This window comes from Methylobacterium indicum (genome assembly GCF_001043895.1).
GTDB lineage: Bacteria > Pseudomonadota > Alphaproteobacteria > Rhizobiales > Beijerinckiaceae > Methylobacterium > Methylobacterium indicum.
Genome location: NZ_JTHF01000007.1, coordinates 1 through 57,671, shown reverse-complemented (window position 1 = coordinate 57,671; position 57,671 = coordinate 1). Strand labels below are relative to the sequence as shown.

36 protein-coding genes, 4 pseudogenes and 1 other annotated feature (1 of these 41 running past the window's edge) are annotated in these 57,671 nt (G+C 68.9%); of the genes and pseudogenes, 13 read left to right on the top strand and 27 right to left on the bottom strand.

All coding sequences use genetic code 11. From position 1 onward, the window contains the following. Both QR78_RS00995 and QR78_RS00990 read right to left on the bottom strand, forming a co-directional pair. Positions 1-604, bottom strand: partial view of an S-(hydroxymethyl)glutathione dehydrogenase/class III alcohol dehydrogenase gene (locus tag QR78_RS00995; protein WP_048425607.1) — the 5' portion only. 530 nt of this gene lie to the left of the window's left edge; only the first 604 of its 1,134 coding nucleotides appear in the window; its start codon is at positions 602-604; the stop codon falls past the left edge of the window. A 255-nt stretch (positions 605-859) separates the two neighbouring features. Beyond that, entirely contained in the window at positions 860-1,582 is a 723-nt protein-coding gene (locus tag QR78_RS00990; protein WP_125901167.1) for a hypothetical protein, read from the bottom strand. Between the two features lie 505 nt (positions 1,583-2,087). Between QR78_RS00990 and QR78_RS00985 the strand changes: the two genes are divergently transcribed. Together QR78_RS00985 and QR78_RS34780 are read left to right on the top strand one after the other, a co-directional pair. Then, the gene (locus tag QR78_RS00985; protein ID WP_048425606.1) at positions 2,088-3,110 is read left to right on the top strand and encodes a substrate-binding domain-containing protein; all 1,023 of its coding nucleotides are present in this window, start codon (positions 2,088-2,090) and stop codon (positions 3,108-3,110) included. A gap of 80 nt (positions 3,111-3,190) precedes the next feature. Then, positions 3,191-3,352, top strand: a complete 162-nt coding sequence (locus QR78_RS34780; RefSeq protein WP_158004002.1) for a hypothetical protein — start codon at positions 3,191-3,193, stop codon at positions 3,350-3,352. 66 nt (positions 3,353-3,418) lie between these two features. On the opposite strand, the gene QR78_RS00980 is transcribed toward QR78_RS34780, so the two are convergent. From QR78_RS00980 to tauA, 6 genes are all read right to left on the bottom strand, one after another. Further along, entirely contained in the window at positions 3,419-4,801 is a 1,383-nt protein-coding gene (locus tag QR78_RS00980; protein ID WP_048425605.1) for an aminotransferase family protein, read from the bottom strand. Positions 4,802-4,854: 53 nt separating this feature from the next. Then, on the bottom strand, positions 4,855-5,616 hold the full coding sequence (locus tag QR78_RS00975; RefSeq protein ID WP_048425604.1) for an SDR family NAD(P)-dependent oxidoreductase: 762 nt from the start codon (positions 5,614-5,616) through the stop codon (positions 4,855-4,857). A gap of 77 nt (positions 5,617-5,693) precedes the next feature. After that, a complete protein-coding gene (locus QR78_RS00970; protein WP_048425603.1) occupies positions 5,694-6,575 on the bottom strand; it encodes a TSUP family transporter in 882 nt (293 codons plus the stop codon). Between the two features lie 36 nt (positions 6,576-6,611). Further along, a complete protein-coding gene (locus QR78_RS00965; RefSeq protein ID WP_082171914.1) occupies positions 6,612-7,499 on the bottom strand; it encodes an ABC transporter permease subunit in 888 nt (295 codons plus the stop codon). Beyond that, positions 7,496-8,344, bottom strand: a complete 849-nt coding sequence (locus QR78_RS00960; protein ID WP_082171913.1) for a taurine ABC transporter ATP-binding protein — start codon at positions 8,342-8,344, stop codon at positions 7,496-7,498. Before QR78_RS00960 ends, QR78_RS00965 begins: the two co-directional genes overlap by 4 nt. Positions 8,345-8,378: 34 nt before the next feature. Beyond that, positions 8,379-9,467: a taurine ABC transporter substrate-binding protein gene (tauA, locus tag QR78_RS00955; RefSeq protein WP_048425602.1), complete on the bottom strand. Its 1,089-nt coding sequence runs from the start codon at positions 9,465-9,467 to the stop codon at positions 8,379-8,381. 234 nt (positions 9,468-9,701) lie between these two features. On the opposite strand from tauA, the gene QR78_RS00950 reads away from it, so the two are divergent. Continuing rightward, the gene (locus QR78_RS00950; protein WP_048425601.1) at positions 9,702-11,177 is read left to right on the top strand and encodes an aminotransferase-like domain-containing protein; all 1,476 of its coding nucleotides are present in this window, start codon (positions 9,702-9,704) and stop codon (positions 11,175-11,177) included. A gap of 58 nt (positions 11,178-11,235) precedes the next feature. Here the strand turns inward: QR78_RS00950 and QR78_RS00945 are convergent, their stop codons facing one another. Both QR78_RS00945 and QR78_RS00940 read right to left on the bottom strand, forming a co-directional pair. Next, positions 11,236-12,249, bottom strand: a complete 1,014-nt coding sequence (locus QR78_RS00945) for a LysR family transcriptional regulator (RefSeq protein WP_053220751.1) — start codon at positions 12,247-12,249, stop codon at positions 11,236-11,238. Positions 12,250-12,364: 115 nt separating this feature from the next. Beyond that, complete coding sequence (locus QR78_RS00940; RefSeq protein ID WP_053220750.1) at positions 12,365-13,549, bottom strand: cupin domain-containing protein; 1,185 nt, start codon at positions 13,547-13,549, stop codon at positions 12,365-12,367. Positions 13,550-13,720: 171 nt separating this feature from the next. Here QR78_RS00940 and QR78_RS00935 point away from each other — a divergent pair, with 171 nt between their 5' ends. The 4 genes from QR78_RS00935 to QR78_RS32320 all read left to right on the top strand — a co-directional run bounded on the left by QR78_RS00935 (position 13,721) and on the right by QR78_RS32320 (position 19,407). After that, a complete protein-coding gene (locus QR78_RS00935) occupies positions 13,721-14,143 on the top strand; it encodes an EamA family transporter (protein WP_048425600.1) in 423 nt (140 codons plus the stop codon). A gap of 682 nt (positions 14,144-14,825) precedes the next feature. Next, positions 14,826-16,037 carry a plasmid partitioning protein RepA gene (gene repA / locus QR78_RS00930; RefSeq protein ID WP_048425599.1) on the top strand — a complete coding sequence of 404 codons (1,212 nt, stop codon included), beginning with the start codon at positions 14,826-14,828 and terminating at the stop codon, positions 16,035-16,037. Between the two features lie 57 nt (positions 16,038-16,094). Further along, positions 16,095-17,072, top strand: coding sequence for a plasmid partitioning protein RepB (repB, locus tag QR78_RS00925; protein WP_048425598.1), 978 nt, complete (start codon positions 16,095-16,097; stop codon positions 17,070-17,072). A 1,574-nt stretch (positions 17,073-18,646) separates the two neighbouring features. Continuing rightward, a protein-coding gene (locus tag QR78_RS32320) for an IS5 family transposase (RefSeq protein WP_425284139.1) occupies positions 18,647-19,407 on the top strand; the annotation gives its coding sequence in 2 pieces (ribosomal slippage) (positions 18,647-18,932 and positions 18,932-19,407; 762 coding nt in all). Here the strand turns inward: QR78_RS32320 and QR78_RS33755 are convergent. Next, positions 19,404-21,242 (bottom strand): hypothetical protein, encoded by a 1,839-nt coding sequence (locus QR78_RS33755; protein WP_125901004.1) that lies wholly within the window; start codon positions 21,240-21,242, stop codon positions 19,404-19,406. The genes QR78_RS32320 and QR78_RS33755 overlap by 4 nt on opposite strands. A 207-nt stretch (positions 21,243-21,449) precedes the next feature. Between QR78_RS33755 and QR78_RS00915 the strand changes: the two are divergent. Continuing rightward, positions 21,450-22,667: pseudogene (locus tag QR78_RS00915) on the top strand (IS256 family transposase). 83 nt (positions 22,668-22,750) lie between these two features. Here the strand turns inward: QR78_RS00915 and QR78_RS00910 are convergent. Continuing rightward, positions 22,751-23,959 carry an ABC transporter substrate-binding protein gene (locus QR78_RS00910; RefSeq protein WP_048425596.1) on the bottom strand — a complete coding sequence of 403 codons (1,209 nt, stop codon included), beginning with the start codon at positions 23,957-23,959 and terminating at the stop codon, positions 22,751-22,753. Positions 23,960-24,662: 703 nt separating this feature from the next. Here QR78_RS00910 and QR78_RS00905 point away from each other — a divergent pair. Next, positions 24,663-25,262: a glutathione S-transferase gene (locus tag QR78_RS00905; RefSeq protein ID WP_048425595.1), complete on the top strand. Its 600-nt coding sequence runs from the start codon at positions 24,663-24,665 to the stop codon at positions 25,260-25,262. Between the two features lie 77 nt (positions 25,263-25,339). Here QR78_RS00905 and QR78_RS00900 read toward each other — a convergent pair whose 3' ends face one another. The 7 genes from QR78_RS00900 to QR78_RS00870 form a co-directional block, all read right to left on the bottom strand. Then, on the bottom strand, positions 25,340-26,242 hold the full coding sequence (locus tag QR78_RS00900) for a LysR family transcriptional regulator (RefSeq protein ID WP_048425594.1): 903 nt from the start codon (positions 26,240-26,242) through the stop codon (positions 25,340-25,342). 444 nt (positions 26,243-26,686) lie between these two features. Beyond that, positions 26,687-27,880, bottom strand: coding sequence for a homocitrate synthase/isopropylmalate synthase family protein (locus QR78_RS00895; RefSeq protein ID WP_158004001.1), 1,194 nt, complete (start codon positions 27,878-27,880; stop codon positions 26,687-26,689). 349 nt (positions 27,881-28,229) lie between these two features. Continuing rightward, complete coding sequence (locus QR78_RS00890; protein WP_244276375.1) at positions 28,230-29,453, bottom strand: alpha-hydroxy acid oxidase; 1,224 nt, start codon at positions 29,451-29,453, stop codon at positions 28,230-28,232. 532 nt (positions 29,454-29,985) lie between these two features. Continuing rightward, on the bottom strand, positions 29,986-30,972 hold the full coding sequence (locus QR78_RS00885; protein ID WP_082171689.1) for an SMP-30/gluconolactonase/LRE family protein: 987 nt from the start codon (positions 30,970-30,972) through the stop codon (positions 29,986-29,988). 179 nt (positions 30,973-31,151) lie between these two features. Then, positions 31,152-31,940, bottom strand: a complete 789-nt coding sequence (locus tag QR78_RS00880; RefSeq protein WP_048425592.1) for an SDR family NAD(P)-dependent oxidoreductase — start codon at positions 31,938-31,940, stop codon at positions 31,152-31,154. A gap of 58 nt (positions 31,941-31,998) precedes the next feature. Further along, positions 31,999-32,886 carry an SDR family NAD(P)-dependent oxidoreductase gene (locus QR78_RS00875; RefSeq protein ID WP_125940027.1) on the bottom strand — a complete coding sequence of 296 codons (888 nt, stop codon included), beginning with the start codon at positions 32,884-32,886 and terminating at the stop codon, positions 31,999-32,001. A 244-nt stretch (positions 32,887-33,130) separates the two neighbouring features. Beyond that, the gene (locus QR78_RS00870) at positions 33,131-34,057 is read right to left on the bottom strand and encodes a TauD/TfdA dioxygenase family protein (protein WP_244276376.1); all 927 of its coding nucleotides are present in this window, start codon (positions 34,055-34,057) and stop codon (positions 33,131-33,133) included. Between the two features lie 478 nt (positions 34,058-34,535). On the opposite strand from QR78_RS00870, the pseudogene QR78_RS32310 reads away from it, so the two are divergent. The 4 genes and pseudogenes from QR78_RS32310 (at position 34,536) to QR78_RS00850 (ending at position 38,172) form a co-directional block, all read left to right on the top strand. Further along, positions 34,536-35,744 (top strand): annotated as a pseudogene (locus QR78_RS32310) (IS3 family transposase). Next, positions 34,763-34,879, top strand: a sequence feature (AL1L pseudoknot). (Overlaps the previous pseudogene by 117 nt.) 39 nt (positions 35,745-35,783) lie before the next feature. Beyond that, positions 35,784-35,984, top strand: a pseudogene (locus QR78_RS00855) (transposase); the annotation flags it as partial. Positions 35,985-36,457: 473 nt separating this feature from the next. After that, the gene (locus tag QR78_RS33750) at positions 36,458-37,042 is read left to right on the top strand and encodes a hypothetical protein (RefSeq protein ID WP_125901010.1); all 585 of its coding nucleotides are present in this window, start codon (positions 36,458-36,460) and stop codon (positions 37,040-37,042) included. Positions 37,043-37,434: 392 nt separating this feature from the next. Further along, positions 37,435-38,172 carry an aspartyl/asparaginyl beta-hydroxylase domain-containing protein gene (locus QR78_RS00850; RefSeq protein WP_089504145.1) on the top strand — a complete coding sequence of 246 codons (738 nt, stop codon included), beginning with the start codon at positions 37,435-37,437 and terminating at the stop codon, positions 38,170-38,172. Positions 38,173-38,323: 151 nt separating this feature from the next. On the opposite strand, the gene QR78_RS00845 is transcribed toward QR78_RS00850, so the two are convergent. From QR78_RS00845 to QR78_RS00810, 8 genes and pseudogenes are all read right to left on the bottom strand, one after another. Beyond that, positions 38,324-39,541 (bottom strand): beta-ketoacyl-[acyl-carrier-protein] synthase family protein, encoded by a 1,218-nt coding sequence (locus QR78_RS00845; RefSeq protein ID WP_048425587.1) that lies wholly within the window; start codon positions 39,539-39,541, stop codon positions 38,324-38,326. Next, complete coding sequence (locus QR78_RS00840; RefSeq protein WP_048425586.1) at positions 39,538-39,861, bottom strand: acyl carrier protein; 324 nt, start codon at positions 39,859-39,861, stop codon at positions 39,538-39,540. Before QR78_RS00840 ends, QR78_RS00845 begins: the two co-directional genes overlap by 4 nt. Next, on the bottom strand, positions 39,858-41,318 hold the full coding sequence (locus QR78_RS00835) for a hypothetical protein (protein WP_048425585.1): 1,461 nt from the start codon (positions 41,316-41,318) through the stop codon (positions 39,858-39,860). Before QR78_RS00835 ends, QR78_RS00840 begins: the two co-directional genes overlap by 4 nt. Positions 41,319-41,322: 4 nt before the next feature. Next, positions 41,323-45,222 carry a hypothetical protein gene (locus tag QR78_RS00830; RefSeq protein ID WP_048425584.1) on the bottom strand — a complete coding sequence of 1,300 codons (3,900 nt, stop codon included), beginning with the start codon at positions 45,220-45,222 and terminating at the stop codon, positions 41,323-41,325. Between the two features lie 7 nt (positions 45,223-45,229). Beyond that, positions 45,230-46,192 carry a hypothetical protein gene (locus QR78_RS00825; RefSeq protein WP_048425583.1) on the bottom strand — a complete coding sequence of 321 codons (963 nt, stop codon included), beginning with the start codon at positions 46,190-46,192 and terminating at the stop codon, positions 45,230-45,232. Between the two features lie 25 nt (positions 46,193-46,217). Beyond that, complete coding sequence (locus QR78_RS33535; RefSeq protein WP_048425582.1) at positions 46,218-47,783, bottom strand: hypothetical protein; 1,566 nt, start codon at positions 47,781-47,783, stop codon at positions 46,218-46,220. Then, positions 47,780-57,370, bottom strand: coding sequence for a DUF6603 domain-containing protein (locus tag QR78_RS00815; protein ID WP_048425581.1), 9,591 nt, complete (start codon positions 57,368-57,370; stop codon positions 47,780-47,782). Before QR78_RS00815 ends, QR78_RS33535 begins: the two co-directional genes overlap by 4 nt. 59 nt (positions 57,371-57,429) lie before the next feature. Continuing rightward, positions 57,430-57,671, bottom strand: a pseudogene (locus QR78_RS00810) (hypothetical protein); the annotation flags it as partial.

Here is a 57,671-nt window from a genome sequence, read left to right as displayed (position 1 = left end):
GACCGAACACCACCACGTTGGCGCCCGGCCACACCTTGGCGGTATAGATGACGGCGCCGAGGCCCGTGGTCACGCCGCAGCCGATGTAGCAGATCTTGTCGAAGGGCGCGTCCTCGCGCACCTTGGCGAGCGCGATCTCCGGCAGCACGGTGAAGTTCGAGAAGGTCGAGCAGCCCATGTAGTGGTACACGGCGTTCGACCCCGGGCTGCCGCCGGTGGAGTCGCAACGGAAGCGGCTGGTGCCGTCCGGCATGACGCCCTGGCCCTGCGTGCTCCGGATCGCCGTGCAGAGGTTCGTGCGCTGCGACAGGCACGACTTACAATTGCGGCACTCCGGCGTGTAGAGCGGGATGACGTGGTCGCCCGGCTTCAGCGTCGTCACGCCGGCGCCGACCTCGCGCACGATGCCCGCGCCCTCGTGGCCGAGGATCGCCGGGAACTTGCCCTCGGAATCGAGACCCGACAGGGTGTAGGCGTCGGTGTGGCAGATGCCGGTGGCCATTACCTCGACCAGGACCTCGCCGGCCTTGGGACCTTCGAGGTCGATGGTCTCGATGGTGAGGGGCTTCTTGGCTTCCCAGGCAACCGCGGCGCGCGTCTTCATGTGGTCTCCAGCTGGATCGTTTCGCGTGGGGGGCGAGGCGCCGCGCATCGGCGCTGAGAAGGGGAAGCGCACCCGGGCTGCCCGCTGATTGGCCCGATCTCTGCTGCGAATTGGTAAAGGTCGCAACGGCGCGGCACGGCAGACTTTAGTCCACTGTCCGCCGGATGTCCGCCCCCGTCGTCATATCCTGGCGCCGGGTCGAGACCGGGACGCAGCGGGGACGAGGCGGTGCCGGATCGGCTCCGACGCGGGCGATCAGCGCAGCGGCAGGAGCCGGATCCGACGATGGTCGACCGACCGCGACGGGCTCGCGAGGAGTTCGGCGAGGGCGAGATCCTGCAGGGTGGCGAGGGCCGCCGCGATCTTGACGTGGCTGGTATGGGTGAGGCTCGACGCGGCATCGATGTCGAGCGAGACGACGCCCTCCGGGTCGCTCCCGGTGGCGCAGAGCAGCAGATAGGTCTTCAACGCGGCGAGGTTCGGGGCCTTCCGGCAGGTGAGGCCGTGCAGGGCGGCGATCCGGGCGTCGCCCTGCGACGCATGGAGGAGGCGGGCCGCAGCGCTCGACGGGCGAAGGCCGGTCAGCCGGTAGGCGATCGTCCCCCCCGGCCGTTCTCCGGCGGTGGTGACGAGGCCCTGGTCGAGGAGCACCTTCTTGCCCGCGCAGATCAGCGGGTCCGACAGGCCCGACAGGGCGGCGATCCGTTCGTAGGACATCGGGATCGGTGCCGGATCGCCGGCGTCCGACGCCGCCACCTGGCTGACGACGAGGGTCACGTAGAGCTTGAGCGCCGCGATCGAGCGGCCGAGATATCCGGCATCGCCCCGGAAGGCGCGCAGGCCTCCGTCGTGGATCCAGTCCGCCGGCAGGCACGCCATCCGGCCCTGCTGCCCCCGCGCCGCCCCCTCGGACGGGGCAACCCTCGGCCGGTCGGGCCGGAGGCGGGCTTGAGCCGGGGTGAGGAGTTCCGGATGCATGGTGCGGTCCTCGAACGTCCCGTGCGGGTCTCTCGCCCGGATTGGGCGCTCGCCCGGGCGGCGATACAGGCTGCGGCGGGCTTGGTGCATCGGCGGTACAATGCCACTTTCCGGGCCTCAATATGATGATGACGTCCGATGATGCCCCGGGGCTGGGAGCGGGAGGTCGCATCCCGGCCACCGGAGCGGTCGACGGCGGAACATCCGTGCCCCCAAGACCATCCGGTCCTGGTGGCGCTCCGCTCGCCCGCGCATCGTCCGGACCGGAGGCCCGGCGAACCCGGTTTTTCCATGCTAGACCGGCATCCTCGGCGTGCGACACGGTCTGCGGAACGAGGAGGCGCATCGGTACGGCGCGCCGACGCATCGGCCAGCGACGTCGACGGCGCGAGGCGGGCCTGGATCGGCGCCGAGGCGAGAGCGGTGGCGCCCTCGATCCTGCGAGGCGTGATCCTGCAAGGCGCGATCCTGCGAGGGACGACGAGAGGACGGGGCGGCGCGCGGTATGACGACACCTGCCGATGAGACACCCCTGGTCGAGCTCGGGCTCGGCGGCTCGCTGCGGATCGGGCGGGCGCGCATCGCCGTCGCCGACACCGTCGCGCTGTTGCAGGCCATCGCCCGGACCCGCTCGGTGCAGGGCGCGGCGACCGAGATCGGCCTGTCCTATCGCGCTGCCTGGGAGCGCGTCCGGACGCTCGAGGCGGGGATCGGCCATCAGCTCGTGCGCAAGACCCGCGGCCACGGCACGACGCTGACGGAGACCGGCGCGGCCCTGCACGAGGCCCTGTCGATCGCGGCCGAAGGCCTCGCCCTGCCGCTCGCCCGGGAGGCGCGGGCGCTGCAATCCCGCCTGTCCACCCTGCTCGCCGTGCCGGGCCGCCTCACCCTGGCGGCGAGCCACGACCCCCTGCTGATGGAGGTGCTGTCGGCATGGGGTGGGGCCGACATCGCCGTGATGGGCAGCCGTGACGCCGTGGTCCGGCTCATGGACGGGCGTGCCGACGCCGCCGGCTTCCATTGCGGCGCGATCGGCCCGGCCGCCGCCGGGCCGCCCTTCGCCGATCTCGTCGCCGACCCGGCCTTCCGGGTCCGTCCGCTGTTCGAGCGCGAGCAGGGACTCCTCGTCGCCGCCGGCAATCCGCTCGGGCTCGTCACCCCGATGGACCTGCGGGCCAGGAAGGCCCGCTTCGTCAACCGGCAGAAGGGATCCGGCACCCGGGCCTGGTTCGACCGGCTCCTCGCCGAGGCCGGGATCGCACCCGGCGAGATCGTCGGCTACGGCCTCGAGGAATTCACCCACCAGGCCGTGGCGGCGGTGATCGCCTCGGGCGCGGCCGATGCGGGCCTGGGCGCCCGCGCGGCGGCGGAGCGCTTCGGCCTCGGGTTCGTCTCGGTCGGCTGGGAGGTCTACTGCCTCGCCACCAGTGCGTCGCTGCCGGGCGACGGGCTCGACCGCGTGCAGGCGATGCTGGCGGCGCGGGTGGGAGAGCCGGCGGGGTATCGGCTGCCGGGCACCGGCGGGTAGAGGCCGCGCACGAGCGGGTCGTGCCCGGGCGCTGAACCAACCGGTGGCCGGCCGGATCCCCCCTCCGCCGGGTCGGGGCGGTGCTCGCGCTCGTCCCGACCCTGCCCCACTCGAAGTTCGTCCTCGGCCTCTACCGCTCCCTCGTCCGCGACGCGCAGGAGCGCGCCCACCATGCCGGCGCGCCGGCTGCCGAACCGGTCGCCGTCGCGGCGACGACCGGCCAGGGCGGGCAACGCCGATAGGGCGGGCAGCGCCGGGAAGCCGGATCCCACCCGGTCCGCGCGCGGCGGACCGGGCGGGGCCTGCCGTCAGGAACAGACCCGGGTCAGGGCGCCGTCGATCGCCTCGACGATCCGGTCGATGTCGTCCGGGGTCGCGATCAGCGCCGGGCTCAGGCACAGCGTGTTGTTGAGCCCGGCGAGCGAGCGGTTGGTGGCGCCGATGATGACGCCGTGCGCCATGCAGTCGGCCACCACCGCCTGGACCCGCTTCTCGTCCATCGGCTCGCGGGTGGCGCGGTCGGCGACGAGCTCGGCGCCGCAAAACAGGCCCTTGCCGCGCACGTCGCCGATCGCCGCGTGGCGCTCGGCGAGGCCGTGCAGGCCCGCCATCAGCCGCTCGCCCATCGCGACCGTGTTGTCGATCAGGCCCTCGTCCTCGATGATCCGCATGTTCTCGAGCGCGGCCGCCGGGCCGGCGGTGCAGCCGCCGAAGGTCGAGATATCGCGAAAATACGACATCGGGTCGGCGGCGTCGTCCTTGAACAGCGCGAACACCGCCTCGGTCGTCACCGTGCAGGCGATCGCCGCGTAGCCCGACGCCACCCCCTTGGCCATGGTGACGAAATCGGGCTGCACGCCGTAGTTCTGGTAGCCGAACCACGCACCTGTGCGGCCCATGCCGCAGACCACCTCGTCGATGTGGATCAGGATCTCGTGCCGGCGGCAGATGTCCTGCACCTTCTCCCAGTAGCCCCTGGGCGGCGTGATCACGCCGCCCCCGGCGGTGACGGGTTCGAGGCAGATCGCCCCGATGCTGTCGGGCCCCTCGCGCAGGATCACCGCCTCGATCGCGTCGGCGGCCATCTCGCCGTAATTCTCCACCCTCCCCCACTGGCTGCGGTATTCGAGGCAGTGGGGCACCGGCACGAAGCCGTCCGGGAACGGGCCGTACTGGTCGCGGCGCTGGTCCTGGCCGGCGGCGGCGAGCGCCCCGATCGTGGTGCCGTGGTAGTCGCGCTCGCGGTAGAGGATCTTGGATTTCCGCCCGCCATGGTGCCGGTGCGCGATCTGGCGCACCATCTTGAAGACCTTCTCGTTCGCCTCCGATCCCGAATTCGCATAGTAGACCCGGGCCATGCCCGGCATCTTGGCGATCAGCCGCTCGGAGAACAGCGCCGCGGGAATCGAGCCGGCCGAGCCCGCGAAGTAGTTGAGCTTGACCAATTGGTCGCGCACCGCGTCGGCGATGCTGGTGCGCCCGTAGCCGACATTGACGGTCCAGACCCCGCCCGAGACCGCGTCGAGATATTCGCGCCCGGTCGCGTCCCAGACCCGCATCCCCCTCCCCTCGACCATCACCCGCGGGTCGACGGTCTCGTAGGGCTTGTGCTGCGAGAGGTGGTGCCAGACATGGGCCCGGTCGGCCTCGATGACGTGACGCAGGTCGTTGGTGCGGGAGAGGTCGTTCATGGCCGAGTTTCCTGGCGGCGTTTCCTGATGGCGGGGGATGAGCGGACGACCCGTCAGGCCGCCGGGTCGCGCTGGATCGCGAAGGGGGCCCAGGACTGGGTCACCGGCATGATCTCCAGGCTGTTGATGTTGACGTGGGGCGGCAGCGAGGCGACCCAGCCGACGGTCTCGGCGATGTCCTCGGGCTGGAGCGGGTGCGCGCCCTTGTAGAGGGCGTCGTAGGCCGCCTGGTTCCCGCCGGTGCGCACCAGCGTGAACTCGCTCTCGGACAGGCCGGGCTCGATCGAGGTGACCCTGACGCCCTTGGCCGAGAGGTCACAGCGCAGCCCCAGCGAGAACTGCCGGACGAAGGCCTTCGTCCCGCCATAGACGTTGCCGCCCGGATAAGGCCAGTGGGAGGCGATCGAGGCCAGGTTCACGACGAGGCCGCGATGGGCGATCAGCCGGTCGAGCAGCAGCCGGGTGATCGTGACGAGGCCGACGACGTTGGTGTCGATCATCGTCCGCCACTGGGCGAGGTCGCTCTCCTGCGCCGGCCCGGTGCCGAGCGCCAGCCCCGCATTGTTGACGAGGAGCGAGACCTCCGCGAAGGCCGGCGGCAGCGACGCGAGCGCGTCCCGGGTCGCCGCCTCGTCGCGGATGTCGAAGGCGAGCGGATGGGCGCGCTCGCTGCCGCCGAGCGCCGCCACCAGGGCCTCGAGCCGGTCGCGACGGCGCCCGGTCACCACGAGGCGCCAGCCGTCGCGGGCGAGACGACGGGCGATGGCGTCGCCGAAGCCCGCGGTGGCTCCGGTGACGAGGGCGATCTTGGACATGCGGGTCTCCGAAGAAGGGCATCGTGCGGGGGACGGCGTCCCCCGATGCTACAGGAACGGCGCGGCGGCCGGGCGGCCTATCCGTGCCCGAGGGCGACGAAGGCTTTGCCGAGAGCCTGGACGAGCGCCTGGACGAGGCCCGTCGCCGCGATGCCGGCGAGGCCCCCGGAGGCGAGGCGGCGCCACGCCTCCGGCGAGAGGCGGGCCGAGAGGAGCGTGCCGGCGGCAAAGCCCAGCAGCGTCGGCACCCCGTAGAGGAGGACGAGGTCCCAGAGTCCGGGCTCGATCGCCCCGAGGAGGCCGCGGCCGGCAAGGCCGAGGATGTCCGCCGCGCCGAAGAAGACCGCGAGGGTCCCCTTGAGGCGGTGGCGCTCGGCGCCGCTCGCCAGGAGCCAGGCCGAGATCAGCGGGCCGCCGACCGCGAAGGCGCTGATCAGTCCCCCGACCAGGGCCGCGACGGCGATGCCGATGCGCCGGTCGGCGAGCCAGGCCGGCGGCCGGCGCACCAGGGCGACACCGGCCGCTCCCAGCACCGCCACGGTCACGACGAGCCGCGCCGTGGTCTCGTCGAGGCCGACCGCCAGGGGGCCGCCGCAGGCCGCGCCGAGCAGGCCGGCGGCGAGGAGCGGGCGCAGGACCCGCCAATCGACCGAGACGCCGCGTCGGTCCAAGCAGATTTCGCCGAAGTGGACACCGGTTCGGCGGCAAAAATCTGCGACACAGCAAGAACCTAAGCAGGCGAAGCGTTGGCCTGCCAACGCAAGTCTGCTGAAGAGGAGGAGCGCCGTGAGGACGAGATCGGCCCCGAGGAGGAACGGGATGCCGACCTGCGCCGAGGGGAGAAGCCCGAGGCCGAGGGCCGCGATGAGGCTGTAGCCGAAGCCGGTGACGCCCCGGAACGCGGCAGCCAGGAAGGTCACGCCGATGAAGGCGAGGACGGACAGCGCGGGAAGGGCCATGGTGGGGACGGGCTCACGCCTTGACCGGGGAGAGGCTCACGCCTTGCCCTTCCAGGGCGTGAGGCGGCGCTCCAGCCGGCGCATGCCGAGTTCGAAGGCGCCGGCGAGCGCGCCGATCATCAGGATGCCCATGATCACGATGTCGGTGCGCAGGAAGTTCGAGGCGTTGAGCACCATCTGGCCGATGCCGGTCGAGGCCGCCACCATCTCGGCCGCGACCAGCGTGGTCCAGCCGACGCCCATGCCGATGCGCAGGCCCACCAGGATGTCGGGCAGGGCCGCCGGCAGGACGACGTGGCGCACCACCTGGAGGCGGCTCGCGCCGAGCGCCCGGGCGGCGTTGATCTGGTCGGCGCTCGCCGCCGCGACGCCGGCGCGCGCCGCGAGCGCCACGGGGGCGAAGCAGGCGAGGAAGATCAGCAGGATCTTGGAGGTCTCGCCGATGCCGAACCAGATGATGACGAGCGGCAGGTAGGCGAGCGGCGGCAGCGGCCGGTAGAACTCGATGAAGGGATCGAGCACGGCGCGCAAGGTCGGGCTCAGGCCCGTGGCGAGGCCGACCGGGATTCCCACCAGGGCGGCGAGCAGGAAGGCGCCGGCGACGCGCCCGAGGCTCATGACGACGTGCTCGAGGAGCGGCGCTCCGTCGATGCGGCCCTCCACCGCGTCGGCGAAGGCCTTCAGCACGCTCTCGGGCCGGGGCAGGAACAGCGGCTTGACGAGTCCGGTCTGCGTGGCGACGCCCCAGGCGGCGAGCGCGACGGCGATCGTCGCGAGGCTGATCAGCAGGGTCTTGGGGGCGCGGCCGCGCATCGCGGCCCGGCGGCGGCCGAGCGAGGACAGGGCGCGCATCGCCGAATCGGACGAGTCGGTCACGGGCTGGCCCGGAGCGGCGGGAAGGGTGTGGGTCGCGGCGGGTCTCATGCGGCGGCTCCATGTCCGGGGTCGGTTCTGCCGGGGTCGGTTCTGCCGGGATCCATCTTGCCAGGGTCGCTCCCGGCCCCGCCATGGTCGTGGATGAAGCGCAGCACCCGCTCGCGCATGGCGATGAAGTCGGGGCTGGACTTCACCGCCCGCGCCTCCGCGCCCGCGAGGACGCGGCGGCAGAAATCGAGCGGGATGATCTCGGCGATGCGGCCCGGGCGCGGGGTCATGATCACCAGCTTGGTCGCGAGGAAGATCGCCTCCTCGACCTCGTGGGTGATGAAGAACGCCATCTTCTGCGTGCGGGCCCAGATCGACAGGATCAGCTCCTGCACCTGCTCGCGGGTGAAGGCGTCGAGCGCGCCGAGCGGCTCGTCCATCAGCAGCATGCGCGGGTCGGCGGTGAGCGCCCGGGCGATGCCGACGCGCTGCTGCATGCCGCCGGAGAGCTCGTAGATCCGCTTGCCCGCGAAGTCGGCGAGGCCGACGAGGTCGAGCATGGCGCGGGCCCGCGCCTCGCGCTCGAGCTTGGGCATGCCCTGCATCCTGAGCCCGAAGGCGACGTTGTCCAGCACGCTGAGCCAGGGCATCAGGGCGTGGCGCTGGAAGACGACGCCGCGGTCCGCCCCCGGCCCGGTGACCGGCCGGCCGTCGAGGAGGATCTGCCCCTCCGTCGCCGGCTGGAACCCGGCGATGCAGTTGAGCAGGGTCGTCTTCCCGCAGCCCGAGGCGCCCAGCGCGACCACGAACTCCCCCGGCTCGATCGTGAGATCGACCCAGGACAGGGCGATCGTGGCGCTCTCGCCCTCCCCGTACTGGACGCTGAGCTTGCGGATCTCCAGCATGGCGGTCTCCTGGCTGTCGGGGGCGTTCGCCCGATCAGGGCTTGGCGGCTGCCTTGGCAGTGTCCTTGGCCGTGTCCGTGGCCGCATCCTTGGCGAACTCGGCGGTGACGAAGGCGCCGTAATCGGGCGCGAGCTCGGGCACGCGCCCTTGCGCCTTCAGGAACTCCGCCGTGGCCTTGAGCGCGTCGGCCGCCCCGCCGCCGAGCCAGCGCGGCGAGACCTGCTCGGTGAGCGTCGGGAACCGATAGGCCGCGAGCCCCGCCGGCACGTCGTCCGGGGCGGCGCCGGTCCACTTGGCGATGGCGGCCACCTGCGGCGTGCCCGCCTTCCAGGATTCGCCGGACCGGGCGTAATCCGCATCCGCTGCGGCGAGCAGCCGGACGAAGGCCTTGAGGAACTCGGGATGGGCGGCCATGAAGGCGTTCGTCGCCACGATCCCGTCGAAGGTCGCCCTCCCCTTTCCGGCGAAGTCGCCGGCCGAGGCCAGCACCGTGCCGGTCTTCTTGATGCCCGTCAGGGCCGGCGCCCAGACGAAGGCGGCGTCGATGTCGCCGCGCTCCCAGGCGGCGGCGATCTCCGGCGGGCGCATGTTGAGCACCCGGACGTCCTTCGCGCCCAGACCCGCCTCCTGCAGGGCGAAGGTCAGCTGGTAATGAGCGGTGGAGACGAACGGCACCGCGACCGTCTTGCCCTTCAGGTCCTTGATCGACGCGATTCCCGTGCCCTTGCGGGCGACGAGCTGCTCGGCGTCGCCGATGTCGTCGAGGATCCAGAACAGCGTGATCGGCAGGCCCTGCGAGGCCGCCGCCGCGACCGGCGAGGAGCCCGCCTCGCCGATATCGACGTTGCCCGAGGCCATCGCCCGGATCACGTCGCCCCCGCCGCCGAACTTGACCCACTTCACCTTGGTGCCGGTCTGCTTCTCCAGTTCGCCGCTCTCCATCAGGACCCGGATCGGGGTCATCATGTCCTGGTAGGCGACGGTGACGGTCTTCTCGGCGGCGACGGCCGGGGCCAGGGGGGCGAACACCGCGCCGGCCGCGCCGACGAGGGCGGACAGCCAGATCGCCCTGCGGGTGATCGTCTTGTGGATCACCGTCCTGCGGGTCTTCTCGGTGGTCATGCGCGGTCCTCGTGGAAGCTTCGACCCTTGCGAACCCCCGCATTGAAGGACAGGCGGGCCCGGGGCCGTAAGATCCAGTCCGGCATCGTTTGGTCCCGGTCTGGACCAGTCCCGTCCCCCTCGCCGCTTGCGCGGGCATCTGCTGCCATTTTCCGGGATCGGCGCCTCTCAATTCGGCAGCAGCGCCGGTCCCGACGCTTTCCCGTCCCGCGCGGCTTGGCGATACTGTGCGCCATGCCGACCGACATTGCCTGGCGGATGCTGTTCGGGGGCCGGTCCGGCGACGAGCCGGCTTTGCGCGCCCAGATCGGCCGGATGGTTTCCGAGGCCATCGCGGCGGGGCTGCTGGCGCCCGGCGCCCGGCTGCCGTCGAGCCGCGGCCTCGCGGCCGAGCTCGGCCTGGCGCGCAACACCGTCGTGGCGGCCTACGACGCCCTGATCGATGCCGGCGTCCTCGTCTCGCGCGACCGCAGCGGCTGCTTCGTCGCCTCCCCCGGGGCCGATGCCGCACGGAGCGCGGATCCGGAGCCGTCGGCGGCCGGGGCCTGGCCGGGCCGCTTCGCCATCCGCCCCTCGCGCCTGCCCCAGATCACCAAGCCGCGGGACTGGACGCGCTACCCCTACCCGTTCCTGTTCGGGCAGTTCGACGCGAGCCTGTTTCCCGTTGCGGCCTGGCGCGAGAGCGTCAAGGCGGCCTCCAGCGTCAAGGAGATCAACGGCTGGAGCCTGGACCAGGTCGACGACGACGACCGCGACCTGATCGAGCAGCTCCGCCTGAGGGTGCTGCCGCGCCGCGGCATCCTCGCCGCCCCGGGCGAGATCATGGTGACGATCGGCTCGCAGCACGCCCTGTCGCTCCTGGTCCAGCTCCTCGTCGCCCGCCGCACGGTCGTCGGCCTGGAGGATCCGGGCTACACCGACACGCGCAACATGGTCGGCCTCGCGAGCGACCGGATCCGGCCCCTCGCCCGTGACGGACGGGGCATCGTGCCGGACGCGGCGTTTCGTGCCTGCGACGTCGCCTTCGTGACGATCGGCCACCAATGCCCGACGACCGCCGTGACGCCGCTGTCGCGCCGCCGCGAGCTTCTCGCCGCCGCGGCGGAGGGCGACGTCGTCCTGGTCGAGGACGATTACGAGGCCGATCTCTCGACCGAGGAGGAGGTCGGCCTGCCGAGCCTCAAGAGCCTCGACGCCGACGGGCGGGTGATCCATGTCGGCTCGTTCTCGAAGGTCCTCGCGCCGGGGCTGCGCGTCGGTTACGTCGTCGCCCCGTCCCCGGTCGTCGACGAGTTGCGGGCGCTGCGCCGCCTCATGCTGCGTCATCCGCCCACCAACAACCAGCGCAGCCTCGCCGCCTTCGTCGCGCTCGGGCATTACCGCGCCCACCTCGCACGCACGGCCGCCGTCCTGCGCCAGCGCGCCGACCTCATCGCCGCACTGGCGCCGCAGCTGATGCCGGGCTGCACCTTTCGCCGGGGCTTCGGCGCGAAGAGCTTCTGGGCCGAGGGACCGGCGGGGCTCGACGCTCGGGCACTCGGCCGGGCGCTTCAGCGCGAGGGCGTCCTGATCGAGCCGGGCGACATCTTCTTCATGGATCCGGAGCAGGGCCGCCGCTTCTTCCGGCTCGGCTTCACGGCGATCCCGCTGCAGCAGATCGAGCCGGGGCTGCGGCGGCTCGCGGCGGTCCTCGCGGCTTGTTCCCGGTGAGGCGCCCTCCCCTCCCGGGCTTCCGCAGCGGGGGCCGCACGGGCACGGCCGCCCTTTGTTAGAACCCGCCGGACCGTTCGTCGGCGGCCGCGGATCGGGATTCCTCGGCGGTTGAGTGATCCCGGTGCAGGGGGCGCGATCCGGCGTCGCGAGGGGCGGCCGTGAGCCCGCGGGCGCACGCCGCGATCTGCCGCCGCAGCCAGGCATGGCCGGGATGGCGCTCGACGCGCCGGGCCCAGACCAGGACCGAGCGGGTGACCGGCAGGTCGGGATCCGCAGGCAGGTCCGCGCAGGTCACCGGATGCGTCGTCGCGAGAGTCCGGGCGATCCGCCCGCCCAGTACCGCCACCATCTCGGAGCGCGCCAGGATGGCCGCCGCCGACAGGAACGGGGCGGCCATCGCGACACGGCGCGGCGGCAGGCCTCGGCGGCTCAGGATCGCGTCGAGGAAGCCGACATCGTCGCCGGTGGAGGAGACCACGAGGTGAGGCAGGCCGGCGAGGCGCTCGTAGGTGAGCGGCCCCGCGAGCGCCGGGTGTCCGCACCGGCCGACGACCGCGAATCCATCGCGGAACAGCGTCGTGGTGCCGAAGCGCTCGCCCTCGATCCGGCCGCTCCCGACGACCGCGAGATCGACGTCGCCGCGATCGAGGAGATCGTCGAGGCGCACGGTGCCGCTCGGGCTCATGTGCAGGTGCAGGGACGGCGCCCGGCTCCCGATCCACTCGGCGATCGGCGCGGCGAGCACCACCGCGGCGGTGTTGTTGAGCACCAGGCGGAAGCTCGCGGTGGACGAGGCCGGATCGAAATGGTCCTGGTGGAGCGCCCCCTCGATCTCGGCGAGCGCCCGCCGCACCGGCTCGGCCAGGTCGAGGGCGCGGGGCGTCGGCGCCATGCCCTCGGGGCCGCGCACGAACAACTCGTCGTCGAAGGCCCGGCGCAGCCGCTGCAACGCGTGGCTCACGGCCGACTGGCTCAAGCCCAGCCGTTCGCCCGCACGGGTCACGTGGCGTTCGCGCATGATCGCGTCGAACACGATGAGCAGCTTGAAGTCGAATGCGTCCCAGTTCACGGCCCGGGCTTGTAGCCGAGCGGCGCCGGGCCGGATAGGCGGGAGCGCACCGCTGCGTGGGACCCCTCCCTCGTGGCGAGGGAGGGGTCCCACGCGGGTCGAACGCGCCTGCGCCTTATCCCTGCTTCAGTTTCGTGACCGTCTCGCCCGGCACGCCGGAAAAATTGTTCGACAGAAGGTAGCGCGGGCTCGACTTGATCCAGGTGTCGAGGTCGATCTCCTCGAACTTGCCGTTGTCCCAGGTCTGGACGATCTCGAGGTCCTCGTCGCCGATATTCTTGATCGCGTGGCCGAACCCCATCGGAATGTAGGCGACGTCGCCGGGCTTGAACTCGGCCACCTTGCCGCGCCCGCCCGAGCCGAACAGGGCTACCTGGCCCCGGCCCTTCAGGTAGTAGTGCCACTCGTTGGCGTTGACGTTCCAGTGCAGCTTGCGCATCTGCCCCGGCCGGATCGTCATCACCCCGCCCGACATCGTCTTCTGGATCGGCCACTCGTCGACGGTGGCGAGCCGGAAGGTGCCGCCGTCGAACTCGCGCACCGCGCGCGGGTCCTTGAGCAGGCGGAACTTGTGGGTCGATTCCTTCGGCCAGGGGGCGTCGAGCGCGTCCGAGATCGGCACGACGGGGCCGGCCTGGATGTAGGCCTCGCCCTTCGGAAAGGCGTCGAAGGCCTCCTTCGGCAGGCCGAAATCGAGGGCCAGCATGTCCTTCGGCGTCACGTCGATCCAGTCGGTGATCGAGAAGGTGCCGTGCTCCGAGAAGGCGCCGTTGTCGAACGACAGGATGAAGTGGCAGGGCTTGTCGCCGATGGTCTGGATCGAGTGGCCGTGGCCTTTCGGGAAGTACCAGAGGTCGCCGGGCTCGTAATTGTTGATCTCGCTGGCGCCGGAAGGATCGAGAACCACGGTCTGGCAGCGCCCGTCGATGACGTAGGCCCATTCGGCCGCGATGGCGTGCCAGTGCAATTCGCGCGAGGCGCCGGGCTCGAGGAACATGTGCACGCCCGCGATCCCCTTGCTGATGGGGAACTGGTGCACCGTGGCCTCCTTGGCCCAGCCGCCGGAGGTCACCTTCGGGCGGTTGCCGTCGAGGGAGAAGCGGAAATCGGGCATCGCGCCGACATCCTGCGGATCGTGGTAGGCGACCTTGGCGCCCGGCGGCAGCGAGACCGACTGGCGGCCGAAGCCGCCGTCGCCCGGGTTGCCGTGGTCGTGCTCGAGCGCCTGTGCGCCCGTGGCCATCAGGGTGCCGGCGCCGAGCGCCGCCGTGCCGAGAAACAGTCGCCGCGACTGGTCCATGGTGGTTCCCCCCTTGTGCAGGACGGGTCGGCCGCGCCGCCCGCCGGGCCCGTCGGGCCGCGTCCGCGGGAAGCTGGGCCAGCCTGGTGCGCCAGTGAAACGCATTGTCGGCATCGGCGCATGGCCGGCATTCATGATGCGGTGCGGGCAAAACGAGGGAGGAATCGCAGGATGTCCTGGCAGCTCTGGGCGCTGGTCTCGGCCGTGTTCACCGCGGCGACGGCCGTGCTGGCCCGGGCCGGCAGCGCCGGGGCCGAATCGGACGCCGCCGCCTTCATGCGCTCGGTGGTGATCCTCCTGGCCCTCGGGGCGATCTGCCTCGCCACCGGCCAGTGGCAGGCCCTGCGCAATCTCACCGGGCGCAATCTCGGCCTGCTCGGCCTGTCGGGTCTCGCCACCGCGGGATCCTGGGCCTGCTACTTCCGGGCGCTCAAGACCGGAGGGGCGGCACAGGTGGCGACGCTCAACAAGCTGTCGATCGTGCTGGTCGCCGTGCTCGGCACGACGCTCCTCGGCGAACGACTGTCGGGGGTCAACTGGCTCGGGATCGGTTTCGTCACCCTCGGGGCCTACCTGCTCACCCATCGCGGCTGAGTGGCATCCGGGCCGGGGCCTCCGCCCTGGTCGGCTCCCGGGAGCCCCCTCTCCGCCCGGGCAACCGATATGGCCGTATCGGGCACGACGAGCGTCTACAGCGCGATTCCGAGGGATTCTCGAACGACGCTCCTATGTTCGTCTGCGGAATGCAAGGCGGGCCGAACTACGGCGCTGTCGAAGCCTTCGAAAGATTCGATCATTCTGGCGGATCCTGTTCGACTGTTTGAGTCAGTTGCGCGTCGAGGCCGGCAGGAGGAGCCGATTGGGACGCGATCGGCTCGCGGCGTCGTTCGACGTTCGAGCCCCACGCGTCCGACCGACGAAACCGTCTCCGGATTCGGTGGCGGCGATGGGGACAATCCCGATCTCGACGCCGCCGCGGGCATCACGGAACGGGTCACCGACGCGCGAGAGCGCTCCGACGGACCGTCCCCGAGCGCTCCGAACCGCGATATTCCACACCATCGCCGCAAGCACGGAGAGGGCTTTTGACAGCCGTGCAGAACGCCAAATAAGGCTGTCAGATGAGCGCCTTACCGAGATCAAGCCTCGACTCGGGGCCAATCCTGCCGTTAACCACTCATCAACCGAAAAAACATTGCCGCAGCCTGGGAATCGAACATAATAACGCTTGGGACGAGCGTAGCCCGGAAAAAGCGTTACTCGGGGATCAGCGCGGATGGACGTGTCGGTGCCAGCAGAGGGAATGGAGGTTGCCAACTTCCATGACACCATCCTGCGTCAGGGTGGTCTCATCTCTGACAAGTTGAGCATGCTCCGGATGGAGCACTATCCACCTAACGCCACCAAGGGCCTCCGGCCCTTCTCGTTGGCGGAGGTTGCGTATTTTCTGGGCGTCACGCCGTCGAACATCAAGAAGCTCCACCTCGAAGGCAAGGGCCCCATTCCGGCGACCTCGCCGTCCGGGCGGCGCTCATACACCGCCGACCAGATGCTCGAGCTCAGGAAATACCTCGATCGTCACGGACGATCCGACCTCAAGCAATACGTGCCCCACCGCCGGGCCGGCGAGAAGATGCAGATCATCTCGGCGGTCAACTTCAAGGGCGGCAGCGGCAAGACGACGACGGCCGCGCACCTGGCTCAGTTCCTCGCCCTGACGGGCCATCGCGTTTTGGCGATCGATCTCGATCCGCAGGCTTCTCTCTCCGCTCTGCACGGAATCCAGCCGGAACTCGATAAGGCCCCGTCCATTTACGAGGCCCTGCGCTACGACGACATGAAGCTCCCGCTGTCGGAGATCATCCGGCCGACCAATTTCCCCGGTCTCGACATTGTCCCCGCCAGCCTGGACCTGCAGGAATACGAGTACGACACGCCGCTGGCAGCCTCGAACAGGAACGCCGAAGGTCGGACGTTCTTCACGCGCATCTCCAACGCGCTGAGGGAGGTCGACGACCGCTACGACGTGGTCGTCATCGATTGTCCGCCGCAACTCGGCTACCTCACGCTGACGGCGCTGACGGCCTCGACCTCCGTGCTCGTCACCATCCACCCTCAGATGCTCGACGTGATGTCGATGAGCCAGTTCCTGCTGATGCTCGGCGGGATTCTGAAGTCGATCGCGGATGCGGGAGCGACCGTGAATCTGAAGTGGTTCCGCTACCTCGTGACCCGCTACGAGCCGACGGACGGTCCGCAAGCCCAGATGGTCGGGTTCATGCACGTCCTGTTTCCGAAGAACATGCTGGCGCATCAGATGGTGAAATCCACCGCGATCTCGGATGCGGGGATCACCAACCAGTCCCTGTACGAGGTCGATCGCAGCCAGATGATCCGATCGACGTATGACCGCGCCTTGGAGGCGGTCAACGCCGTCAACGAGGAGATCGCCAGCCTCATCCATCACGCCTGGGGGAGGCGGGTTTGACAGCCGTGCAGAACGCCGAATTCCACCGCTCTACCAGGCGGATAGGAGCCTGACGCAATGCGTAAGAACCTTCTCGCCAACGTGCTCGGGGCCCCTGTCGGGGAGCCCATTACCGACTTCGCCCGGCGCGGCGCCGCCCGGTCGATGACGCGGTCGATCGAGGAGATGGCCGAGAACACCAAGCGCATGGCCGACGGCGAGGCGATCGTTAGCCTCGATACCGCGCTGGTCGACGATTCCTTCGTCGCCGATCGCCTCGATCAGGATGACGAGGACTACGTCCGGCTGCGCGATGCGATCGCTGAGCACGGTCAGTCTACCCCGATTCTGGTCCGCCCCCATCCAAGCCGGGAGGGGCGGTACATGATCGTCTACGGACACCGCCGCGTTCGCGTGGCGCGCGAGCTCGGGCGTGACGTGCGGGCGGTCGTGAAGTCCATCGAGGACATTGCTCACATCGTCGCGCAGGGACAGGAGAACGCTGCCCGCGCCGACCTGTCCTTCATCGAGAAGGCGCTGTTCGCCAAGAAGCTGCTTGGCATGGGTCAGGCCAAGGCGACGATCAAGGCGGCCCTCGCGATCGACGACACGCTCCTATCCCGGATGCTGTCGGTGGCCGAGACCGTACCAGCCCGCATCATCGATGCCGTCGGCGCCGCGAAAGGCGTCGGTCGTGATCGATGGGAAGAGCTGAAGAAGCTGGTAGCCGTTCCGGCGAAAGCCGAGATCGCGTTCGACGCGATCCTATCCGAGGAGTTCCTGGCGAAGGACGGCCCGGAACGCTTCAGCCATCTCCTCGCGGCGATCAAGGCGGGTCGCCGAGCACCGGCTCGCCGACAGGTCCCGCAGCAGACATCCTACTGGGCCCCACCCGGCAAGGCCGTTGAAGCGACGTGCCGCCGCTCCGGCAAGACATTCAGCCTGGCCCTGACATCGAAGGATGCCGGGGAGTTCGGCGAATATATTTCATCCCAGCTGGAACAGCTTTACGGTGCGTTCCTGGAGGCGAAGACCCGCAACGTCCAGGGAGACTGACGCGACCCGTGCACCGTCGGCTGGGTGATCTCGCCCAGCCGGCTTCAATCGTAAAAGCACGCGGCAAAAGAAAAAGGCCCCGGAACGGTTGTCCCGGACGCCCTTCTCGGGCTCGGCGACTCGAGACCCTCACTTTCGTCCATGGCCGTCAAGCGTCGGACTCCGGTTTGGCGAGCGGATTTCCTGTGCCTGATGACGGGCAAGGAACAGGGCATGCCCGACGATGCCCACCGGGCGGCGGACGGTCCCGCTCGGCCGGGCGACGGCACGAGCGAATACGCATGCATGCCCGTTCTCCCGCTCGCGGTCCAAGCGGCCCCCCCCCACGAGCCAGCGTTCCTCGTCGAAGGAACGCCCGATATCCCGCGCCGTGAAACGCCGACCCTGCCGCGGATCGATGCGCCGCGCATGGTTACCCGTTTCCTCCACCGGCCCGTGCGTTCTCGCGGCCTTTCCTTCGCCGTCGGCACCCGGCCGAGCGCGAGACCCTCCCGGGCTCGCGTCCCGGACGTTCCCGGCGACGCGTCCGGGGGAGGGGCCGATGATCCGTCAGGCCACATCCCTGCTGGTGCGCGACCATCTCCTGCGCGCTGCGGACAAGAATCTCCGGGCATGGGTGGTAGCCGCTTCTCGACGCCCTCATTGCGCACGCGATCCAGGCGAACGGCGCCGGTCGGATTCTCGACGAGCGCGCCGAGGAGGTCTTCCAGGCGGTTCACGCGCGGCGCACGCGCACGGCGCCCGCACCGCTCTACACCGGGCCAAGACCAGGGCCGGGTCGCCCAAGGGCTGCGTGACGCCGCTCGGCGCCTGTCACCACGACCAACGACCTCCGAAGGGAGAGCGCCGCCCCGGATCCGATCGACGAGCCGCCGCGACCAGCCTGCAGGCCGCATTCGAGCGCGCAGACACCGACCACCGGCCGGGATGGGGACGAATCGGGCGCCGACGCGCCTCTGCCGTCGCGCCTCGATGCCACCATTGCCCTGTGTCGTCGAAAATTGCGTCTCGCCGGGGCCCATGGCCGCCAGGGGAGGGCGGCCCACCCATGTCGTGGCCCGCCATGTGCCTCGTCCGGGGTGAGCCGGACAGGCTCGCGTCGGACGCCTCCAGATCTCGGCGAGACCGGCCGCGTTGGCGCGTCGTGCGGTGCGGCTGGTCGCTTCCCCAAGTCCGGACGCAACGCCGGTCGCGTTGCGCCCCGCTGGCTCGACGAGATTCGACCGGAGGTGTCTCCCGCCGGGCGTTCCTCCGCGGCGTGCCGGATGCCCGATTGTCCATGCTCGGGACCTCGCCGGCCGGCGGGGAAGCTTGCCGATGATCCGGGCGGCCCGGCTGTCGCTCGAAGCCGGTCATCACGATCGATGAGGCCCCCCGTCCCTTGAGGCGCTGCGTTCCCTCGGTTCCGCAGCCGCGGCGTAGGCGGGGCCCCCATCCAGACCAAATGGGGCACGAGAGCGTCACATCGGGCGTGACCATGCTGCTGCGCCGCCACGCTTGGCCGGGAGGAGGGGAGGGGGCTCGACCCATGCGCCGCGGCGCCACGGCCTCGATCGGATCGACGAGGACGGCCGATGTGGCTGCCGGCAGGACGCGAGCGGGGCCCGGACAGTCCGGCGAGGTCTTCGCACCGATCCGCGCCTCCACTGCCGGAGGCGACCGCGATGGAATCCAGCCGTCCGGAGAGGCTGACGGCCGAGATGACGTGCGGCTGCGGCATGAGCTGCTGGCGCCGGCTGCGCGACTGGCAGGCGGCCGGCGTGTGGCGGCGCCTGCATCAGGTGCTGCTCGAACGCCTGCACGCGGCGGGCAAGATCGAGGGGAGCCGGGCGAGCGTCGACGGCGAGAGCGTGCCGGCGAAGAAAGGGGGGCTGCCACCGGCTCGAACCCGACGGATCGGGGTAAGGCGGGGACCAGGCGCCACCTCGTCACCGACGCGCGCGGCACGCCGCTCGGCCTCGTTCCGACCGGCGCCCACTGCCGCGACAGCCCGCCGATGGCCCCGACGCTGGACGCGATCCCGCCTGTGCGCAGCGGGAAGCGGGGACGCCCGCGCCGGCGGCCCGACACGCTGCACGCCGACAAGGCCCACGATGCCAAGGTCCGGCGGCAGGAGTGCCGGGCGCGCGGGATCAGGCCGCGGATTGCCCGGCGCGGCATCGAGCGGAGCGACGGGCTCGGGCGGCATCGCTGGGTGGTCGAGCGCAGCCATGCCTGGTTCAGCCGCGCCCGCCGCTTGCCCGTCCGCGACGAACGCCGCCCCGACATCTACGAGGCCTTCACGTTCCTCCAGGCCAGCCTCATCACCCTCCGCCGGATCCAGAGGTTCTGTTAGGCGCTCTTGACACTGTCGAGCATCTCAAAAAGTTGCAACTTAAGTCCATTCATATCGATTTCGAAATTTACATAGCCGAGGCTATTTTGGTCTGTGAATGGGACAGGCACGAGCTGCTCAGCCTCAGGACAATCGGTCGCATAGTCTTCTCTAATATAGGTGAGAGGAGCGGGGCTCTCCATGTAAAAATTAGAGCTGTATAAATCTAGGTCTCGACGATTTAGCAAATTCCACTTGCTGGTAAGCACCAAGCAAGGTCGATTGGCCACCCAACGATATTTTGCCAAACCTGCTCCCCAGATCGAAACAATTATATCGGAATTGATACTCCAATACAAGCTGTGCGACACAGGTTCGCCTACAAGAGAAATAAAATCAACGCTTTTCTCGATTGCAGCTGCTTTCATAGCATCCGCGATGTCTTTTTCGTATTCGATAGGAGACTGCTTCCCAGCGATCTCTCCGGTGCTCGCGAATGGGAGCAAGCCCAAACTTGTCTCGCGGACATTGTGCCCATCCAGCACAATTACCGAATCACGAGCAAAATCTGCTAACATATTAACCAATTCGATGCAAAAATCTTTTAAATTAGTAATTGTTCTGTTTTCAACCCTAAGCCCTAGGAGAATGATTTGCTTTTTTTGGGATCTGAAGTTGCAAAGTTTTGTTTTTACATCAATTGCAGTATTGCATATTGCATGTGTCGAAACCTTCGTTCTCAGCCGTTCGGAAACGAATCTTGATGTAATGCGGACAACAATTAAGTTTCTTAAATATATTTCCTTGCTTAAATCTACCTCATCCAATCGAATGACCTTGCCACTGAATTGATGAAACAAGTCTTCTGTCGGGCCATATATTTCAGTTCCCATATGAGCTTGCGGCACTAGCACATACGGAAGTTCATTGGTGGCAATATTGTCAACTAAGGTCTGAAGGCCTGTCAGTTCATTCCAGAGCTGATGGCCGATGTGATGCGACGGTGGCGGGCGCAGCATTCCAGCAATCCGTGTGTCATGACTCTTCAAATAATGTCGGAGTTCGCTATGATACAGTGCGGCGTGTATGGCCAAATCATGGAAAACGTTGCTGAAATGCGCACCGCCGACACGACAATCGTTCGCATCCTTGCAGTATAATATATTTGTTTTGTAATCATAGATTCCGATTGTCCTGAAATAATGATCGGACGCACATACATAAGCTACACCATTTGAAGCGGTTTCTACACGTAGAAAAGTTCTAAAATCATCCATTACGATGCTATGTTTTATTTTAACCTCAAGACCATTGAACGGATCTTGGAATATAATTGGCCCGCCCGCACTTTTTGCTATTGCAGATTGAAGATCAATATTCAGAGCATCTGGTAAAAAGCCGAAATCCTGCTTCGAGGAAGATGACACATCGACAGTTTTAGTCTTTGTTGCTTGTCGATCAAATACGGCACTGATAATCTCAAATCTAGTCAAAGAATTCAGGTAAGAAAATGCGCAATCATCTTCATCGGCTGCACACGAAAACAGCACGGTGTCGACAAATTTGCGTACATGGTCAAAGATGTCCGCCAATACTAATCTGCGAAAATCCTGAGGTAATTCCCCTATTGACCCGCCGCGGCGAGTCATTGACTCGTCTAAGAACCAGCTCGCAACCGAATTTCCATTGCGAAATTCCATGACGTAGAAACTGCCAAACGACGCAATTCCATATGGAGTCCAATCTTTCAAAACAGCATTGACATCTATAACTGTCCGCCAAATATTTTCATGATCGTGAAATCCATAACTGCCGTCCTGAATTTTTATTTCGTTCCACATCGCGATCTCCTTCATTTTTTCAGCAAGTAAGGACTTGCTGCATCACTATCATATCTTTGGGGGGCGTGTCCCTTGGAGTGGTGTAGCTGGCCGAAAGCGGGAGAGCCCGCCTGCGCGTCCTCCAAAGCGCTGTAGCAGGTGGGATCTCTCGCGGGGATGGCCATCGGCGGTGACGGGTTAGGATCGGGTTGCTGACACCACCCCGAACCCGGGAGACCCTCGATGACCGATGCCGTTATGAGCCTGCGGGCGCTGGCTGAGAAGAGCGCGGACGCGGACGTGCTGCGCGAGATGATCGGCTTTGCCGCGCAGCGCCTGATGGAGCTGGAGGTCGCCGGCCTGACCGGTGCTGCCCACGGCGAGAAGACCCCGGAGCGCTTGGCGCAGCGCAACGGCTATCGTGAGAGAGACTAGCAGACACGGGCCGGCACGGTGGAGCTGCGCATCCCGAAGCTGAGGAAGGGCAGCTACTTCCCGAGCTTCCTGGAGCCGCGCCGCATGACCGAGAAGGCGGTGACAGCCGTGATCCAGGACACCGACATCTAGGGTATCTCGACCCGCGGCGGTTGACAACTTGGTCCAGGCGATGGGCGGGACGGGGATCTCTCACAACCAGGTCAGCCGGCTGTGCCAGGAAATCGACGAACGGGTGAACCCCTTCCTGGAGCGACCGATCGAGGGCGAGTGGCCCTACCTGTGGATCGACGCCACCGACGGGAAGGTGCGCCAGGACCACAGCATCGTCTCGGTCGGCGTCAACGCGGACGGACGGCGCGAGGGGGCACCCATCGTGGCCTGCCACGATGGGTGCCCGTGCTGGGGCTCGACATCGGCCCCTCCGAAGCCGAGTCCTTCCGGACCGAGTTCCTGCGCAAGCTGGCCCGGCGCGGCCTGCGCGGGGTCGAGCTGGTGATCTCCGACGCGCATGAAGGCATCGAGGCCTCGGTTGCCAAGGTGATGACCGCCTCCTGGCAGCGATGCCGGGTGCACTTCATGCGCAACGTCCTGGCCCATGCCGGCTGCTCGGGCCGGCGCGTCGTCTCGGCCTTCATCGCCACTGCCTTCGCGCAGGACGACGCCGAGGCGGCCCGCCAACAATGGCGGCGGGTCGCCGACCAACTCCGGCCCAAGGTGCCCAAGCTGGCAGCCTTGATGGATGCGGCAGAGACCGACGTCTTGGCCGACATGGGCTTCCCGGCGGCACACCGGGCCAAGCTGCACTCGACCAACCCGCTCGAGCGCCTCAACGGCGAGATCAAGCGCCGCACCGAGGTCGTCGGCATCTTCCCCGACGAGCGCGCGATCCGCCGCCTGGTCGGTGCGATCCTGCTGGAGCAAGACGACGAGTGGGCCGTGCAACGCTGCCGCTCCATGACCCTGGAAAGCATCGCCCCGATCGGCGATGATCCCCTCGTCAGCCTGCAAAACCTCGCAGTCTGATCAGTCCGGCCCTGCCGGTCGTCGTGGTGGACCACAACCAGCTACACCACGCCATGGGACACGATCGCCGGTTTCGCGCGGGATCAACTGCGCAGCAGCGTGCATTCACTCTCGCCCGCGGGCCGGAACGAATTCTGGGCATCGATGATGGTGGTCTGCTGCAAAAGATCGAACGGCCCTCTGGATTCCGAGGGTTTCTTTGCCTGATAGATGTACATCGGGCACATCAGCCTGCCGTCGGAGCGGATGGGCGAGCTGTCGTTGTTCATGTCCACGACGGGATGGCTGCGCATCCAACCATTGACCGCGGCCGTATCGGTCGTGCCAGCCGCCTTGACCCCCTTCAGATAATGAAGGGCGGCACTGTAGACGCCCGCATGCAGCATCGTCGGCGGCTTCGATTTCTTCTTCATGAAGCGCTCGGTCCATGCCCGCGTCGCATCGGTCCGGTCCCAGTAGAACGGAGATGCGATCTTGAGGTTCTGCGCCAGGGGCAGTCCGATCGACCCGATATCGACATCCATCATGATCAGGGCGGCGAGCGTCAATCCCTGCTGGATCAGGCCGAACTCATTCGCTTGCTTGATCGTGTTCTGCGTATCGACGGCGGCATTTGCAAGGCCGATGACTTGCGCGCCCGATGTCTGTGCTTGAAGGATGACCGACGAGAAGTCCATCGTCCCCAGCGGGTGCCGCACGCTTCCGAGCACCTTGCCGCCGGCCTCCTTGACGAAGCGCGTGGCGTCCCGCTCCAGGGCATGGCCGAACGCGTAGTCCGCGGTGATGAAGAACCAGGTCGATCCGCCGGCCTTCGTCAGGGCCGTGCCGAGGCTGCGCGCCTGCGCGAAGGTGTCGAAGCTGAACTGCATGCCGTAGGGCGCGCAGAACTTGTTAGTCAGATCCGACGTTCCGGATCCGGCGGCGATGAAGAACTTGTTCTTTTCCCGGCACACGTGCTGAATGGCAAGGCCGCATGCCGACGATGCGCCATCGAGAATGATGTCGACGCCATCCTGATCGATCCATTGCCTGGCGACCGCCGAGGCGACGTCCGGCTTGTTCTGGTGATCGCCCTGCAGGACCTCGATCGCGCGGCCGGCGACCGTACCGCCGATGTCCTCGACGGCGAGCCGCGCCGCGACGACGCTCCCGACGCCGCCGATATCCGCGAAGGGCCCGCCGGGATCGTTGAGGACGCCGATCCGGATCGGGCGTTCGGCGCCGTATGACACCCCTACCGGCAACGCCGAGGCCAAGCCCGACGCGATCAGCGACCTGCGTGAGATGAGCATGTCCGATCCCCTTGCATTCTCGTGGTGAGATGTGATCGCGGTTGCGCCGACCGGTCGACCCGCCTCGGGCGAACATCGCTGTTTCTGCAATCGAAACACGCTGCGGGCAGCCTGATCTGCTACGATCCGTGTCGCGGCGCACCGAGATGCGGCGCCGTGCAGGTTTGGACGTGGAATACCGAAACAGAGTTCAACCGTTATTCAGGTCTTGCCGCATCGATGAGGGTTCCACGACCTGACGGGCAGACTGCGCCCACAAGCGACGTTCGCGCGCGGCGAGCCGGATCGATTCTTGCCCTGATCGATCCTTGCCCTGAATGATGATCCAGCAAGGCGGCGGAGGCGGGTACCGTGTGTCCGGCGCGAGATGGCACTGTTTTGACAAGCATCGAGGGTATGAGTCTCGTGCTCGCGACGCAGCGTGAGATGCCGGAGCCCGATGTCGGGCATGGTGCGGTGGATCTCGTTGAATCGAGCCGTCAGGGATGTCGCCGTCGATGAGGGTTCGGCGACGAGCCGATCCGACACCGACCAAGGCGCCTGTCGCGGTGCGGGGGCGGCGCGGGCGATTGCGGATGTCCGGAGCCGGTCTGCGAGAGGGTCTGCTCCATCGGCGCGTTCCGGCAGGGCAGCGTCGCTCTTGCTCCTGCGCGCCGGGCTGCCGACGCTTGGACCGACCTTGCCCGCCGGAAAGGGACCAGCGATGAAGATCTACCATTCCCCCAACTCGCCGTTCGTCAGGAAGGTGATGGTCGTGGCCCACGAGCTCGATCTCGCCGGACGGATCGAGCGGCTGCCGAGCGCGGTCGGCCCGGTCCGGCGCGACGCCACGGTCCGGCGGGACAACCCGCTCGGCCAGGTTCCGACCTTCATCGCCGATGACGGCGCCGTGCTGTACGATAGCCGGGTGATCTGCGAGTACCTCGATGCTCTCGGCGGCGGGAGCTTCTTTGGGTCGGGCGCGGCGCGCTGGCGCAACCTGACCGACGCGGCCCTCGGCGACGGTCTGCTGGGTGCCGCGTTGCTCGCCCGGTACGAGGCGATGTTGCGGCCCGAGACCCTGCGCTGGGCCGACTGGAGCCGCGGTCAGCTCGAGAAGGTGGTGGATGTCGTCGACCGTGTCGAGGAGATGGAGCTCGGCGCACGCCTCGACATCGGGACGGTGACCGTCGCCTGCGGCCTCGGCTACCTCGATTTCCGATTCCCGGATCTGGATTGGCGCGCCGGGCGCCCGCGCGCGACGGCGTGGTATGCCGGCTTCGCGCAGCGTCCCTCCATGATGGCGACCGCACCGGCCGGATGACGTCCGGCCCGACGGGACATGGTCGCAAGTCACCATGATCCCCAACGGCGAGAGGCGGGCGGGCAGGTGCCCGGGATCTAGCGGTTCTGCCAATCTGCCCGATCACGCAGCCACGCCGTGAGGTAGCCCAGGAATTCCGATATCCGCTTCGGCTTCATCTGCCGCTCCGGGTAGACGGCGTAGATCGCGACACTCTCCGCCCGGTAATCGGGCAGAACCCGTACGAGGCGGCCGGCCTTGAGATCGTCATGGATCATGTAGGTCGGATGGAGCGAGATGCCGGCGCCGTACAAGGCGGCCTGGCGCAACACCTCGCCGAAGTTCGACGTCAGCGACCCCCGCACTGGAACGGTCATGTCATGATCGTTGAACGACCATGTGCCGGATGACGACTTGATGCTGTGGAGAAGGCACTCGTGCCCGATCAGGTCTTCGGGGCGTCGGGGGTGTCCATGCCGGTCGAGGTAGTCCGCCGAGGCGACGAGAGTTTGCGGAACGTTGATGAGGAGCTTCGCCACCAGACTCGTGTCTTCGAGATTGGGAGCGATCCGGATCGTGAAATCCCACCCCTCGCGGATGAGGTTCACACTCCCGTCATCGGACTCCAAGTCGAATTGCACGTTGGGATTGCCGCGCTGAAACTCGAGCAACGCGCCCACCAGGTGAGCCGCGGCGAAGGAGGGCGGCGCGCCGAGGCGGATCAGGCCGGACAGAGAGGTTTGCTCCTGGCCGATCGATTGCCGCAACCGTTCGGCCCGTTCGACGATCTCGCTCGCCTCGCGCACGTAGATGTCGCCAGCCGCCGTCAGCGAGACGTGATGGGTCGATCGCTTCAGGAGCCTGACGCCAAGCCGCTCCTCCAGGGCCGCGACGATCTTGGTGATGGTGGACCGCGAGACCTTGAGCTGCTTGGCGGCCAGGGTGAAGCTTTGGCTGCGCGCTACCCGCACCACGACTTCCATCTCGCGCAACTGGTCCATCGTTCACCGCGTCGTTCGTCATGGCTGACGATGTCGTAGCCCGACGGCCACCTTATCGTGGGCTCCGGTCCGGCCGTCCAGCACGGCCGCGGGCAGGTCACGCGGCGCCATCCCTCGCGATTCGCTCGCATCCGACCGGACCGATGGTCGACGATGTCGATCTGCGTTGCCCATCATCAGGCGCCGCGCGCCGGTGGCGGGCGTGAATCGACATGCGCATTGAGTCATACCTCCGCGCCTTCCAACGACCTCGTTCGAAGGCGCGGAGGCAAGCCCGAATGGGCGCCGGCGCCGATGCGCGGACGCCTTGGCATCGATAGGTCGATGCCAAGGTGCGAGGGTATGAAAGGATGACGATCATCCGTCGGGTCGGCGATCCCCGTCCGCCGCGCGGAGGTCACACCGGACGATCGTCCTCGCTGCCCCCACCCACGGCGACCGCGATCAGGCATGGGCGAGCGCGCGGAACTCGTCATCCGTCAGCGCCCGCCCGTTCTTGACGGCGAGCGCCTTGACCTCGTCCAGCAGGGGCTGGAAGCGTGCTTCGTCGACGTCCAATCCGAGCTGCGCCACTTTGTGGCCGATCGAGACGAGCCCGCTTTTCTTCCCGAGCAGGATCTCGCGCCTCTGGCCGACGATGCCGGGCTGATAGGCCTCCGCCGTGAACGGGTCCTTGAGGACGCCGGCCACGACCATGCCGGCCTCGTGGCGGAAGGCGTTCTCGCCGACGACGGCCTTGTTGACCGGCACGGGGATCGCGCTGAGCGCGGAGACGAGAGTCGAGACCTCCGTCAGCCGGGCAAGGTCGACGCCGGTCCGTACGCCGTAGAGAACCTCCAGCGCGAGCAGGACCTCTTCGGTCGATGCGTTGCCGCAGCGTTCGCCGAGCCCGTTGATCGTGCTCGAGACGTAGTCGGCGCCGTCCGCGACGCTCGCCAGGGTATTGGCGCAGGCCAGGCCGAAATCGTTGTGGCAGTGGATCTCCAGGGGCAGGTCCGGCGCGGCCTCGCGGATCTGCCGGGTCACGAAGCCGATCGCCGCCGGCAGGGCGCAGCCGGTCGTGTCCACGATCCGCAGCCGGTCGACCGTGCCGGCCCGCGCGACCTCCGAGGCGACCCGGCGCAGGAACGGCAGATCGGCGCGCGTCGTGTCGTAGGGGCTGAACACGACGTAGAGGCCCTTGCTGCGGGCATACTCCGCCAGCGCCAGCGCGCGGGCGAGATAATCGTCGTCGCCAATGCCTTTGAGCTTGTGCCGGCGCTCGATCGGGCTGATCGGAAAGCTCAACCGGACGCCCCAGACACCCAGGGCATGGGCCTGATCGATGTCCTGCTCGAGGCCACGACACAGGACGCTGATCTTGGCCGTCATGTTCAGGCCGACCATCTCGGCGATCGCGTCGCGATCCTCCTGGCTGCTGGCGACGGTGCCGGCTTCGATCTCGTAGATGCCGATCTCGTCGAGCGCCTTGGCGATCCTGATCTTCGCCACCCGGTCGAAGACGATTCCTGCCTGCTGCTCGCCGTCCCGCAGCGTGCAATCGGCGATCCGGATCTCGCGGTTGGGGACCGCGACGGTGCCGGCGAACGCGGCATTGAACGGGCTCGGCCACATGCCGTTCACAGGTTCATTCACCATGGTGCCATCTCCTTGGGTCGCGTCCGGCTCTCGGCTCGGACGAAGCATTCCGGCATTCCGTCGGATCGGCGGGGCGTGCCGCCGGGGGTGCCTGGGCGACAGCGTCATGGGGGGCGGATCTCGCCCGTCGCCGTCCGGGGTCGGCTGACGCCGTCGTCGCGGGCATCCCGCGCCGTTATACCAACGGCCCAAGATGCTGACGCATCGGGCCGTTGAACCATCTCGAATTTTCGACACCAAGCCAGAGGCTTGGCGAAAATTCGAGAACGGAACCAAAGGTCGTTTTCAACGACCGTTGGTATTACCCGCGCGGGGCATCGTCCGGCAGGAGGCGGCACGCCATCCGGTCTCACGGCACATCCGTGGGGACGAGCAGGTCGCGGCCGATCTCGGAGACGCGGGCGGTGCCGCACAACTGCATGCAGCGGCGGAACTCGTCCCTCAGGATCGACAACGCCCGGGCCGCACCGTCCTGGCCGCCGGCCGCCGTGCCAAACAGGGTCGCGCGCCCGACCAGAACGGCGTTCGCCCCGAGCGCCAGGGCCTTGACCATGTCGCTGCCGCGCCGGATGCCGCCATCAACGAAAACCTCGGCGCGGCCGGCGACCGCCCGGGCGACCGCCGGCAGGGCGTCCAGCGTCGCGACGGCACCGTCGAGCTGGCGCCCGCCATGGTTGGACACGACGACCGCGTCGCAGCCGAGCGCGACGAGCCGCTCGGCCTCCTCCGGCCGTGCGATGCCCTTGACGATGAGCTTGCGCGGCCAGGCGTCGCGAATGCGGCTGAGGTCGTCCCACGAGAACGACGCATCGTAGTTGCGGCCGACGGAGGAGGCCACCGTCCCGACGTCGTTCGAGGCCGAGAACCCACGCAGGTTCTCGAGTTGCGGCGTCCCCCCGCGCACCATGCTCAACGCCCAGCGCGGATGCAGGGCGAAGTCGGTCACGTTGCGCGCCGTATACTTGAATGGAATGGAAAAATCGTTCCGGAAGTCACGCTCCCGATTGCCACCGACCGGGAAGTCGACGGTGATCACGAGCCCGTCATACCCGGCCTTCGCCGCACGGGCGATCAACCCGTCGCTGAAATCCCGTTGCTTGAAGATGTAGCATTGGAACCAGATCGCGCCGCTCGCTCGCGCGGCAATGTCCTCGATCGAGACGCTCGCGCTCGTCGACAGCGCGAACGGGATTCCGAGGTCGTGGGCCGCCGCCGCGATGGCGAGGTCGCCACGGGGCCACAGGAATCCCGATGCGCCGGTGGGGCCGGCGATCAGCGGCAGCGCCGCGGGCCGACCGAGGATCGTCGTCGAGAGGTCGGGGGCGGCGACGTCCGCCAGCGTCTTCGGCAGGAAGCTGTGACGGCGGTAGGCGGCGCGGTTGCCCAACAGCGTCGCCTCGTCCTCGGCGCCACCATCGATGAAATCGAACACGGACCGGGGCAGGCGCCTGCGCGCGGCATTCCGCAGATCGTCGATGGAGCGGCTCCGCTCCAGGAAGCGACGGCAAACCCATGATGGCGCCGGCGGCATCGCAACCGTCTCGGCCTCGTCGGTCTCGTCGTGCCGCTGCATGGAATGCACCTCCGGCAAGCGGCCATCCGCAGCTGTGCCGCATGCTGTCCCGGACGGGCCCGGCTGCGCCCGTCGGAAGCGAATGAATGATACCGCCGCGCCGTCGAACGAACTTGCTCGAAGGCGCTGGCCAAGCCCGACTGGGCGCCGGCGCCGATGTGCCGGACGCCTTGGCATCGATGTGTCGGTGCCAAGGTGAGACGGTAGGAGTGGATCGAACGCGATCATCCCGAGATCTCGCCGCGGGAAATGACGGAAGGCGGCGGAACGGGAGATGCTGGGTTTTGTCTCGGCTTCGTCTGGCGATCAGCCCACCACTGATTGATAGCGGCCGCGGCCCGGCGCCTCAACGATCACGGCCCCGTTCGAAGGAAACAGGATGTTTCCGTTTCCAGTCGCCGACCGCGGATCGGATACACGCCGGCACGCTCGGGTCGTTCCGGGCTCCCCTGCGCGGTCCGGAACGACGCCGCGGCCCGTCGTCGGGCCGCGCGACCTCGGATCGACGTCGATTCCCGGCAGCGGCCCGCGATCAGGATTGGAAGTTGAGCCTCAGGCCCGGCTGCGTCCACTCGGTCCTGATCAGCTTGCCCGTCCAGGACTGGGTGACGAACGCCGTTCTCATATCCTGTCCGCCGAAGCAGATATTCGTCGTGTGCGGATCGGGGAAGCGGACCTGTTCGCGCACGTCGCCCCGGGGCGAGAGGACCGTGATGCAGCCCGTCACCAGCGTCGCCACGCAGATGTTTCCTGCCGCGTCGACGGCCAGACTGTCGAAGCGCTGAAAGCCGTCGAGGCCGGCCACGAGCCGGCCGCCATTCAGCGAGGGCAGGGGGCCCATCTCGACCTTGCCCGGCTCGAGAACGGGATAGGCCCAGAGCCGGCAGGTTTCCGTCTCGGCGACGTAGAGCGTGCGCCCGTCGGGCGACAGGCCGATGCCGTTGGGATTCGCGATCGGATGGATCACCTCGACGATCCGGCTTCCGTCGCAGCGGGCGTAGAAGACGGCCCCGATGTCGCGCACCCGGTCGACGGTCTTACCGAAGTCGGTGAAGTAGAACCCCCCGTCGGCGTCGAAGACGAGGTCGTTGGGGCCCCGCAGCGGGACGTCGCCGCAATGCGTGTACAAGGTCTCGGCGGTACCGGTGCCGAGATCGACCCTCTGGATCGAGCCCGTGGTGTAGTCGGCAGGAAGCCCGTGGCCGGCCCGCAGGAACTCGCCGTCCTGCCGGAAGTTCAGGCCGCCGTTGTTGCACACGTAGAGGCCGCCATCCGGCCCCAGGGCCAGACCGTTGGGCCCGCCTCCGACCGTCGCCACCAGGGCAATCGTGCCATCCGGATCGACGCGTTTGATGGTCCCTCCGGCGATTTCTGCGACCAGAACGGACCCATCCGCGAGCGCCACCGGCCCCTCGGGAAACCGCAATCCTTCCGCAATCACCTTCACGGGATGTCCTCCACAGGTTGCTTCTTGGAATTGTCGCTTGTCGATTTGCCGTATGCCCTCGCGCCTTGGCATCGACACATCGACACATTGATGCCGAGGCGTCCGGCACATCGGCGCCGGCGCCCGTTCGGGCTTAGCCACCGCCTTCGAACGAGTTCGTTCGACGGCGCGGCGGTAGGAGGGACGATGATCGTGCCGTGTTCATCCGGATCGGCGGCGGGCGCGACGATCCTCGCGATCCTCGACCGGCGTCAAACGGGGTGGCGAAGGCCGCCATAGGTGCTCCAGGACGGCGCCAGCAGCCAGCCGCAATCGACCGGGATGTTGATGCCGGTGATCGCGGACGACCGGTTCGACAGCAGGAACGACACCGCGTCCGCGATCTCGGACGGCTGGACGACGCGGCCGAGGGCGCTGGTCCCCGTCATGTGTTCGAGGGCGCGTTCGCCCGTCTCGACGCGCTGGCGGACGCGCTCGGTGAAGGTGTATCCGGGCGAGACCGTGTTGACCCGGACGCCGGACGGCCCCCACTCGGCGGCCAGGCATTCGCCCGTGGCGATCACCGCAGCCTTCGCGGGACCATAGGCGTGGAGCGGCACCGATCGCATGCCGGTGATCGATGCGATGTTGACGATGCTGCCGCGCCGCCGGGCCGCCATGTGACGGCCGAACGCCACGCAGCTCAGATAGGTCCCGCGCTGGTCGACGGCGATCACCCGATCGTACTCGGCGAGCGGGAGGTGTTCGGGAGGCAGCGGCTTCTGCACGATGCCGGCGGAGTTGACGAGGCCTTCGATCGGCCCGAGTTCGGGATCCCGGTGCTCCAGCGCATCGGCCAGGGCGGAGAGCGCGTCGGCATCGGTGACGTCGACAACGTGATGCGGCGCTCCGAGCCGGCTCGCGCGCTCGGCCAGTCGCTCGCCGTCGATGTCGACCATGACGACGTTCCAGCCCTCCCGGCGAAGCGTCTCGCAGCAGGCGAGGCCGATCCCGTCGGCGGCCCCGGTCACCACGACCCTGCGCGCCTGGTTGGTCCTCATGTGGCGATCTCCCGGTGGATCGAGGGTCCGCGCGGCCACGAAGGCCCCGCAAGCCGGCTCAGCCGACGAACGCCGCCGACGTGCCGGCATCGACGGGCAGCAGCACGCCGTTGACGTAGTCGGATTCGGGCGCGAGCAGGAAGCGGATGACCGAGACGATGTCGCCCGGTTCGGCGATGCGCCCGATCGGTGACAATCCCGACGGCTTGTAGCCGCTGCCGTCCTTCGCCGCGGAGCGGATCATCGGCGTGTCGACGGTCGCCGGGGCGACCGCGTTGACGCGGATCCCCAGCGCGGCCAGCTCGACCGCCAGCACCTTGGTCAGTTGCGCCAGCGCCGCCTTGGACGCCGCATAGGCGCCGCCGTCGATCTTCGGCCGGATCGCCGCGATCGACGCGACCATCACGATCCGCCCGGACGTCGCCTCGTCCCCGGATCGCGTCAGGAGATCCGTCGCCGCCTTGGCGCACAGCCAGGCCCCGCGCGTGTTGACCCCGAAGACGAGATCGAAATCGGCCACCGACATCTCGACGAGGCGCCCGGTGCGCAGCACGCCGGCGGAGCAGACGAGCCCATCCAGGCGATCCACCCTGCGGGCGACGGTCGCGAATGCCTCCGCGACTTGCGCTTCGGCGAGGAGGTCGCAGCGGATCGTCACCATTTCGCCCGCGCCGCCGGCGATCGCCGAGACCGCGTCCAGGTCCCGGTCGAGGGCGAAGACCAGATGCCCTGCGGCCAGCAGTTCCTCGCAGCATCGCAACCCGATCCCGGAATTCGCGCCGGTGACGACGATTGCTTGTCTGTTCATAGTCGATCCGATCCGTTGCGGGCGGAACCCTCGGCATCGCGAGCGGCCCCCGATCGCGTGCCCCCGGCCGGGCCGCTTGCCGCGCCATCGCCCTTCGCCAGCCGTCGTCCGGTGCAGAGATGGCATGATCTCTCGCACGGCCGAAACGGTCGGTCGTCCCGATCGACGGCCCGCCCGGGGGCCATCGCCGCTCTCTCCGCCTGCCGGCTGCACATGGTTCTGCACCCCGATCGACACGACAGGTCACGGCGTGCCGCCGATCATGCGGCAGGCGGAGCCCGCCGTGAGTGTTTCTCGCAACACTCCCGACCGCCGTCGTCGGCCGCCCGAATGTGCGCCGGACGCCTTGCCATCGACGTGTCGATGCCAAGGCGCGAGGGTATCAAGCAGCGGCTCGCGCGAGGATCTCGTCCGCCATGACCTGGCAGCGCTTGATCAGGCGATGCTCGTCCGGGCCGTAATCCGCCACTGCGTTGTGCAGCGTTCCGAAATTGTCCCACATCAGGACGTCGTGCTCCGTCCACAGATGCTTGTAGCGGTACTTGTCCTGGAGCTGGTGCCGGAACAGGAAGTCGAGGATTTCATCGCTCTCGGCTTTGTCCATCCCGTCGATCTGCACCGCGTAGCCGGGATTGGCATACAGGACCAGGCGGCCGGTGATCGGATGCGTGAGAAAGATCGGCTGGGACACCGGCGGCTTCTGGCGCCGCTGCTCCTCGGTGAGGGGAGGGCGCTTGCTGCCCTTCTCCTGACGCATCTTCTCCCAGAACTTGTTGAAATCGTGGGTGGCGGTGCGCCCGGCGAGCTTCGTCTTCAGGTCGTCGGGGAGGTCGTCGTAGGCTTGGTGCATGTTGGCGAATTCGGTGCAGCCGAGCGGCTGCCCGTCCCGGCGCGGGATCTTGATGCCGTACAGCACGTTCGCGAAGGCGACGGTCTTGCTGTACGACATGTCGGTATGCCAATCCTGGCCGGCATCCGCGAGACCGAGCGGCTTGCCGTTCTCGACGATGTTGGACAGGATCATGACTTCAGGATGCCCGGGCTCCTGATAGGCATTCGCGACATTGACCTCCAGCGTCCCGAAGCGCGACGCGAACCCCTTCAGGCTCGCGGCCTCCAGCGATTGCCGCGGAAAGCTGACGACGCCATACCGACCGAGAGCCTGCACGATGGCCTCCCTGTCGTCCGCGCCGAGTGGCCGCGACAGGTCGACATCTTCGATGCGCGCACCGAGAGCCTGGCCGCTAGGGACGATATTCATGCTTTCCTCTCCGCCTTTTCTGAAAGGTACGAGCAGATCCGTATCCAAGATCGTGTGTATATCATTCCTGATCTGACGGGCAGATCGATCGAAATCACCACGGTGTTTCCGTTAGCGAAACGCACGTGGCGACCGACCGTCGGTCGTCTTCGCCGCCGGCCTGAGCGCGCCCCGCCGCGCGATCGTCGGGCCTGCGACAGCCGTGTCGTCGGCGTGGCCCGGTCCGTCGCGGAGGCCACGCGATCAGGCGAATGGCACAGCCGATCCGCCAGCTCGCCGTTTCCGAGCAAGTCCGAGCCAAGCCGGAACGCGCGCAGGAACTCGAGGCCCCGCGCGAGGGAGCGGTTCTGAGGCTGGGACCGATCCGCCCTCGTCGACATCCCATCACCCCGTTCGCCAAGGCCCAAGACCGAGGGGCTGCTGAACCGCCCCGGGTTTCCTGGATGCTCCAACTTCTGAGAGGATGGAGCCATGACGAAGCGAACAGCCCCGTTTTCCCATTAAGGTGCGTCAGCGTGCGGTGCGGATGGTGCGCGACCACGAGGGCGAGCACGGCTCGCAGTGGTCTGCGATCCAGTCGATCGCGGCCAAGATCGGCTGCTCGGGCGAGACGCTGAGGAACTGGGTGCGCCAGTCCGAGCGTGATCAAGGTGTGCGACCCGGTCAGGCGACGGACGAACGCGAGCGGATCAAGGCGCTCGAGCGGGAGAACCGTGAGCTGCGCCAGGCCAACGAGATCCTGCGCAAGGCGTCGGTGTATTTTGCTTTTGTCGAGCTCGACCGCCGGTCGCGGCCATGATCAGCTTCATCGATGATCATCGAGCCGCCTACGGGGTCGAGCCGATCTGCAGGGTATTGCCGATCGCCCCGTCAACCGACTACGTGCATGCCGCCCGACGTGCCGATCCGGACAAGCAACCGGTTCGAGCTCGCAGCGATGCTGCGTTGATGATCGAGATCCAGCGCGTGTTCGAGACCAACTTCTGCGTCTACGGCGTGCGGAAGATCTGGCGGCAACTGGCCCGGGAGGGGGTCGTGACTGCGCGCTGCACGGTGGCGCGGCTGATGCGCCGATTGGGCTTGGCGGGGGTGGTGCGGGGCAGGACCGTGCGCACCACGATCCCCGACCCGGCCGCAGCTTGCCCCCTCGACCGCGTCAACCGTCAGTTCAAGGCTCCCCGGCCGAACGCCCTGTGGGTCAGCGACTTCACCTACGTGGCGACGTGGTCGGGCGTCGTCTATGTGGCCTTCGTCATCGATGTGTTTGCCCGGCGCATCCCCCGGGTCCGGCTTCGCCGGCCCGAGGACAGGCTCTGGCTGGCGGGCCTCACGCAGTGCTCGTGCAAACTTCGTTCTAAATGCTCTGGAGCAGGCCCTGCACGAGCGCCGTCCCGTCCAGGGCAGCGGTCTGGTTCACCACTCGGACCGCGGCTCGCAATACTTGGCTCTACGGTACACAGAGCGCCTGGTCGGTGCGGGCATCGAGCCGTCGGTCGGCAGCGTCGGCGTCAGCTACGACAACGCCTTGGCGGAAACGATCAACGCCCTGTTCAAGGCGGAGGTCATCCACCGGCGCGGCCCATGGCGCTCCTTCGAGGCGGTCGAGTACGCCACCCTGGAGTGGGTCGACTGGTACAACCACCGTCGCCTCCTCGGGCCCATCGGCAACGTCCCTCCCGCCGAGGCCGAAGCGCGCTATCATGCCCACGTCGGCGGCCAAGCCATGGCCGCCTGACCCAAGACAATCAGCCTCCGACGAACCCGGAGCGGTTCAATCAGCGTGGTCATTCCCGGCACCCGCGCCCGCAAGCGCAAGATCCGCCTCGACAAGCGACGGTATCGGGATCGCTGGCGGGTCGAGGCGGTCTTCTGCCGCCTCGAGGACTTCCGCCGCATCGCCACGCGCTACGACAAACTCGCCCGCAACTTCGCATCGGCTCTCGCCCTCGCCGCCGTCATTGCGTTCTGGTGCTGATTGAGTCTCAGCCCTAAACGGGGGAGTGTGCGACTTCTCCTTGGCTCAGGTGAGCATTCCGATTTCGCGCCTGCACGATATATTTGTATGAGTTGAATCCTTTCAAGCCCAAATCCAGGCGGTGCGATCGTCTTCGAGCGGCCGTTCGTTCACGCGCTGCGCATTCAAGTTGCTGGGACGCATGAACATCCTTCATCCATAGATCGACAATGCTCCATGGCGTGCGACATATTGTCAATCCAGTGATACGAAATTGCTTTTTCGAGCACATATGCAAATTTTTGCGGGCATAGTATCGAACTATGTACGATGCATATTTCCAAAAATGGAGGGGAAAAATGGTGTGAACTTTTAAAAATGGAAAAATCTCGATCGGTTACAATCGATGCCGCCATGTCATGATAGCCAATCTGACATTTGCCGCTGTCGACTGCCGATTCCGGTCCGTAATCATTTGCAGGAATATCGATACCATGCCTACGTGGAACATTTCCATCCATAGCAACGCCAAGGATAAGACGATCGGATACGAGCAGGCTCTGCGAGAAGTGCGAGATTATGTTAGAACGTCTGGAACGCCAAACCCGACAAACGTCAACATCGTCCAAATATCACAAAATCCGCAAGTCACAACATCTCTGCAAATGCAAAATACAAATTTCCAGGTTGTTTCCATCAATAATCAAGTAATCACTTATAATTATGCCAATCCATTGCCGGTTTTTTTGGCAACGGATATTATGCAGTCTTTTCCTGTCGGAGCCGTTGCAGCATCGGCAGCCCAGAAAACAAAACTCTTGTACATGTTTCCAGAGGCCGCTCGCAGCAGCGTGATCGAGTCGGCAATCAAGACCGTTATCGCAGGAAGCGATGTCGATCTAAATGTACTTTCCCCATTGGTCAACGCATATGGCCACACTGCCAATTTGGCCCAAGTCAACGTCAATCATCCGCAGCGTCCCCTTACCGCGCTTGATTATCGAAATTATGCCGCAACGCTGCCTGTAGGTACGCCTGATCGCCAAAGAATCATCGACGCCGTCACTCAATTTGGCTGAGGGCAAAGCTCGAATCATGCCGACGGCCGAGAGGAAACGACATCGGTATGGGCCGCGAGGTGCGGCAAGCACCTGTGTTCCGACCGATGCCGGGAGCGTGGGCTTGAGACGAGCGGCCGGCGTCGCGGATGCCGGTGGATCGTGAACGGGTCGGGCATGAGGCCGTCTGGCGGGGGCAGCCGTCCTGGATGTGCACGCCGCGCCGTCGAACGGCGTTGGGGTCGAGGGCGTGCACGCCGACGGTCCTCTCCAGCGCGTACCCGGCCGTACACGCCACGCGGGCGACTGAGCGACGTTGATTTCCGCAATACGCCGAGATCGTAACTCGGTCAGTGGCATCGGTGGTTTCTCGGTGATATCTTCAAGTGCATCAAAACATGCGAGAGTTGATTATGACCATTCCACCGATCATCCGCGGTATTTGGAAAAATATGGCCTTATACAATTTTTCGATGATTTTCAATCCATTTTTTGATTTATTCATCGGCGGGCAGCGGCGGCCGGCATTTTTTGATATCGACAAGACTTTTCCAGCGTTGCGTCTGATCGATCAACATTACACGGAAATTCGCACCGAACTCGAAGCAATTCTGCCCCGGCAGGATCTCATGCCGCGTTACCATGAATTGGATACGGATCTGATCTACGCGTCCGGACGCTTCAACCGCGACAAACGATGGAACGTGTTCATGCTGTATTGCTACGGTGCGAAGCCGGAGCGGAACCGGACTCTGTGTCCGCGTACCGTCGCGGTGCTCGACAGGATCCCGAACCTGAGCCAAGCGTTCTTCTCGATCCTCGATCCGGGAAAGTCGATCCCGGCGCATTCCGGCCCGACGCGGACCTACATCCGTTACCATCTCGGCCTCAAGGTACCCGAGAACAAGCCGCCACAAATTCGCGTCAAGGACACGCTCTACACTTGGAAAGAAGGCGAGAGCGTGCTGTTCGATGACAGCTGGAACCACGAAATCCTGAACGAAAGCGACGGACTGCGGGCTGTCCTCATCGTCGACGTGCTTCGGCCTCTGCCGTTTCCGGCGCATCAGTTCAACCTGCTGCTGCAGGGTCTCGGTCGCATCTTCTACGGACCTCGCGTCCTCAAGGCCGCCGACAAGTTCCATCTCTAGAACATCCGAGGAAGCACAGCACGATCAGAGATCCGGAGCGTCATCCGGTTGCCGCGCGATCGGATGACGCCACGGAACGTCCCCTTCGACGGAAATGACGGCCGGGTGCGGGACCGGAACCACCCGGCGGCGCCATCTCCGGCCGCCGCCCTCAGATCCTCCTCAAGACGAGCACCGCGTTGAGCCCACCGAAGGCGAAGGCGTTCGACAGCGCGGCCCGGATCGGCCGCTCGCGCGGTACGTTCGGAACCACGTCGAGGTCGCAGTCCGGATCTGGGCCGAGATGGTTCACCGTCGGAGGAAGGACGTTCTCCCGTAGGGCGAGGAGCGTGGCCGCGAGCTCGATCCCGCCGACGCCACCGAGCGCGTGGCCGTGCAGCGACTTGGTCGAGGAGATCGCGAGCCGGCCGGCGTGGGAGCCGAAGGTGCGCTTGACCGCCTGGATCTCCTCCCTGTCGTTGATCCGGGTGCCGGTGCCGTGTGCGTTGATGTAGTCGATGTCCTCCGGGTTCAGGCCCGCATCGGCGAGGGCCGTACGCATGGCCTGGGCGGGTCCGGTCGCCGCGGGATGAACCATGTCCACCGCGTCCGCGCTCATGCCGACGCCCGCGAGCTCGGCCAGGATCGTCGCGCCCCGCGCGCGGGCGAGGTCGAGCGTCTCCAGCACGACCACGCCTCCGCCCTCGCCCAGCACCATGCCGCGGCGGTCGCGCGAGAACGGCCGGCAGGTGTCCGTTGCGAGGATGCGCAACGCATCGAAGGCCTTGATGTTGGTGTAGACGGCGTTCGCATCGCTTCCGCCGGCCAGCGCCCGGTCGGCGATGCCGTGCTTGACCATGAGGTAGGCCTGCGCGACGGCATGGTTGGAACTCGCGCAGCCGGTCGACACCACGATGGACGGCCCGCGGATGCCGTACTTCATCGACAGGAAGCCGACCGAAGCCTGGAGGTTGGTGCGCGGCACGAGCGTCGGGTTGCAGCGCGACTTGCCCTCGGCGAGGAAGCGGTAGGCCGCCTCCTCGCGCGCGTACTCGCCGCCCGCTCCGGTGCCCAGGGCGATCGCGGTCCGCTCCGGCACGAAGGTCGCGTCGGGCAGGCCCGCTTCCTCCATGGCCTCCTGCGCCGCGAGGAGGGCGTACTGCGCGTAAGGATCGCGTAGCAGGAGGTCGCCCTCCGCGAAATGGTCCGAGGGACGGTAATCCGGCACCGCGCCGAGGGGCACCGTGATCTCGTAGTCGCCGATCCGCCTGGTCGTTCGGGCGATGCCGGAGCGCGCCTCGACGATGCCACGCCAGAGGGCATCCTTCCCGATCCCGAGCGCCGACACGACGCCTGCGCCGGTGATGACGATGCGGCGGTCCCGGCTCATGCGGCGGGTCCCGCGCCGGAGGCCGATCCGGCGGCGAGAAGGCGCCCGACGACGTCGCAGGCATGGCCGTAGCTGTGCAGATCGTCGAGGTTGCGGTCGACGATCCGGATGTCGAAGAAATCCTCGATCTCGAAGACGATGGTGATGAGTTCGAGCGAACTGATCTCGAGATCGTCGAAGCGCGTGCCGCGCTCGAAGTCGGTGGCCGCGAGGGAAGGCTTCACCTTGCGGATCGCGGCGGCGACGCCGCCCTCGATGTAGGCCCGTTCCGGACCGGCGGGTCCGCTCGTGGATGCGTCGGGGGAGGATGTCTTGCTCATGGCTCGACCCGTGCTGTGTCGGTCGTTCCGGCACTGGTGGAGGACGACACGACGATCGTGGTCTTGTTCGAGATCGCGTGGCCGCTCGCGTCGGTCACGGCGAACTCGTAGATCGTGGTGGCGGCAGGGGACACCGTGGTGCCTCCCGTCTGCACGTCGCCGGACGGGGTGAGCGTCACCGGTGTCCCGTTCAGCGTGGCCGAGGCGGCGTTTCGGGTCTGCCATGACAGCGCGCAGGTTCCGCCCGGCGCCACGGCGGCGGGCGTGCCGCCGAAATACTCGATCGCCAGCCAAGGGCCGGGTCCGATATGGCGGACCAGCGGACCGCCCGCTCCGGTCGCGGTCAGCCGGTAGATGTTGGGCGCGACCCCGATCTGAGCGATCTGCTGCAACCCGTTCTGCACGACCGCCACCGGGAAGCTCGGCTCGGGCGGCTTCCTTGGAAATCCGAAGGACATGATCTCGACCGGCCGGAGCCGGACCTCCACCGTCTCCCGAGCCGGCTTGTCGCCCGGCCCGCGGTAGCCGTCGGCCGCCAGCGCGAAAACCACGGTCGGGGCATTCGGGTCCGTCGCCAAGGTGCTCGGCACGACGGCGAGGGAGCCGCTCGGTCCGACCTGGGGCGGGTAGGGACTGGGGGTGAGATAGACGCCGGTCGCGTAGTGCGTGGTCCAGGTCAGCGTCACGCCGTCCTGGTAGCCGATCGGCGGGAGACCCTGCGGTCCGAAGGTGATGGTGGGCCGGCGGGTCTCGACGTTCACCGTGGCCGATGCGCTCCTCTGATCGTCCGTATGGGCCGTGACCTGGAAGGTCGTCACCGGCACCTGCTCGGCGATGACGTTCCGGAACACCCCTTGGCTGACGAGGCCGGTGCAGTCCTGACGCAGGTTCCCGGGCATCAGAACGACGTAGGTCGCGCCGGTCGCGGTCCAGCTGACGCTCGTCGGCTGCCTGAGGCCGACATTCTGGGGATCGGCGGCACACTGGACGCTGAGCGAGGGCAGCGTCTTGGTGACCACCAGGGACGTGCCGGTGCGGGCCTTGCCGATCGACTCCGTGACCGGCAGCGAGATCGCCGTCGCCTGCTGGCCGCCCGTCCCGGTCTTGTTGATCTGCGCTCCGCTCACTTGGAACTGCAGGGCGGCGCCCGGCGCGATCGTCGTGGCTTCGAGGACGGCGACGACGAAGGTGCCCGGCTGGGCCTGCGGTTGCGCGAACACGAACCCGCTGGACAGGCTCGTCGTCCCGACCGTGGAATTGACGAGGAGGTCGGTGGCTCCCGGCCCGACCGGCATCTGCAGCCTGATCGTGTCGCCAGGCGCGAACGCGATCTCGCCCGCACCGGCGTTCGACGCGGTCAGCGTGAAGATGACCGTCGACCCGAAGGCGACCGTCGCCGGATCGATGGCGTATTGCAGGAGGGGACGGCTCGCGGCGTCCTGCGCTTCGGTCGTCATCTCGCTATCTCCGGCCGGTCGTGACAGGGCTTTTCAGGCTGCCGAGGGCGCCGCTCAGCTTGAGCCAGCCCTCGCGCAGGCTCGCCGGCGACGCGGGCAGCGTGGCGGTTTGGCCGGGCGTGGCGATCGTGTCGTCCTCGCGCCAGACCGACACGCCGCTGCGCTCGATCCACGACCAGTCGCCCGTCACGGCGGAGGGCAGCGGCATGCCGATCCGATCGGGATCCGTCAGCACCGGACCGGTGCGGAAGGTCACGAACATCGCGTTGAGCGCGCTCGCGATCGGACCGGGCGGCAGCGTCAGCGTGACGAGCGGCTGGATGCCGCTCACGACCGGTATCGATCCGCGCGGATCGACCAGCACGGTCAGGAAGACGGTCGACGTGCCGTCCGCCCGGACCGGGAAGGTGGCATCCTTGACGACGTAGTCGTCAGCCGCCCCGGAGGCCGGGGTCGCGCCGCCGGACAGGGCGGCGGCGAGCCGCTCGGGCAGAGGCCCGCTCCCGCGCCCGAGCGCCCGGCGCGCGAGGCAGAGGGCGGGATCGTGGCCGTTCGCGGCGTAGAAGCGGCTGTAATCGTCGCCGAGGAAGTAACCCGTCGCGCCGTTCTGATCGAGCCCGAAATCGCCGACCCGGATCGGGAAGGGCACGGTCTCGAAGCCGCGCGTGTTGCCCTGGCCGGTATCGGCCCAGGATTGGGCGGTGCTCGGCAGGCCGTCGAGTTCCAGCGTCAGGCCGACCCGCACCACCGCGATCGGCCGGCCCACCAGCACGGCGAGGTTGCCGCCGGTGGGCTGACCGAGCGGATCGGTGACCCAGAGCGTCAGGTCGATGGCGTCGAGGAGTGCGGCGAGCGCGTCGGCTTGGCTCGCGCCCCGCCGGGACAGGATGCCGTCGACGAAGCCCGCGAGGTGCGCGTTCGCGATCTGCGGAGGCGAGCCGAGCGGCAGATCCGTGCCCGGCACGGCGTCCCAGCGCACGGCCGCGCCGTTGTCGTTCCGGACGGTGATGAGCGCGCCGAGGTTGTTCCCGGCGGCGTCGAAGACGGTCAGGCTGTCGTCGAGGTGGTTCGGCATCACCCAGCCGCAGACGGGGCTCGTCGCGTCCGAGGAGTTGCTTCGGATCGCGTCGTCGTCGGATTGCAGGAAGCGGGCGTCGAGGCGCACGGGCTGGGTGACCCGCGGCGGCACCTGGATGGAGGCCTCGTTGCCCTTGCCCGGCGTCGCCAGGCTGTGGGCGATGAGCGGCTGGATGTTGCGGATCGTGCCCTCGGTGTCGATGACGCGCAGGATCTGCCCGAAGGCATCGACGATCCACAGCCGCTGGAGCGTGAGGTGCCCGGAGCGGATCGGGTAGAAGTTCGACTTGCCGTCGATCACCGGCTGATAACCCGCCGCCGTCTGCGCCAGCGCGGCTGCCGGGCTCGGGTCCAGCTTGATCACCGCGCTCCGGCGCATGAGCATCTGGTCGTTGAGGCCGCTGAGCGACTGCGTCAGCACGTCGAGATTGCTCAACTCGGCTTGCGCGCCCTGCAGCGCCGTGACCTCGAAATCCGGCAGCATGTCGAGGTTGGACGGCGCCGACAGGAAGGTGGCGAGCTGGCTCCCGAGCGCGACCGCCTGGTTTGGGGTCAGCACCGTGCGGCCCATGAAGGTGTCCTGGACCGCCGGGACCGCGGTTCCGTCCCATTGGTAGTCGAACCGGCCGAGGGTCCATCCACCGAGCATGCCGGCGAGGTCGCTCGGATCGCCGGGCGGGGTCTGGGCGTCCGGCGAGGGTACGGTCGGCGACCACCCGACCTGCCAGTCCATGAAGACCGGCGTCCAGGGCGGTGTCCATGCGTCGACCCCGACGGCCGCGGGCGGCACGCCGGTCAGCCCCGCCGCGGCGGCGAGCGCGAGGCCCGGCAGCACGGACAGGCTGTTGCCGGCGAAGGGCGCGGTCTGGCGTGCGGCGATGTCGGTCGCGACCGACTGCAGCTGCGCCGCGGTCGGGTTCGCGACGCCGGCCTTGGCGAGCGCCAGGGAGGCGAGCCAGGTCGCGTTGCCGGGATCGAGGAGCAGCGCCTCGACCCGGAAATCCGCCATCTCCTTCGGCACCGCGGGATCGGCCGGCGTGCCGAGCGGCGGTGAGAGATCGCCCGCCGCGAGGGTCACCGGCTGGGCGACGCCCGCGATGGTGACGGTGAGCGCGCGGATGGTCTGGCCGGTATAGCGCCCCGGCAGCTGGTCCTCGCCGTCGAACGTGCCCGGGGGCGACAGCTTCGTATCGAGGCCGGCGCCCGCCACCAGGATGACGGGGTCGACGGGAGCCATGTAGCGCGGCTGGTCGATGCTGCTCAGGGTGTAGGCGGCTGCCGCGCCGGGGCCGGGATCGGCCGGCGGTGCGAGCGCGGCGGTCAGGGTGCCCTGGAGCGCCGCGATGTCGTCCTGGAGCGTCGCCGCCCGCGCGGTGCCGGTCGGGATCAGGCCGGTTGTCGGGTCGGACAGGCGCTCGACGTATTTCTCCACCTGGCTCCGGATCGCGACGGTCTGGCCCGCATCGTTCTGCTGCTTCCACAGGGCGGCGAACAGGTCCTGGCGCCAGCTGTCGATCACCGCGTTGAGCGCGTCGAGCGCGGCCTGCTTCGCGTTGAGCTGCGTGAGGAGTTCCGTCGCGTGCGGATCGAGCGGCACCGTCGCGTTGCCGCCGAGCGAGTCCGCCGGGTTCCTCTGCGCGTCCGTCGGCCGCTGGACCACCCAGACCTTGCCGGCGTAGCCGCTGCCGAACCGCTGCGCGTGCGTGGCGGTCTCGAACTTCGCCGGGTCGGTGGCGAATTCGAGCGCGAGGTTGTTGCGCAGGGCGAGGAGCAGCTTCTCGATCATCTCCTCTGTGTTGGAGGTGCCGACCGTGCTGGCGAGCCAGACGGCGAGGGCCTCGCCGCCGTTGCTGCCCACCGCCACCGCAGGCGGGGTGCGGCCGCCGGTGCTGCCGTAGGTCGGGTAGGCGACCCCCGTGCCGTTCCACGCGATGCCGTGGATCATCGCGTGGCACAGCACCTGGGCTGGGTCCGCGCGCTGCGCCGGCGTCGCGCCCGGACCGCCGCTCACGGGGTTCGCGGCAAGCCAGCTCGCCCAGGCCGCCTCGCCCGTCGCGACGTCGGTGGCGGTCGTCCATCCGAGTGCCGCGAGGATACCCTCCCACTGGGCCTGGCTCGTGAAGCCGTCCGGCGTGCCGGCGGTCTTTCCGAACAGCGGGTCCTCGTCCGGATTGGCGTACCAGCCGAGGATCGAGTACGCGTACGTCCCCTCGTCGCCGTCGCCGAGCGGGTCGGAGAAGGCGAAGACGCTGCCGACATTCGCGAAGACGGCCGCGTAGGACAGGTTCGCGGGTGCCACCGCGGTGAGGAAGCCGGATTGCGGGGCGGCGCCGGTCCAGCTGCCGAGCGGGGTGATGAGGCCGATCTTGGTGAACGAATCCGGCTTGTCGGGATTTGGATAGTAGTTCGCGCCGCCGGTCCCGAGATAGTCGGATTGCACGACCCAGCCGGTCAGGACCGGAGGGCTGCCCCCGGTGCCGGCCTTGCTGCGCGTGACGAGCCACCGGTTCGGCGCGAGCGGGAAATCGACCGTGCCGCCCGTTCCCTGCTGCTGGCCGCTGCGCAGCGCCGAGGGCAGCGTCCACATCAGGTTGACGCCCAGACCGGGTCCCGTGCCTGCCGGCAGGGCCTGGAACGGCTGAGGCGCCGGATCGGCGCCGACCACCATGTTCTGATACTGGTACCCGGTCGCCGCCCAGGTGCTGCCGAGGTTGGGGGCTCCGACCAGCAGGGCCTCGGGAAACATCGGGATGAGCAGGCTCGGCCCGGCCCAGGTCGGGTTCACGATGGTCGGGTTCACGATGGTCGAATTCGCGATCGTCGCCATGGCGGGCCTACCCGGAGGACTTTGCCGCCGGGGCGGACGGGGCCGCGGGCGGGGATTGTTGCGGCTGGAACGGCTGCAGCCCGGCGGACTGCACCATCTGGATGGCGAGCTGGGCGCTCGAGATCGCGGCGGTACCGTCGGGCAGCGCCTTGTCGGCCACGAGCGCCGCGAGCAGCGCCGCGGCGGTCTGCTGCACGTTGATGACGCTGCCCGGTGCGTTTCCGCCGCGCTGGACGGTCGGGCATTGCTGCGTGCCGATCTGCGTGCCCGCCTCGGCCCCGCCGACGTGGCGCAGCGTGACCTGGTACGTCCCGCCGCTCGCCTCGACGACGCCGAAATGCATCGTCTCGGTCGGTTGCTTCACCACGACCTCGACCGGCAGCCCGTTCAGCAGGCACAGGAGGATGTCCGGGGCCAGCCGTTCGAAGCGCAGCGGTGGGACGAGCGAGTTCCCGGCGGCGTCGGTCGCCGCGACCTCGAGGCCGGGCCAGCCCGACACCACGGCCGAGCGCAGGAGGAAGCCGGTGATCGGGCCTGCCGGCGCCGCTGCCGGCGCTGTGTCCCGCTTGAGCAGCCTCGCCCGGACCGACGGCGCCGCCAGCGCCGCCTGCCGGACGAGCGGCTCCAGCGCCGCATAGGTCGACAGCTCGTCCACGGTCGAGGCGACGCCGACGCTCGCCGCTCCGTCGATCAGGCGATTGGTCCAGTTCTGGTCGAGGAAGAAGAACCGGATCGACTCCGGCGGCAGCATGCCGGCGACCGGCACCAGGTACTCGAACGGCAGGCCGTAGAGCAGCATCAGCTCGGCGAGCCACCGGACCGCCGCGGTCGGCGGCGCCGGCATCGCGGCGGGTGGTGCCGCCGCGGCGGTCATCGCGGTAGGCGTCCGCGTCGTCGGCACCCCGGCGCGAGCGGCTGCGAGCGACAGGAGGTCGGCGAGGTACTGCTGGGGCTTCAGCGTGGCCGTCATGCCGCGCGCCTCCGCGTGGTGGGCATCATTGCGGTTCCTTGAGCAGGCGCCGGGCGAGGCCGGCGAGCGGATCCTCGCCGCTCGCCAGGAGGTCGGCGAATTCCGCGTCCGGCAGCTTTCCGGGCAGCAGGCCGTCGCCGCGCTGCGAGCGCAGCGCGACCTTCGGGCATGCGGGCACGTTCGCCTCGCCAGCCGCCGCCCGCGCATCCGCCGCCTGGTTGACGAGCTGGACGACGGCCTGCCGCACCGCGACCGCGGGCGCCGGGGCGGAAGACGGGCCTGCCGTCGGGGCGGCGAGCGCCTGCAGCGCCGGGTGGTCCGGGAGGCGTCCGGCGAGGCTCATCCGCTTCGCTTCGCTGCAGTTGGACCTCTGCAGGTCGCGCCGCCACGCCATCATCGTCCGCGCGAAGCTCGCGTCGGCGAGCGCCAGCAGCCGCCCGATCTGCCACGCGGCGGCGTAGGACGCGTCGAACAGGCCGGTCTTCGGGTCGTAGCGGATCGCCGCGTCGCCGAACGCCACGGGGCCGACGGCAGCCGGATCGGTCGGGACCGGCGCCAGCGGGCCGCGGTACCAGGACGTGGTGCCTTCGCCGGCCCGCGTGTTGTTCGCCAGCGGCGCGAAGCCGATGTCGAGCGCCGTCCGGGCGATCCCGGCATCGTCCGCGCCGAAGGCGCCATGCGGGTACTGAAGGAGCCCGACCCCGCCGCGCCGCGGCAGCGCCTGCATGAGTTCGCTGAAGCTCGCCTGATGGGCCGCCGCGGTGAAGCCCCAGCTCGCGAGGACGGGAAGCCGGATGGCGTCGCAGCCCGTCGGGCCCGTCGTGCCGGCCCCGGCGTAGCTCGGCAGGTGTGCGGCGTGCCCTTCGAGGGAGACCAGGAGGACCGTGTAGGCCTCGCTCCGCGTGCGGCCCGAGGGTACGAGACGGTTGCCGATCACGACCGCGTAGACGCCGTTCTCGTTGATGCCGAGGATCTCCTTGCCGTCGGTGTTGATCTCGCGCGCATGCGCGAGGTACGGCACCTCGGCGAGGGTCGGGGCGATCCCGGTCCAGGCCGCGATCGGCAGGTCGATCGCGTTCAGCTTGCCGGCGAGGTCGCCGGGGGTGAGGCTCGCCGCGGGAATCGCGGGCGCAAGGATCGTCTTGCCCGGGGCTTGAGTCGGGGTGAGCAGCTCGGTCACGGTGATGGCCGCGGGCGCCGCGCCCGCCAGTTCCTCGGCGGTGAACGACAACAGCGCGAGCCAGGGCGTGCCGGCCGTGGCCGGTGCGGTCGCGTCGATGGAGCGCTCCCACGGCAGCGTCGCGCGCGAGAGCACGATGTGCGGCATCGTGTCGGTGAAGTTGCCCGCGGCGTTCGCCGGGGGATAGACCGACTGCACCTGGTCGGGCGGGAGCGTGAAGCGCGGACCCTGGACCCGGAAGTCCTGCGCGCCGGTATAGGGCGCGATCGGTTCCGTGCCGACGCCATGCACCTGCTGCGACCAGTGCAGCTGGTACGTGCCGTCGGAGAGCGGCGGCAGGCGGGCGTCGTAGAACTTGATCTGGCCCGGCGCGAGCGACGCGCCGGTGCCGAGGGGAATGTCGTTGGTCATGGCGAGGGCCTCGCTCCCGGTGGCGTGGATCGAACCGAGATGTGCGCCACCGGCGGCGACGTCTCGCCGACCGCGACGCCGTAGCCGGCCAGGGCGACGCCGCTCCACCGCGCCGCGACGCCCTGCGCCGCGAAGCCCTGCGCCGTCGTGGGCGGCAGGCCGTGGACGCCCCGCAGCACGGCGGCGTCGGCCGCGAGGGTCCTGACGACCACCTGCCCGGTGACGCCGGCTTCCCGCGAGGGCACGTCGAACAGCAGGACGAGGCCGTCCACGGCGGTCAGCGTGCGGCTCGGCGCGAGCGGCGCCTGGTCGAGCGCGCAGCCCTGCCGGCCGACCCGCACCGCGACCGCCGCCGGATCGCCTGCGCGGACGAGCACCGCAACGGTCGCCACCGTCGCCGGCAGGACGGTGTCGATCCATCCGGCCCTGATCCCGGCGCGCGTCTCGATGCGGTTCTGCGCGATCACGTCGGTCATCCGCACGGTGCCGATGCGCGACTTGCGCCGGTCCGCCGAGTAGCGCGGAGGCGCCTGCGGACGGACCACGCAGCCGTCGCCGAGGAAGGTGGCGAAGCTCACGCGCGTGAGGCAGGTATCGGCCTGCCAGCCGACCGGCTGATCGGCGGCCCCGTCCGGGACGCCTTGCAGGCTCACGACGGCGGTTCCCGCGGGAGCGGCGTGCGCGGGTGCCCCGGGTACCAGGAGGTCGTCGGAGAGCGGGAGGGAGTCGGCGTCGAAACAGAGGGCGCGCACCGGCAGGGTGCCGCTCACCTGCAACTGCGTCACGGCGGAGGGCACCACGCTGCAGATCGAAACCCCGCCTTCGCCGAGACGCAGGTTCAATCCGCCGGGATCGGGAACCTGCGGCCCGAGGAAGCTCGACAGCAACGCCGCGTTGGGCCGGGCTCCGTCGTACGACGTCGCGGCGAACAGCGCTTCCGGCGCCTCGACCCGCGCGAGGGCATGCGCCACCGCGGGGGCGGCGGGCTGCGCGATCCGATAGCGGCGCACGGCGCCGAGGAGCTGCGGTCCGCGGGTGCGGGCGCTCGCGACGGCGGGAGCGCGCGCGGATGCGGCCGGGGCCGGGGCCGCCACGGGCGCGGGCGCGGCGCCGGCGAGGGTCTCGGTCACGTCCGCGAGCGTCGGCGGCGCCTGGTAGAGCGCCCAGGCGGCCGCGGCGATGACCGAGAGGTCGGGATCGGCGACGACGGGAATGCCCTGGCCGCGCAGCGCGGCGAGGATCCGGTTCCGCGCCGGCACCGTGGTGCCCGCGTCCATGATCGTGCTCATCAGCCTGGCGAGGGCGCCGGCCTGATTCATCGGCGCCGCCGCGGGCACCTTGGGCGCACGCCAGAAGGGGAGGTCGAGCGGCGGCAGCCGCGTGGCACCGAAGGCCTCGAGGAGGTCGATCGGCCCGATGCCGCCGACCACGACGTCGGCCACGGCGGCGATCTGGACCCCGCGCACCGCGCCCGGCACCAGCAGGGCGCCCCCGTCGGGCGGGTTGGCGGGATCGAAGGGCGCCTGCGACCACAGCGCCTTCGGGGCGCTGCCGGTGACGGCGGTCAGCGCGAAGGCCGCCGGCGGCAGCGCGACGGCGCTGCCCGTGTCGACGCTGCCGTCGGAAGCGACGGTGTAGATCGTGAGCTGCAGCGGCGTCGCCACCGACTGGGCGCTGCACGGCTGCACCCCCATCGCCGGACCGTCCGGCAGGGCGTCGCCCGTCCAGGCCTGGAGCGCGCTCGCGGTCGCCGGGATGGCGGTGTCCACCTCGAGGGTGAACGGGATGCTCTGGACCACCCAGCGGTTCACCGCGACGCCGTCCCGCGTGATCGTCTCGGTCCCGAGCAGTCCCTGCGGAATCTTCGCCGTGAGGGGCTGCGCGGCTGGGGCAGGGGCAGGGACTGGGGCGAGGACCGGGGCCGGATCCGCCGCGGCCGCCAGCAGCGCGCGCTCCGGCCGCCCGCCCGGCGCATCCGGGGCGGGCGGCAGGAAATTCGCCGCGAAGGCGTCCCAGTCGAGGGTCGGCGGCGCGTCGCCCGCGGTGCCGATCGGGATCGTGAAGGAGATGATGTACCAGTGGACGGTGACGGAGCCGCCGACCGGCGGTCCTTGCAGGTGCAGGGTCGCGCCGAGTTCCGCCTTGAGCGTGATCGTGGCGCCGAGGATGTCGGTGCGGAACTCGACCCCGACATCGACCCCGATATCCGCCGTGAAGAAGAACGGCTTCCACATAATCAGGAGGTCGGCGCCCGCGTTGAGCCACGCGCGCAGCGGACCGGCCTCGAACAGCACGTTGAGCGAGCCGCCCGCCATGATGGCGGAGGGGGTCAGCGCGAAATAGGCGCCGCCGCTGATGCTCACCGGGCCGAGCGGCCAGTTGAAGCCCAGGCGCGGGACGTCCGGGTACCACGTCGGCTTGACGAAGGCCGGATGATAGCCGCCGAGCGTGATCACGAAGTCGCCGGGGCCGGGGCCCGCCGCGCCGGTCTGCGGGGGGTCGTACCAGAGGAAGGCCGCGAAGCCGCCGGTCAGGCGGCAGACGGGGGCGAACAGGTAGGAGTTCGGCGTCAGCTGCGCCTGCACCGAGATCACGCCCTCGTCGGGCTTGAACGAGATCAGGATGCCGAGCTCGATGTAGGTGAGGCTCTGGGCCTTCGGCACCTTCGGCGGCAGGGTTGCCGCGGTCACGCCGACGAGGTCGATCTCGAAACTCTTGCCAAACTTCACGAACAGCAGCGCGAAGGTGTCGAGCAGCTCGAAACTCGTGAAGCGGAGGCCCGCGCAGATCCAGTACTGCCCGACCTCGGGGTAGACCACGGTCGAGAGCTTTTGCAGCGCGGTGTCCGGCTTGGCGCCGGCTCCGCCGAAGTAGGATGACGAGATGGCGCCCTGGACGAGCGGAAACTGCTGGATGTCGCCCGGCTGCGGCAGCGTGATGTTGCGGTTGTAGGCGAACCCGAAGGCCAGCCCGGTGACGAAGAACGCGGGCGGCCCGCCGAGCGGCGCGTTGAGGTTGACGAAGGCGAAGAAGGACTGCGCCTTCCGGTCGCCGCCCGGATCGAGGGACAGCTCGGCGTAGGAGGCCAGACCGAGGAGCGAGAAGCCGCTCGCCTTGACCAGAACCTCGCCGTCGTAGCTGACGACCTCCATCTCGTCGGCGGTGAAGACGGATTTCAGCAGCCCGCCGCTCAGCTCGACACCGCCGCCGTTGAAGCTCACGTCGATCCCCGCGAGATCGAGCGAGTAGGCGCCGTAATCCGTCGGGTTGGTGACCGGGATGCCCACCGCGAGCCGGTCGAGGTCGACCTCGAGCCCGGCGAGCGCGACGTTGCCGTCGAACAGCACGCTTGCCACCTTGGTGCCCTGGTTCCAGCCGACGCCGATCTGATTGGCGTGCAGCGGCCCGAAGCTGCGCTGCACCGGAATCCAGATCTGCTCGGCGGGTTGGCCGTCCTCGCCGATCAGCCCCACGTCGAGCGTGCCGCTCTCCTTGAAGTGGCCGTAGGCGATCGCGGCTGAGAAGCCCGGGTTGGCGGCTGGGTTGTCCTTGGCCGGCGAGTCGCCCGACCCCGAGCCGAGCAGGTTCTGGGCGACCGGGTTGGTGCTCGCCCCGGGCACGGCGGTGTTGGGCGCGAGGGCGATGCCGATCGTGTCGAGGTCGATGGCGCCGCCCCAGGCGGTCACCGGGCTGCTCCCGTTCGCGAAGTCGAAGTCGATGAGCGCGCGCGGCTTGATCCCCTGCAACGTGAAGCGGCTCATGTCGACGAGCGGCTTGCCCGCACTGCCCGCGAAGTCGACGCCGATATTGACGAGGTGCAGCTTCATGCCGGCGAATTGCGGAGTGTCGTCCGGGACCGGCACGTAGAGGCCGATGCCGGGCGTCGCAGCGCCCGACCCGCCGGCCTTCGCGATCCAGCCCGTATCCGCCGCGCCGAGCTGCACGGTGAACCGGCCGTCCTGCCCGACCTTCAGGTCCGGCACCGCGACGGAGAGGCCGTAGGCGCCGGTCGCGCCCGGCTGCGGCCCGATCCAGATCCCGCCGCTCCCGTTGATCGTGAGGACCTTGATCGTCGTTCCGAGCAGCGTCTTGATGAAGCGGGCGAAGAACGTGTCGACCGTCAGCTGCTGCAGGTTCGCGAAGCTGTTGAGCGCGTATTTCTTCGTCTGCGGGTCCTGCGTCAGCAATTGCGACGCGACGAGTACTTGGCCGGGCGCCGGGCCGACCGGGCCGGTGTCGTCGGAGAACAGCTGCGCGTTCAGCCACTGCGACACCGTCGAGGTGTTGAGCACGACGAGCGAGACGTAGCGCGGCAGCACGTTGAGGAGGATCTGGAGCGCCCAGGCCTCGGCCTTTCGCGCGATCGCCTGGGCGTCGGTCTCGCCGAACGGCTTGGGCAGGAGCGGCGCGTAAAGGGGGCTCTGCCCCGCGCCGCCGAGCGGATCGACGCCCATCTCGAAGCCCTGCGCCCCGAAGGCGATCGAGAGCGCCGGGCCCTGGCTGCCCTCGACGGGCGCGATCAGGCTCGCGCCGAGCGTGAAGACCGGCGTGCCGAGCCCGTCCCCGTCGAGCGCCACGCCCAGCCCGCAATGGCTGAGCGCGATGTCGACGAGCGGGATCGGCGGCGGCGCGAGGTCGATCCACAGCCCGAGCTCGGTTCCGTGGTTGCCCAGGGAGATCGTCAGCGGCAGGTCGGCCGAGAGCTTCGGTGCGTAGACGAGGAGCCCGTCCTTCGCCGTGGCGCCCGGCACGACGCCGTCGAGCAGGGTCGTCACGGCCGTGACCGTCGCCGCGGCGTTCGCCCCCGACATCCGGGCCCGCAGCCAGTCGAGCGCCGCCGCCGCGACGGCGTCCGGACCCGAGGTCGAGGCGTTCACCAGCGCCGTCACGAGGCCCCTCACGCCGAGGCTGCTGCCCGCAGCGCGCAGCTTCGTCGCGAACGAGGTTGCTCCGGTCCCCGCGAGCCCGGTGAGCAGCTTGTCGGTCAGCTCGGCGACGAGCGTCGGGACGGCCGCCTGCCCCGCCTGCGTGACCAGCGTCTGCCAGCCCGGGAACGGCATCAGCGTCAGCGTCGGCTGGCCCGTCCCGGCAAAGCCCGCCGACAGGGAAAAGCCCCCGTCGTAGCCGCCGACGAGCGCGAGACGGCTGCTCTCGACGGCGCCGGATACCGCGAAGGCGCCGCTGAAGCCGGGGTTGAAGGCCGTCCCGAGACTCACCGCGAAGCTCAGCCTGTCGACCTGCGCCCCGCCGGCCGAGAGCGCGACCGGCGCGGTGATCTCGGGCTTGACGCTGAACAGGTTCGCCACGGTGTCGGCGAGGAAGCTTACCTGGAGACCGTAGGGGAGCCCCGTGAGGGCGACGCCGCCGGTGACCGGCGTAACCGCGATGCCGACGGTCGAGGTGGCGGCGGGGATGGCCGCGAGCACGGTCGCCACCTGGGCGACATTGAGATCCCCGTTCCGCCCGACGACCGCATCGGACAGGAGCCAGCCGAGCGGATCCTGGAACAGGCCGAGCGGCGAGCGCATGTGCCAGACCCCGCTCAGCGGATCCCGGCCGGCGAGGCCGAGCGCGGCGAAGACGGCCTGGGCGAGCGGGTAGGGCTGCAGCAGCTTCGGGTCGACCACCCCGGTGACGAAGGTCGATAGCGCGTAGGCCGGGGCGATGCCGGCGAGGTCGGCGACGAAGCTCTGCGCCTCGAAAGGATAGAAGGTGAGGGGAGGGGGCGCGGGCAGGATGCCGTCGCTGAAGCCGAGCGCGGCCGTGACCTGCGGGGCGAGGCTGCCGCCCGAGACCGTGCCGCTCGCGGCTGCGAGCAGCGAGATCCCAACCTGCGGGTTGCGCAGCTGGAGGTCGAGGGCCAGCGTCCCGGCCCGCAGGTCGAGGGCGAGCGAGCCGGAGACGTCGAGCATTCCGCCGACCGAGACCGGTGCGGCCGCCGGTACTGCGAGCGTGGCGAGGCGCGCCTGCTCGACCGTGAACGCGAAGGGGCCGACGGGCGCGCGGACGAGGCTCTGGCCGTAGGTGCTGACGAGCGCGGCGAGCGTCCCGGGGTCGCCGAAGAGGGCGGAGAAGCGCCGGGAGATCGTCCCGAGCGGATCCGACAGGAACGCGAGCCAGGCGGCGGGTACCGGCGCGTAGCCCGTCTCCGGCCCGGTGAGCAGGCCGAGCGCCGCCCCGAGGTCGAGGAGCCCGGCGGGGATCTGCGGCGGCGCGACGCCGACGAGTCCGCAGAGCAGGCCGAATGTCCTGGCGCGCAAGCCCGCATCGGCCAGCACCGCCTCGAAGCCCGTCGCGAGGAAGCCCGCAGGGTCGGCGAGCAGGGCGAGCCAACCGCCCGGATTGATGCCTTGAGGCGCGCCGGGGAGCGCGAGGCCCATCCCGGCCAGCACGTCGTAGACGGCCGCGAAGGTCGGATTGACGGCGGCTTCCGCGAGAACCGGTGCGAGCGCGAGGTTGAGCTGCGCGGCGAACTGGTCGGCGAGCAGCGGCGCTGCGTCGGCGGCCGGCAGGTCGAGCCGCTGCGCCGCCGGGAAGCCGGCGAGCGCGGCGTCGAGCAGCGTCACGACCGGCACCACGACGAGCCTACCGGAGCGGAGCCCGAGCGAGCAGCCGATCTGCAGGGCACCGAGCGAGCCTGCCCCGGTGTCGTTCAGCTCGTCGATCAGCTTGCCGCCGCCCGCGCCCGTGAAGGTCGTGACGACCGAGCAGCCCGGCAGGCCGACCCGACCCGGCGGCGTCCCCGCCGCGAGCGCGAACTCCCGCAGGGCTATGCTGAAGGTCGTGGCCGCCGTCAGCGCCGCCGACGGCGCCGCCGCGATCGTCCGCCCGACCCCGAGCCCGACCGAGGGCACGGTCGCATCGGTCCAGACCGCGAGGTCGAACGGCAGCGGCAGCCCAACCGGCACGAGGAACGGCGTGCCGAAGCCGCCGTCGCCGGCGAGCGCGGGCACCGGCCCGGTCGGCCCCGCCGCGGCCCAGGCCACGAGGGTGAGCGCCGCCCGCGCCCGCTCCGCCGTCGCGAAGACCTGCGCGAACTGCCCCTTCACGTCGCCGAGCGGGTCGCTGAAACTCGCCGGCGTCAGCACCGGCATCCCGGCCGGCCAGGAGAGGCCCGCCGGCATCGCGCCCGCGAGGTCGGGCAGCAGGCCGAGCACGCCGTCGAGGGCGAGGCCCGCACGCGTGCCGCTGCGGTAGGCCGCGACGCCGAGGAGCCGCGTCAGCAGCGGCGCGAAGGTCGCGGCAGAATCGGTGACGAGGCGTTCGAGCTCCTCGGGCTCGCTGAAGTCCATGTCGGTGCCGACCGGCATGGACGTGCCGTCGAGCACGACGGCGGGGGCGCCGACATGCATCGACCAGTCCCAGCCGACGGCACGGTCCCAGCGGACCGAGAACGCGGTCGAGCCCACCGACAACGCCGCTCCCGCGACCGGCGGCGTCCCGACGCCGTCCGGCAAGCCGAGCGCGACGCTAAGAGCGGGGACGACCTGGGCGCCGGTCGGCATATGCGCCGCCGTGTCCATGTCGAGGGCGAGGAGGTCGAGCGATCCCGAGAGGTCGATTCGAGGCCCCGACGGGATGGTCAGCGACGGCGTGAGGACGAGTCCGAGCACGAGCGCCGACTGGTTCGGCGCGGCGAGCGCCTGCGTGTAGGCACTGAGCGACACCGGCAGCGTCCCGATCGCCAGCGGCGCGAGCCAGGGATCGGCCACGGTGCCGCTGCCGCTGACCGCCGGGGCGGGCGCGCCGGCCTGCAGCAGCAGGTTCGCCATCGCCTGCATGACGTAGGTGAACGCGACCTGGCCACCGACCTCGATGCCGCCGAACAGCAGCTTGCCGTAATAGGCGCCGAGCGCTCCGGCCGGATCCTGCAGCGTACTGGGCAACTGCGTCGCGCTGAAGGGCGGGGCGAGTTCGCCCGGCCAGGGCGCGCCGCCGGTGACGGGCGGCACGACGCCCACCAGCACGGCGGCGAGATGCCCGAACGAGGCCGGGCCGCCGGTTCCGAACAGCGTGGCGAGCTCGTTCTGGATCAGCGTCTGTAACTCCTCGAGCGCCTGCTGGACCAGCGTCCCGGGCTGCAGCAGGTCGAGGGTCTGGTAGGTGCCGTTCGGCGTGGTCACGGCGTCGAGGGCGAAGCTCGGCACCACGGTCGGCGCGCCGCGCGCCTCCGTCAGCGAGAGACCGGCGCCGAGCGCGCCGAAGCTGTAGCTGCCGCCCGCGATGGTTCCGGCGAAGAGCGGCTGCCCGCCGATGCCGGTCAGCTGGATCGCGGCGTCGAACTGCAGCGAGGTCGGCCCGAGCGAGGGGTTGCCGGGCGCGAGCACGAACTGTCCGAGCTCGAGATCGGCCGCTGCCACGACCTGCGCGCTCGCGCCGAGCGGCACCGGGTCGGCCGCGAAGGAGAGCCCCGGGTAGAAGCTGCGCACGCCGTTCGCATCGACGCTGCTCGCCGCCGTGAGAGCGAGCGTGCCGACGTCCCCGACCGTGAGCAGGGGCAGCGCGAAGGGTGCGGCGCGGGTCCCGGAGCCACCCACCGAGGCCGGCGAGGCGCCGACGAGGCCGGCGACGCAGCCGAGCCAGGAACGGGTCAGCGCCGGGTCGGCCAGGAGCGCGCCGAACCAGTCCATGACGGGCTGGACCGGGTCCTTCCGGGCGACCGCGAGGGAGACGATCTCGTCCCAGCGGAGCAGGGGCAGCGTCGCCTGGCCGTCGGGCGCGACGGGCGAGAGCCCGATCGCGGGCAGGAGGTAGGGCACCTCGGGCTTGCCCGTCACCGCGGAGAGCGCGATCGATCCGAGCGTGGCCACGGTGCTGATGAGGTCGCTCGCCGGGATCAGGGCGAGGTCCGCAAGCGAGCGGTCGGACGGCACGGCGTCGGTCGGCAGCTTGAGCTGCGTGATGACGAGCGAGAGGTCGACGGAGGGCGCCGCCACGTCGACCGCGGCGGTGGCCTTCACGCCGTCGAACGACAGTCCTTGGGCGTCGATGATCGGACCGCCATCCGCCGCCGTGATCGCGATGCCGAGCGTCACCGGATACTGATGCTGGCCGAGCGTGAGCGACAGCGCCCCCCGACCGACCTTCAGGATCGGCAACGACCCCCACAGGCTGACCTGGATCGCGGCCGGCCCGACCGCGGCCTGCACGCCTTCGGCCGCCGCCTGCATGCTCGCCTCGTACAGCACGCCCAGGCCGAACACCTGATCGGTCGGGGGTCCCTCGGCGGGCTCCGGGTAGGTCACGAGGTAGAGGCCGCTCGGAGCGCCGCTCTCCGGCTTGTTGATCGGTGCCCAGGTGCCCAGGCTGCCCGGGTTCCTGACCGGGATGCCGAGCGCGTGCCCGCCGACCTGGCCGAGGAGCTGCGTCAGCAGCGACGCCAGCTCCGGCCCCTGCGTCTTCAAGGCCTCGCTGACGTTGCCGAGCGGATTTTCGAACCACGCGGGATCGACCTCGTAGAGGCCCGACCCCGGGCTCCTCTCGCGCAGCAGGCCTACCGCGACGGCCAGCGACAGCACCGGCGCATCGAGCGTGCTCCCGCTCACCTGGATCGGTGAAGAGGCCGCGGCGAGGACGTGCTGGCTCATGGCGATTCCGATCCGATAGCGAGTGCTGTCGCGGCGCTGGTCACGGCCGGGCGCGGCCTTCAGCCGCGCTGAGCGATGGTGACCGTGCTGGGGATGCCCGCCGTTCCCGGGGTGCCGGTCGCCCCCGGGGTGCCCGGCCGCCCGTCCGGCTGCCCCGCCCCGGCGAGGCCGCCCGCGCCCCCGGCTCCGCCATGGCCGCCGACGGAGACGTGCTCCTGCACGACGAAGGTTCCTCCATCCGGGCCGAGCCGCTGATAGGTGATGGTCACGGTGCTCCCGTTGCCGCCGCTGCCGCCCGGGC

Excerpts from the sequence above, each read along its gene's own strand:
- QR78_RS00990 (WP_125901167.1), bottom strand. The coding sequence starts at position 1,582 with ATGCATCCGGAACTCCTCACCCCGGCTCAAGCCCGCCTCCGGCCCGAC.
- QR78_RS00985 (WP_048425606.1), top strand. The coding sequence starts at position 2,088 with ATGACGACACCTGCCGATGAGACACCCCTGGTCGAGCTCGGGCTCGGC.
- QR78_RS00980 (WP_048425605.1), bottom strand. The coding sequence starts at position 4,801 with ATGAACGACCTCTCCCGCACCAACGACCTGCGTCACGTCATCGAGGCC.
- QR78_RS00975 (WP_048425604.1), bottom strand. The coding sequence starts at position 5,616 with ATGTCCAAGATCGCCCTCGTCACCGGAGCCACCGCGGGCTTCGGCGAC.
- QR78_RS00970 (WP_048425603.1), bottom strand. The coding sequence starts at position 6,575 with ATGGCCCTTCCCGCGCTGTCCGTCCTCGCCTTCATCGGCGTGACCTTC.
- QR78_RS00965 (WP_082171914.1), bottom strand. The coding sequence starts at position 7,499 with ATGAGACCCGCCGCGACCCACACCCTTCCCGCCGCTCCGGGCCAGCCC.
- QR78_RS00960 (WP_082171913.1), bottom strand. The coding sequence starts at position 8,344 with ATGCTGGAGATCCGCAAGCTCAGCGTCCAGTACGGGGAGGGCGAGAGC.
- tauA (WP_048425602.1), bottom strand. The coding sequence starts at position 9,467 with ATGACCACCGAGAAGACCCGCAGGACGGTGATCCACAAGACGATCACC.
- QR78_RS00950 (WP_048425601.1), top strand. The coding sequence starts at position 9,702 with ATGCCGACCGACATTGCCTGGCGGATGCTGTTCGGGGGCCGGTCCGGC.
- QR78_RS00940 (WP_053220750.1), bottom strand. The coding sequence starts at position 13,549 with ATGGACCAGTCGCGGCGACTGTTTCTCGGCACGGCGGCGCTCGGCGCC.
- QR78_RS00935 (WP_048425600.1), top strand. The coding sequence starts at position 13,721 with ATGTCCTGGCAGCTCTGGGCGCTGGTCTCGGCCGTGTTCACCGCGGCG.
- repA (WP_048425599.1), top strand. The coding sequence starts at position 14,826 with ATGGACGTGTCGGTGCCAGCAGAGGGAATGGAGGTTGCCAACTTCCAT.
- repB (WP_048425598.1), top strand. The coding sequence starts at position 16,095 with ATGCGTAAGAACCTTCTCGCCAACGTGCTCGGGGCCCCTGTCGGGGAG.
- QR78_RS33755 (WP_125901004.1), bottom strand. The coding sequence starts at position 21,242 with ATGAAGGAGATCGCGATGTGGAACGAAATAAAAATTCAGGACGGCAGT.
- QR78_RS00910 (WP_048425596.1), bottom strand. The coding sequence starts at position 23,959 with ATGCTCATCTCACGCAGGTCGCTGATCGCGTCGGGCTTGGCCTCGGCG.
- QR78_RS00905 (WP_048425595.1), top strand. The coding sequence starts at position 24,663 with ATGAAGATCTACCATTCCCCCAACTCGCCGTTCGTCAGGAAGGTGATG.
- QR78_RS00900 (WP_048425594.1), bottom strand. The coding sequence starts at position 26,242 with ATGGACCAGTTGCGCGAGATGGAAGTCGTGGTGCGGGTAGCGCGCAGC.
- QR78_RS00895 (WP_158004001.1), bottom strand. The coding sequence starts at position 27,880 with ATGGTGAATGAACCTGTGAACGGCATGTGGCCGAGCCCGTTCAATGCC.
- QR78_RS00890 (WP_244276375.1), bottom strand. The coding sequence starts at position 29,453 with ATGCAGCGGCACGACGAGACCGACGAGGCCGAGACGGTTGCGATGCCG.
- QR78_RS00885 (WP_082171689.1), bottom strand. The coding sequence starts at position 30,972 with ATGCCAAGGCGCGAGGGCATACGGCAAATCGACAAGCGACAATTCCAA.
- QR78_RS00880 (WP_048425592.1), bottom strand. The coding sequence starts at position 31,940 with ATGAGGACCAACCAGGCGCGCAGGGTCGTGGTGACCGGGGCCGCCGAC.
- QR78_RS33750 (WP_125901010.1), top strand. The coding sequence starts at position 36,458 with ATGCCTACGTGGAACATTTCCATCCATAGCAACGCCAAGGATAAGACG.
- QR78_RS00850 (WP_089504145.1), top strand. The coding sequence starts at position 37,435 with ATGACCATTCCACCGATCATCCGCGGTATTTGGAAAAATATGGCCTTA.
- QR78_RS00845 (WP_048425587.1), bottom strand. The coding sequence starts at position 39,541 with ATGAGCCGGGACCGCCGCATCGTCATCACCGGCGCAGGCGTCGTGTCG.
- QR78_RS00840 (WP_048425586.1), bottom strand. The coding sequence starts at position 39,861 with ATGAGCAAGACATCCTCCCCCGACGCATCCACGAGCGGACCCGCCGGT.
- QR78_RS00835 (WP_048425585.1), bottom strand. The coding sequence starts at position 41,318 with ATGACGACCGAAGCGCAGGACGCCGCGAGCCGTCCCCTCCTGCAATAC.
- QR78_RS00830 (WP_048425584.1), bottom strand. The coding sequence starts at position 45,222 with ATGGCGACGATCGCGAATTCGACCATCGTGAACCCGACCATCGTGAAC.
- QR78_RS00825 (WP_048425583.1), bottom strand. The coding sequence starts at position 46,192 with ATGACGGCCACGCTGAAGCCCCAGCAGTACCTCGCCGACCTCCTGTCG.
- QR78_RS33535 (WP_048425582.1), bottom strand. The coding sequence starts at position 47,783 with ATGACCAACGACATTCCCCTCGGCACCGGCGCGTCGCTCGCGCCGGGC.
- QR78_RS00815 (WP_048425581.1), bottom strand. The coding sequence starts at position 57,370 with ATGAGCCAGCACGTCCTCGCCGCGGCCTCTTCACCGATCCAGGTGAGC.